The 53,340-nt window shown below is 71.0% G+C and carries 63 protein-coding genes (2 of these 63 cut by a window edge); 33 read left to right on the top strand and 30 right to left on the bottom strand.

The window, feature by feature from the left end:
• The 6 genes from EFJ44_RS09950 to EFJ44_RS09925 form a co-directional block, all read left to right on the top strand.
• Positions 1-305, top strand: partial view of a cryptochrome/photolyase family protein gene (locus EFJ44_RS09950; RefSeq protein WP_241209747.1) — the 3' end only. The gene continues 1,141 nt to the left of window position 1, outside the view; the window shows 305 of its 1,446 coding nt (coding positions 1,142-1,446); its start codon lies off the left edge, out of view; the stop codon is at positions 303-305.
• Positions 306-308: 3 nt separating this feature from the next.
• On the top strand, positions 309-1,559 hold the full coding sequence (locus EFJ44_RS09945; protein ID WP_241209746.1) for an SAM-dependent methyltransferase: 1,251 nt from the start codon (positions 309-311) through the stop codon (positions 1,557-1,559).
• Between the two features lie 176 nt (positions 1,560-1,735).
• Positions 1,736-2,125, top strand: a complete 390-nt coding sequence (gene rpsF, locus EFJ44_RS09940; protein WP_125257068.1) for a 30S ribosomal protein S6 — start codon at positions 1,736-1,738, stop codon at positions 2,123-2,125.
• Positions 2,126-2,136: 11 nt separating this feature from the next.
• Positions 2,137-2,412, top strand: a complete 276-nt coding sequence (rpsR, locus tag EFJ44_RS09935) for a 30S ribosomal protein S18 (RefSeq protein ID WP_125257067.1) — start codon at positions 2,137-2,139, stop codon at positions 2,410-2,412.
• A 1-nt stretch (position 2,413) separates the two neighbouring features.
• Positions 2,414-2,995 carry a 50S ribosomal protein L9 gene (gene rplI, locus EFJ44_RS09930; protein WP_125257066.1) on the top strand — a complete coding sequence of 194 codons (582 nt, stop codon included), beginning with the start codon at positions 2,414-2,416 and terminating at the stop codon, positions 2,993-2,995.
• Between the two features lie 112 nt (positions 2,996-3,107).
• Positions 3,108-3,866, top strand: a complete 759-nt coding sequence (locus EFJ44_RS09925; RefSeq protein WP_164511899.1) for a TSUP family transporter — start codon at positions 3,108-3,110, stop codon at positions 3,864-3,866.
• On the opposite strand, the gene EFJ44_RS09920 is transcribed toward EFJ44_RS09925, so the two are convergent.
• The gene (locus tag EFJ44_RS09920; protein ID WP_125257064.1) at positions 3,867-5,534 is read right to left on the bottom strand and encodes a hypothetical protein; all 1,668 of its coding nucleotides are present in this window, start codon (positions 5,532-5,534) and stop codon (positions 3,867-3,869) included.
• Between the two features lie 152 nt (positions 5,535-5,686).
• Here EFJ44_RS09920 and EFJ44_RS09915 point away from each other — a divergent pair, with 152 nt between their 5' ends.
• Positions 5,687-7,168 carry a replicative DNA helicase gene (locus EFJ44_RS09915; protein ID WP_125257063.1) on the top strand — a complete coding sequence of 494 codons (1,482 nt, stop codon included), beginning with the start codon at positions 5,687-5,689 and terminating at the stop codon, positions 7,166-7,168.
• 32 nt (positions 7,169-7,200) lie between these two features.
• A complete protein-coding gene (alr, locus tag EFJ44_RS09910) occupies positions 7,201-8,238 on the top strand; it encodes an alanine racemase (RefSeq protein WP_125257062.1) in 1,038 nt (345 codons plus the stop codon).
• Here alr and EFJ44_RS09905 read toward each other — a convergent pair.
• On the bottom strand, positions 8,223-8,600 hold the full coding sequence (locus tag EFJ44_RS09905; protein WP_125257061.1) for a hypothetical protein: 378 nt from the start codon (positions 8,598-8,600) through the stop codon (positions 8,223-8,225). The genes alr and EFJ44_RS09905 overlap by 16 nt on opposite strands.
• 79 nt (positions 8,601-8,679) lie before the next feature.
• Here EFJ44_RS09905 and radA point away from each other — a divergent pair, with 79 nt between their 5' ends.
• Genes radA through EFJ44_RS09880 form a run of 5 tightly spaced genes read left to right on the top strand, consistent with a single transcriptional unit; the run spans position 8,680 to position 13,342 of the window.
• Positions 8,680-10,047: a DNA repair protein RadA gene (gene radA / locus EFJ44_RS09900; protein ID WP_125257060.1), complete on the top strand. Its 1,368-nt coding sequence runs from the start codon at positions 8,680-8,682 to the stop codon at positions 10,045-10,047.
• 28 nt (positions 10,048-10,075) lie between these two features.
• Positions 10,076-10,669 carry a CvpA family protein gene (locus tag EFJ44_RS09895; RefSeq protein ID WP_125257059.1) on the top strand — a complete coding sequence of 198 codons (594 nt, stop codon included), beginning with the start codon at positions 10,076-10,078 and terminating at the stop codon, positions 10,667-10,669.
• A gap of 26 nt (positions 10,670-10,695) precedes the next feature.
• A complete protein-coding gene (gene purF / locus EFJ44_RS09890) occupies positions 10,696-12,201 on the top strand; it encodes an amidophosphoribosyltransferase (RefSeq protein ID WP_125257058.1) in 1,506 nt (501 codons plus the stop codon).
• A gap of 6 nt (positions 12,202-12,207) precedes the next feature.
• A complete protein-coding gene (locus EFJ44_RS09885) occupies positions 12,208-12,549 on the top strand; it encodes a VOC family protein (protein WP_125257057.1) in 342 nt (113 codons plus the stop codon).
• A gap of 37 nt (positions 12,550-12,586) precedes the next feature.
• Positions 12,587-13,342, top strand: coding sequence for an SDR family NAD(P)-dependent oxidoreductase (locus EFJ44_RS09880; protein ID WP_125257056.1), 756 nt, complete (start codon positions 12,587-12,589; stop codon positions 13,340-13,342).
• On the opposite strand, the gene EFJ44_RS09875 is transcribed toward EFJ44_RS09880, so the two are convergent.
• The 8 genes from EFJ44_RS09875 to EFJ44_RS09840 form a co-directional block, all read right to left on the bottom strand.
• A complete protein-coding gene (locus EFJ44_RS09875; RefSeq protein ID WP_125257055.1) occupies positions 13,339-13,779 on the bottom strand; it encodes a lysozyme inhibitor LprI family protein in 441 nt (146 codons plus the stop codon). The two genes, EFJ44_RS09880 and EFJ44_RS09875, sit on opposite strands and share 4 nt — an antisense overlap.
• Positions 13,780-13,838: 59 nt before the next feature.
• On the bottom strand, positions 13,839-15,464 hold the full coding sequence (gene der, locus EFJ44_RS09870) for a ribosome biogenesis GTPase Der (RefSeq protein WP_125257054.1): 1,626 nt from the start codon (positions 15,462-15,464) through the stop codon (positions 13,839-13,841).
• A gap of 41 nt (positions 15,465-15,505) precedes the next feature.
• Complete coding sequence (locus tag EFJ44_RS09865) at positions 15,506-16,879, bottom strand: outer membrane protein assembly factor BamB family protein (protein ID WP_125257053.1); 1,374 nt, start codon at positions 16,877-16,879, stop codon at positions 15,506-15,508.
• A gap of 20 nt (positions 16,880-16,899) precedes the next feature.
• A complete protein-coding gene (locus tag EFJ44_RS09860) occupies positions 16,900-17,649 on the bottom strand; it encodes a tetratricopeptide repeat protein (RefSeq protein ID WP_125257052.1) in 750 nt (249 codons plus the stop codon).
• A 93-nt stretch (positions 17,650-17,742) separates the two neighbouring features.
• Positions 17,743-18,579 carry a 3-methyl-2-oxobutanoate hydroxymethyltransferase gene (gene panB / locus EFJ44_RS09855; RefSeq protein WP_125257051.1) on the bottom strand — a complete coding sequence of 279 codons (837 nt, stop codon included), beginning with the start codon at positions 18,577-18,579 and terminating at the stop codon, positions 17,743-17,745.
• 54 nt (positions 18,580-18,633) lie between these two features.
• On the bottom strand, positions 18,634-19,053 hold the full coding sequence (locus EFJ44_RS09850) for a hypothetical protein (protein ID WP_125257050.1): 420 nt from the start codon (positions 19,051-19,053) through the stop codon (positions 18,634-18,636).
• Complete coding sequence (locus EFJ44_RS09845) at positions 19,043-19,597, bottom strand: RNA polymerase sigma factor (RefSeq protein ID WP_125257049.1); 555 nt, start codon at positions 19,595-19,597, stop codon at positions 19,043-19,045. Before EFJ44_RS09845 ends, EFJ44_RS09850 begins: the two co-directional genes overlap by 11 nt.
• Before the next feature lie 24 nt (positions 19,598-19,621).
• Complete coding sequence (locus tag EFJ44_RS09840) at positions 19,622-20,026, bottom strand: DUF6249 domain-containing protein (protein WP_125257048.1); 405 nt, start codon at positions 20,024-20,026, stop codon at positions 19,622-19,624.
• Positions 20,027-20,179: 153 nt separating this feature from the next.
• Between EFJ44_RS09840 and EFJ44_RS09835 the strand changes: the two genes are divergently transcribed.
• Entirely contained in the window at positions 20,180-21,007 is an 828-nt protein-coding gene (locus EFJ44_RS09835) for an endonuclease/exonuclease/phosphatase family protein (protein ID WP_125257047.1), read from the top strand.
• Positions 21,004-21,243, top strand: coding sequence for a DUF2188 domain-containing protein (locus EFJ44_RS09830; RefSeq protein ID WP_125257046.1), 240 nt, complete (start codon positions 21,004-21,006; stop codon positions 21,241-21,243). Before EFJ44_RS09835 ends, EFJ44_RS09830 begins: the two co-directional genes overlap by 4 nt.
• A 3-nt stretch (positions 21,244-21,246) precedes the next feature.
• Here EFJ44_RS09830 and EFJ44_RS09825 read toward each other — a convergent pair whose 3' ends face one another.
• Positions 21,247-21,594 carry an ArsC family reductase gene (locus tag EFJ44_RS09825; protein WP_125257045.1) on the bottom strand — a complete coding sequence of 116 codons (348 nt, stop codon included), beginning with the start codon at positions 21,592-21,594 and terminating at the stop codon, positions 21,247-21,249.
• Between the two features lie 104 nt (positions 21,595-21,698).
• Here EFJ44_RS09825 and EFJ44_RS09820 point away from each other — a divergent pair, with 104 nt between their 5' ends.
• Positions 21,699-22,484, top strand: coding sequence for a crotonase/enoyl-CoA hydratase family protein (locus tag EFJ44_RS09820; RefSeq protein WP_125257044.1), 786 nt, complete (start codon positions 21,699-21,701; stop codon positions 22,482-22,484).
• Positions 22,485-22,490: 6 nt separating this feature from the next.
• Here the strand turns inward: EFJ44_RS09820 and guaA are convergent, their stop codons facing one another.
• From guaA to guaB, 4 genes are read right to left on the bottom strand one after another with little or no spacing between them, the layout of a single operon-like run.
• Positions 22,491-24,044, bottom strand: a complete 1,554-nt coding sequence (gene guaA, locus EFJ44_RS09815; RefSeq protein WP_125257043.1) for a glutamine-hydrolyzing GMP synthase — start codon at positions 24,042-24,044, stop codon at positions 22,491-22,493.
• Positions 24,041-25,270 (bottom strand): RsmB/NOP family class I SAM-dependent RNA methyltransferase, encoded by a 1,230-nt coding sequence (locus EFJ44_RS09810; RefSeq protein WP_125257042.1) that lies wholly within the window; start codon positions 25,268-25,270, stop codon positions 24,041-24,043. Before EFJ44_RS09810 ends, guaA begins: the two co-directional genes overlap by 4 nt.
• Positions 25,271-25,280: 10 nt before the next feature.
• Positions 25,281-25,673, bottom strand: coding sequence for an MAPEG family protein (locus EFJ44_RS09805; protein ID WP_125257041.1), 393 nt, complete (start codon positions 25,671-25,673; stop codon positions 25,281-25,283).
• Positions 25,674-25,694: 21 nt separating this feature from the next.
• A complete protein-coding gene (gene guaB, locus EFJ44_RS09800; RefSeq protein ID WP_125257040.1) occupies positions 25,695-27,152 on the bottom strand; it encodes an IMP dehydrogenase in 1,458 nt (485 codons plus the stop codon).
• 132 nt (positions 27,153-27,284) lie between these two features.
• Here guaB and EFJ44_RS09795 point away from each other — a divergent pair, with 132 nt between their 5' ends.
• From EFJ44_RS09795 to EFJ44_RS09775, 5 genes are all read left to right on the top strand, one after another.
• Positions 27,285-27,827: a DUF2061 domain-containing protein gene (locus EFJ44_RS09795; RefSeq protein WP_125257039.1), complete on the top strand. Its 543-nt coding sequence runs from the start codon at positions 27,285-27,287 to the stop codon at positions 27,825-27,827.
• Between the two features lie 49 nt (positions 27,828-27,876).
• Positions 27,877-29,700 carry a DNA mismatch repair endonuclease MutL gene (gene mutL / locus EFJ44_RS09790; protein WP_125257038.1) on the top strand — a complete coding sequence of 608 codons (1,824 nt, stop codon included), beginning with the start codon at positions 27,877-27,879 and terminating at the stop codon, positions 29,698-29,700.
• An 8-nt stretch (positions 29,701-29,708) separates the two neighbouring features.
• Positions 29,709-29,996, top strand: coding sequence for a hypothetical protein (locus tag EFJ44_RS09785; RefSeq protein WP_125257037.1), 288 nt, complete (start codon positions 29,709-29,711; stop codon positions 29,994-29,996).
• Positions 29,997-29,998: 2 nt separating this feature from the next.
• Positions 29,999-30,457 (top strand): low molecular weight protein-tyrosine-phosphatase, encoded by a 459-nt coding sequence (locus tag EFJ44_RS09780; RefSeq protein ID WP_125257036.1) that lies wholly within the window; start codon positions 29,999-30,001, stop codon positions 30,455-30,457.
• Between the two features lie 93 nt (positions 30,458-30,550).
• A complete protein-coding gene (locus EFJ44_RS09775; protein WP_125257035.1) occupies positions 30,551-30,943 on the top strand; it encodes a hypothetical protein in 393 nt (130 codons plus the stop codon).
• A gap of 10 nt (positions 30,944-30,953) precedes the next feature.
• Here EFJ44_RS09775 and EFJ44_RS09770 read toward each other — a convergent pair whose 3' ends face one another.
• A complete protein-coding gene (locus EFJ44_RS09770; protein WP_125257034.1) occupies positions 30,954-32,033 on the bottom strand; it encodes a Kelch repeat-containing protein in 1,080 nt (359 codons plus the stop codon).
• A 192-nt stretch (positions 32,034-32,225) separates the two neighbouring features.
• On the opposite strand from EFJ44_RS09770, the gene EFJ44_RS09765 reads away from it, so the two are divergent.
• Entirely contained in the window at positions 32,226-32,501 is a 276-nt protein-coding gene (locus EFJ44_RS09765) for a YjhX family toxin (protein WP_125257033.1), read from the top strand.
• Here EFJ44_RS09765 and rsmD read toward each other — a convergent pair.
• The 3 genes from rsmD to EFJ44_RS09750 are packed head-to-tail and all read right to left on the bottom strand — an operon-like array spanning position 32,484 to position 34,690.
• Complete coding sequence (gene rsmD / locus EFJ44_RS09760) at positions 32,484-33,059, bottom strand: 16S rRNA (guanine(966)-N(2))-methyltransferase RsmD (protein ID WP_125257032.1); 576 nt, start codon at positions 33,057-33,059, stop codon at positions 32,484-32,486. The two genes, EFJ44_RS09765 and rsmD, sit on opposite strands and share 18 nt — an antisense overlap.
• A gap of 1 nt (position 33,060) precedes the next feature.
• The gene (locus EFJ44_RS09755) at positions 33,061-33,744 is read right to left on the bottom strand and encodes a lysophospholipid acyltransferase family protein (protein WP_125257031.1); all 684 of its coding nucleotides are present in this window, start codon (positions 33,742-33,744) and stop codon (positions 33,061-33,063) included.
• A complete protein-coding gene (locus tag EFJ44_RS09750) occupies positions 33,725-34,690 on the bottom strand; it encodes a phosphatidate cytidylyltransferase (protein ID WP_125257030.1) in 966 nt (321 codons plus the stop codon). The genes EFJ44_RS09755 and EFJ44_RS09750 overlap by 20 nt, the downstream gene beginning before the upstream one ends.
• Before the next feature lie 37 nt (positions 34,691-34,727).
• Here EFJ44_RS09750 and EFJ44_RS09745 point away from each other — a divergent pair, with 37 nt between their 5' ends.
• On the top strand, positions 34,728-35,114 hold the full coding sequence (locus EFJ44_RS09745; RefSeq protein WP_125257029.1) for a hypothetical protein: 387 nt from the start codon (positions 34,728-34,730) through the stop codon (positions 35,112-35,114).
• Entirely contained in the window at positions 35,111-35,782 is a 672-nt protein-coding gene (locus EFJ44_RS09740) for a CDP-alcohol phosphatidyltransferase family protein (protein ID WP_125257028.1), read from the top strand. Before EFJ44_RS09745 ends, EFJ44_RS09740 begins: the two co-directional genes overlap by 4 nt.
• On the opposite strand, the gene EFJ44_RS09735 is transcribed toward EFJ44_RS09740, so the two are convergent.
• A complete protein-coding gene (locus EFJ44_RS09735; RefSeq protein WP_125257027.1) occupies positions 35,765-37,195 on the bottom strand; it encodes a pseudouridine synthase in 1,431 nt (476 codons plus the stop codon). The genes EFJ44_RS09740 and EFJ44_RS09735 overlap by 18 nt on opposite strands.
• Before the next feature lie 12 nt (positions 37,196-37,207).
• On the opposite strand from EFJ44_RS09735, the gene EFJ44_RS09730 reads away from it, so the two are divergent.
• Both EFJ44_RS09730 and EFJ44_RS09725 read left to right on the top strand, forming a co-directional pair.
• A complete protein-coding gene (locus EFJ44_RS09730; protein WP_125257453.1) occupies positions 37,208-37,654 on the top strand; it encodes a nucleoside deaminase in 447 nt (148 codons plus the stop codon).
• A gap of 36 nt (positions 37,655-37,690) precedes the next feature.
• The gene (locus EFJ44_RS09725; RefSeq protein WP_125257026.1) at positions 37,691-38,098 is read left to right on the top strand and encodes an MliC family protein; all 408 of its coding nucleotides are present in this window, start codon (positions 37,691-37,693) and stop codon (positions 38,096-38,098) included.
• On the opposite strand, the gene aroB is transcribed toward EFJ44_RS09725, so the two are convergent.
• Together aroB and EFJ44_RS09715 are read right to left on the bottom strand one after the other, a co-directional pair.
• Positions 38,095-39,195 (bottom strand): 3-dehydroquinate synthase, encoded by a 1,101-nt coding sequence (gene aroB, locus EFJ44_RS09720; RefSeq protein WP_125257025.1) that lies wholly within the window; start codon positions 39,193-39,195, stop codon positions 38,095-38,097. The two genes, EFJ44_RS09725 and aroB, sit on opposite strands and share 4 nt — an antisense overlap.
• Positions 39,192-39,755 carry a shikimate kinase gene (locus EFJ44_RS09715; protein ID WP_125257024.1) on the bottom strand — a complete coding sequence of 188 codons (564 nt, stop codon included), beginning with the start codon at positions 39,753-39,755 and terminating at the stop codon, positions 39,192-39,194. Before EFJ44_RS09715 ends, aroB begins: the two co-directional genes overlap by 4 nt.
• A gap of 21 nt (positions 39,756-39,776) precedes the next feature.
• Between EFJ44_RS09715 and EFJ44_RS09710 the strand changes: the two genes are divergently transcribed.
• The 4 genes from EFJ44_RS09710 (at position 39,777) to EFJ44_RS09695 (ending at position 42,825) form a co-directional block, all read left to right on the top strand.
• Complete coding sequence (locus tag EFJ44_RS09710; protein ID WP_125257023.1) at positions 39,777-40,679, top strand: tyrosine recombinase; 903 nt, start codon at positions 39,777-39,779, stop codon at positions 40,677-40,679.
• Positions 40,680-40,762: 83 nt separating this feature from the next.
• Positions 40,763-41,719, top strand: coding sequence for an acetyl-CoA carboxylase carboxyltransferase subunit alpha (locus EFJ44_RS09705; protein ID WP_125257022.1), 957 nt, complete (start codon positions 40,763-40,765; stop codon positions 41,717-41,719).
• A 91-nt stretch (positions 41,720-41,810) separates the two neighbouring features.
• Positions 41,811-42,356 (top strand): response regulator, encoded by a 546-nt coding sequence (locus tag EFJ44_RS09700; RefSeq protein WP_125257021.1) that lies wholly within the window; start codon positions 41,811-41,813, stop codon positions 42,354-42,356.
• 1 nt (position 42,357) lies between these two features.
• On the top strand, positions 42,358-42,825 hold the full coding sequence (locus EFJ44_RS09695) for a chemotaxis protein CheE (RefSeq protein ID WP_125257020.1): 468 nt from the start codon (positions 42,358-42,360) through the stop codon (positions 42,823-42,825).
• On the opposite strand, the gene EFJ44_RS09690 is transcribed toward EFJ44_RS09695, so the two are convergent.
• The 7 genes from EFJ44_RS09690 to EFJ44_RS09660 all read right to left on the bottom strand — a co-directional run bounded on the left by EFJ44_RS09690 (position 42,822) and on the right by EFJ44_RS09660 (position 51,243).
• The gene (locus tag EFJ44_RS09690) at positions 42,822-44,714 is read right to left on the bottom strand and encodes an ABCB family ABC transporter ATP-binding protein/permease (protein WP_125257452.1); all 1,893 of its coding nucleotides are present in this window, start codon (positions 44,712-44,714) and stop codon (positions 42,822-42,824) included. The genes EFJ44_RS09695 and EFJ44_RS09690 overlap by 4 nt on opposite strands.
• Before the next feature lie 45 nt (positions 44,715-44,759).
• Positions 44,760-45,776, bottom strand: coding sequence for a beta-eliminating lyase-related protein (locus EFJ44_RS09685; RefSeq protein WP_125257019.1), 1,017 nt, complete (start codon positions 45,774-45,776; stop codon positions 44,760-44,762).
• A 2-nt stretch (positions 45,777-45,778) separates the two neighbouring features.
• Positions 45,779-46,768 carry a mechanosensitive ion channel family protein gene (locus EFJ44_RS09680; protein WP_125257018.1) on the bottom strand — a complete coding sequence of 330 codons (990 nt, stop codon included), beginning with the start codon at positions 46,766-46,768 and terminating at the stop codon, positions 45,779-45,781.
• 43 nt (positions 46,769-46,811) lie between these two features.
• Positions 46,812-47,330, bottom strand: coding sequence for a hypothetical protein (locus EFJ44_RS09675; protein WP_125257017.1), 519 nt, complete (start codon positions 47,328-47,330; stop codon positions 46,812-46,814).
• Positions 47,331-47,361: 31 nt separating this feature from the next.
• Complete coding sequence (locus EFJ44_RS09670; RefSeq protein ID WP_125257016.1) at positions 47,362-49,014, bottom strand: cisplatin damage response ATP-dependent DNA ligase; 1,653 nt, start codon at positions 49,012-49,014, stop codon at positions 47,362-47,364.
• A 41-nt stretch (positions 49,015-49,055) separates the two neighbouring features.
• Entirely contained in the window at positions 49,056-50,864 is a 1,809-nt protein-coding gene (locus EFJ44_RS09665) for a response regulator (protein WP_125257015.1), read from the bottom strand.
• 73 nt (positions 50,865-50,937) lie between these two features.
• Positions 50,938-51,243, bottom strand: coding sequence for a BolA family protein (locus EFJ44_RS09660; RefSeq protein ID WP_125257014.1), 306 nt, complete (start codon positions 51,241-51,243; stop codon positions 50,938-50,940).
• Between the two features lie 44 nt (positions 51,244-51,287).
• Between EFJ44_RS09660 and EFJ44_RS09655 the strand changes: the two genes are divergently transcribed.
• Positions 51,288-51,956, top strand: a complete 669-nt coding sequence (locus EFJ44_RS09655) for a J domain-containing protein (protein ID WP_125257013.1) — start codon at positions 51,288-51,290, stop codon at positions 51,954-51,956.
• Here EFJ44_RS09655 and EFJ44_RS09650 read toward each other — a convergent pair.
• Positions 51,913-52,773, bottom strand: a complete 861-nt coding sequence (locus EFJ44_RS09650; RefSeq protein WP_241209745.1) for an NAD(P)H-hydrate dehydratase — start codon at positions 52,771-52,773, stop codon at positions 51,913-51,915. The genes EFJ44_RS09655 and EFJ44_RS09650 overlap by 44 nt on opposite strands.
• 115 nt (positions 52,774-52,888) lie before the next feature.
• On the opposite strand from EFJ44_RS09650, the gene EFJ44_RS09645 reads away from it, so the two are divergent.
• Entirely contained in the window at positions 52,889-53,227 is a 339-nt protein-coding gene (locus tag EFJ44_RS09645; RefSeq protein ID WP_125257011.1) for a P-II family nitrogen regulator, read from the top strand.
• Between the two features lie 72 nt (positions 53,228-53,299).
• A protein-coding gene (gene glnA / locus EFJ44_RS09640) for a type I glutamate--ammonia ligase (RefSeq protein ID WP_125257010.1) crosses the window boundary here: on the top strand, positions 53,300-53,340 show its start. Its footprint extends 1,366 nt past the window's final position; the window shows 41 of its 1,407 coding nt (coding positions 1-41); its start codon is at positions 53,300-53,302; the stop codon falls past the right edge of the window.

Genomic DNA, 53,340 nt, shown 5'->3' with positions numbered 1-53,340 from the left:
GGCAGTGGGTCGCCGGATCCGGAGCCGACGCCTCACCGTATTTCCGCATCTTCAACCCGGTCATGCAGGGACGGAAATTCGATGCGGAAGGCCGATACGTCAGACGCTGGATCCCGGAGCTGGCGACGCTTCCCGACCGCTGGATCCACGCCCCGTGGGAGGCGCCGCCCGACGTCCTTCGCGACGCCGGCGTTCGGCCGGGCTCGACCTATCCCCGCCCCATCGTCGACCACGACGCGGCCCGCAAGCGCGCCCTGGACGCGCTCAAGTCGATCGACCGCGTGCGCGGCGACCGGGAGGATTGACGGATGACGGCCCCCGACCCCACCTTTCCCTCCATGTCCTCGGTCAGCGCCAACGAGGTCGCCGCCGACGCCCGGCCCCCGCGCCGGGCCTCGCTGCTGCTGCGGCTGCTGGGCGCCAACTGGACCTTCGGGCGTCTGCACGTCCTCACCCCCGACGGGGAACGCCATGTCCTCGAAGGCAGGCAGCCCGGTTTGACCGCGACCCTGGACGTAAAGGACTGGCGCTTCGCCCGGCGCGTCCTGGCCGCCGGCGACATCGGCTTCGCCGAGGGTTACATGGCCGGCGAGTGGGACAGCCCGCAGCTGGCGACCCTGCTGGAAACCCTGGCCCGCAACTACGACCACATCCGCCGCCTGTTCGACGGCAATCCGGTCATGCAGGCGGTCAACTGGGTCTCGCACCGGATGAAGCGCAACAGCCGTCGCGGCTCGCGCAAGAACATCCACGCCCACTACGACCTGGGCAACGGCTTCTACGCCGCCTGGCTGGATCAGACGATGACCTATTCCTCGGCCCGTTTCGCAGGGCCGGGGACCGATCTGGCCGAGGCCCAGCGCGCCAAGTATGCGTCGCTGGCGCGCATGATGGAGCTCCGCGCCGGCCACACGGTCCTGGAGATCGGCTGCGGCTGGGGCGGCTTCGCCGAGTTCGCCGCGAAGGAGATCGGCGCCCGCGTGACCGGCGTGACCATCAGTCAGGAACAGCACGACTTCGCGAAGAAGCGCCTGTTCGACGCCGGACTGGCCGACAGGGCGGACGTCCGCCTGATCGACTACCGCGACGTCGAGGGGACCTTCGACCGCGTCGCGTCCATCGAGATGTTCGAGGCCGTGGGTCAGGAATACTGGCCGACCTATTTCGCCAAGGTCCGCGACGTCCTGAAGCCCGGCGGTCGCGCCGGCCTGCAGATCATCACCATCCGGGACGAGCTGTTCGAGGAGTATGCGCGGCGCACGGACTTCATCCAGAAGTACGTCTTTCCCGGCGGCATGCTGCCGTCGGAAGACCGCCTCAGGCCGGTGATCGAGCGCGAGGGCCTCGCGTGGTCCGGCGTGGAGCGCTTCGGCCAGGACTATGCGGACACGCTGAAGCTCTGGGACGAGCGCTTCCAGGCCGCCTGGCCGGACATCCGCCGGATGGGCGGCTTCGACGAGCGCTTCCGTCGCCTGTGGCGCTTCTACCTCGCCTATTGCGAGGCGGGCTTCCGTTCCGCGCGCACCGACGTGATCCAGCTCGCCCTGAACCGCGCCTGACGGGGCCGCGCTTGCCGCGCGCCGCCTTTTCCCCTATACGCGCCCGCTTTCCAGGGCTTCGGTCCCGGATGCGGAACGCCAAAGGGTCGGGAAGTCGTCTCGGCCGCCGCTTCGGGAACCATCGTGGACGGACTTACCCGGTCCGGTCGCGCCGACGCCCCCCAAGGGAGACTGCCATGGCTCTTTACGAGCACACGGTCATGTCGCGCCAGGACATCAGCGCGCAACAGGCCGAAGCCCTCAACGACACCATCAAGGACCTGATCGAGCAAGGCGGCGGTTCCGTCGCCAAGATCGAGTACTGGGGCCTGCGCAACCTGACCTACCGGGTCAAGAAGAACCGCAAGGCGCACTACTCGCTGCTCGCCGTCGACGCCCCGCCGGCCGCCATGGCCGAGGTCGAGCGTCAGCTGTCCATCAACGAGGACGTCCTGCGCTGGCTGACGGTCAAGGTCGACGAGCTCGACCTGGAGCTGTCGCCCCTGCTGGCCCGCCGCGAGCGCGAGCGTGAGCGCGAGCGCGAACGCGCCCCGCGTGAAGACGCCGACGCGGAAGTCTCGGAATAAGGATCCCGATCATGACCGACACCACCCGTCCCGTCCCCGGAACCACGGTCGGCAACGCGCCGGCCCGTCGTCCCTTCCACCGCCGCCGCAAGGTCTGCCCGTTCTCCGGCGCCAACGCCCCGAAGATCGACTACAAGGACGTCAAGCTGCTGCAGCGCTACATCTCGGAGCGCGGCAAGATCGTCCCGTCGCGGATCACCGCCGTGTCCCAGAAGAAGCAGCGCGAGCTGGCCAAGGCCATCAAGCGCGCCCGCTTCCTCGCCCTCCTGCCGTATGTGGTGAAGTAAGATGAAGGTCGTTCTGCTCGAACGCGTCGAGAACCTCGGCGCCATCGGCGACGTCGTCACCGTCAAGGACGGCTTCGCCCGCAACTTCCTGCTGCCGCGCGACAAGGCTCGTCGCGCCACCAGCGCCAACCTGAAGGCCTTCGAGGTCGAGCGCGCCGCCATCGAGGCGCGCAACGAGAAGAACAAGGCCGAAGCCCAGAAGGTCGCCGACAAGATCGACGGCGAAACCTACGTCATGATCCGCCAGGCGGGTGAGACGGGCCAGCTGTACGGCTCGGTCGCCGGCCGCGACGTCGCCGAGGCCATCCAGGCCGCCGGCGGCAAGGTCGAGCGCTCGCAGGTCGTGCTGAACACCGCGATCAAGACGCTGGGCGTCCACGAGGTGCTGGTCCGCCTGCACGCCGAGGTGTCGGCCACGGTCAAGGTCAACATCGCCCGCTCGGAAGACGAGGCCGAGCGTCAGGCGCGCGGCGAGGACGTCATCGCCTCGCAGTTCTCCGACGAGCGCGCCGCGGCCGAGGAAGCCGCCGCGGACATGCTCGCCGGCGGCGCCGGCCAGCAGGACTCCTACGAAGAAGCCTGATCGGCGTCTTCGGCGGACTGAAGTCAGGGGCGCGTCCGCGAGGGCGCGCCCCTTTCGCTTGCCCGGTCCCGCCCGGTGCGCCAATCAGGATGCGACTTCGGGCGGGATTCCCTTGGACCTGACGACCACCCTCATCGACGGCCTGCCGGCGCTCAACGTCCTGGCCCTCTGCGCGGCCACGCTGGCGGTGTCTTTCGCCGTTTCGGCCATCGGCCCGACCGGCGGCATGCAGATGGCCGCCGTGGCCGCCACCATGCCGCCCGGTCTGGTCATTCCCCTCCACGCCTGGATCACCGGCTTCTCCGCCCTGTTTCGGGCGCTGGGACTGCGCCGGGAGATCGACTGGCGCTTCGTCGCCTGGTTCGTCCCGGCGTCGGCGGCGGCGTCTCTCCCGATGGCCGCCGTGGTCGCCACGGCCGACTTCACCTTCGTCCAGGCCGCCGTCGCCCTGTACATCCTGGCGAGTGCGGTCCTGATCGTCCTCCGGCCGGAGACGCGACTGACCGTCCGCCGTCGTCGCCCCGTGACGTTCGGCGTGATCACCGGCGCCCTGTCCATGATCGTCGGCGCCACGGGTCCGCTGCTGATGACCCTGATGCAGGGCGGCTACGACGCGAAGGAGCGACTGTCGGCCACCTTCTCGGCCTGCCTGACCTTCCAGCACCTCTCGAAGATCGTCCTGTTCGGCCTGATCGGCGTGTCGATCCTCGGGCATCCGATCGTTCTGGGGCTGACGCTCGCCGCAGCCGCCGCCGGCACCCTGATGGGCCGCCGTCTGCTGATCCACCTGCCGGAGCGCCTCTACCGCCTCCTGCTGGCCGCAGCCCTCGCCGCGGTCAGCGCCGCCCTGCTGATCTCCCTGATCCTCTGATCAGTCCCCGCCGCGCTGGTTGAAGCGCGCGAACAGGCCGGCGACAAGCAGCGACGTCCCGACCCAGCCCAGCATGGTGTAGAAGCCCATCCACCAGCGCAGGGCGGCGCCCTCGGGTTCGCGGTCGGAGATCGTCCACTTGCTGCGCTGCTCGAGATTCAGCACCGGGAAGAACGACTCGATGGCGTAGAACAGGGCGTTGAAGCGCGGGTGCTCCACATAGCGCGTTCCGGCGCCCGTCTCCCGCTTGAGACACTCGTTCAGACCGTCGGCCCCCACTCTCGCCCGCCCCAGCCAGCTGGATTCGGGGACGTTGCTCGTCCGACAGCCGCTCCACCACGACGAGGCGTGCAGCGTGGCGTCGGCGGGCGCGATGAGCGCGCGGTTCGCCGCCTCGCTCAGCACCACGGCGTGCGCCGACACCAGCAGGGTGATGGCTCCGACCAGCGAGGTGGATTTGTATCCCAGTCCGGTGACGAAGGCGTACAGCCAGACGAAGGGCCACAGACTCAACCGGGCGACCCGGCCGGAGACGGTCAGGGCGTGAAACGCCTGATTTCGTCGACGGGAGAACAACACCTCCTTGGCGTCGGCGTCATGACCCATGACCTTCAGCACCTTCGCCAGCTGCTCGTAGGGCTGCGGCTGGAACTCCCGCCCCACGGTCCGACGGCCCAGCAACCAGTCCCGCCAGTCCGGGCGCGGCGCAAAGGCGTTCGGCTGCATCGCCAGCCATTTCCCCACGCGGAATTGATGGTCCTGGGGCGAACAGGACCCGAACCGCTCGTATTCGAACCCGTCGAGAACCAGACGATGGCGCGTGTTCTCGAGCGGCGCGTAAGTCGTGCCGTGGTCCACGAATTCCCGTACCCGCAGACCGGAGAAATCGGCCGAGCCGAGCAGCAGACAGTCGCCTTTTTCACCGAACTCCTGAGCGTGCTTCGGACCGATGTACAGGGTGCCGCCGACGGTCGTGTGGCGCAGGTTCATGCAGAAGGGATGCTCGACCGGACGATCCGCCTCCGGCGCCCCGGGATGAGGTTCAGACGGAAAATGCTTCCGCCAGTCCGGATCCTTGATCCAGTCGTCTTCCTTCATGGGCGTCGGATCGAAGCCGAAGTCCGCGCCCCGGCAAGACAGGCTGCCTTCGATCCACGCTCCGGACAGGTCCACGCCCCGCCGGCATCGAAACCGCCGCCCGGCGACGTGCGCGTCCGACGCCCTTTTCGACTGGGGGTATCGCTTCAGATAGACGCTGCCTCTTACCCGTGCCCTCATGCCGCTCAGGACGGCCAGATCACTGCCGGCGAGGTCGAGCCCCCTGAGATCCGCGAACTCGACGTCCAGCTCGCCCGGATCGACGATCTGTCCGGCGTCGCCGCCATCTCGGTAGAGGTCGATGAGATCGCAGCGGACCAGGCCCAGGTGCCCGAGCCCCGACTGCCCCTTGAGGTCGATCCGGCCTTCGATCGTCCACCCCTTGAAGACCACCATGCAGCCGGTCGGCCCCGCCGCCCGGTTGACGGTCTCCACGATGAACCGCACCGCGTCGCCGCGAAGCGGGGGCGCCCCGCGCGGCGCGATCACCTCCTCACCCTGCAAGGCGGTCGCCAGCGCAGCCGTTTCGACGCCGCTCAGGGCTCCCCTGGAATGTATGCGATCCGCCATGCCGCCTCCCTCGCCTCACCCTAGGAAGTCCGCCGCCCTTCGCGCAACACCGCTCGCCGACTCCTCATCCACAGACCGGCGCGGTCCGCCCCCAGCCGATCCCGCGACCGCTCCTGACGCAGGCGGGGCGCAGGGGTAAGTCTCGGACCCCCATGAACGCCCTCGCCCCCATCACGCCCGAGCTGCCCGTCGTCGCCGCGCCGCCCCACAATCTGGAGGCCGAGCAGGCGCTGCTGGGCGCCCTCATGTTCGACAACGGCGTGTTCGAGCGCCTGTCCGACCGGCTGAAGGGCTCGCACTTCCACGAACCCTTCCACCAGCGCCTGTTCGAAGCCATCGAGGACCACGTCAGGCAGGGTCTGCTGGCCGACCCCACCGTTCTGATGGAGCGCTTCAAGCAGGACCCGGCGTTCCAGCAGCTGGGCGGCGTCCGCTACCTCGCCGATCTGGTGGACCGCGCGCCCCCCGCCGCCAACTCGCCCGACTACGCCCGCGTCGTCTACGACCTGGCCCTGCGGCGCGAGCTCATCCGCATCGGCGGCGACATCATGCGCGAGGCGCCGGACCCGCAGACCGCGGCGATGGACCAGATCGAGCAGGCGGAGCAGTCGCTCTATTCACTCGCCGAGACGGGCAAGCCCTCGTCGGGTTTCGTCGGCTTCTCGACCGCCCTGGCCGGCGCCGTGCAGATGGCGGCCGAGGCCTATCAGCGGGACGGCAAGCTGGCCGGCCTGGCCACCCGCCTGGACGACCTCGACCAGAAGCTGGGCGGCCTGCACAAGTCCGACCTGCTGATCCTCGCGGGCCGGCCGTCGATGGGCAAGACGTCTCTGGCGACGAACATCGCCTTCAACGTCGCCCGAAACTATCGCTACGAGCCGACGCCGGAAGGCCGAAAGACCGTCGACGGCGGCGTGGTCGCCTTCTTCTCGCTGGAAATGAGCGCCGAGCAGCTGGCCATGCGCATCCTGGCCGACGCGTCGGGCGTGCCTTCGGACAAGCTGCGCAAGGGCGAGATCGACGCCGTCGACTACGGCCGCCTTCGCGACGCCGCCGTGGAGATCGGCGAGGCGCCCCTGTTCATCGACGCCACCGGCGGCCTGGCCATGTCGAAGCTGGCCGCCCGCGCCCGCCGCCTCAAACGGATGGAGCACGGCCTCGACCTGATCATCGTCGACTACCTGCAGCTGATCACCACCGGCGACGCGGGCGGTCAGAAGAACCGCGTGCAGGAGGTGTCCGAGATCACCGGCGGGCTCAAGGCGCTGGCCAAGGAGCTGAACGTCCCCATCATCGCCCTGTCGCAGCTGTCGCGTCAGGTCGAGAGCCGCGACGACAAGCGGCCCCAGTTGTCCGACCTGCGCGAGTCCGGCTCGATCGAACAGGACGCCGACTGCGTCATGTTCGTGTACCGCGAGAGCTACTACAAGGAGCGCACCATGCCGCAGGAGGGCACGCCCGAGCACCTGCAGTGGATGGAGGACATGGACCGGCTCCGGAACGTGGCCGAGGTCATCATCGGCAAGCAGCGCCACGGTCCGATCGGGACGATCCGCCTCAGCTTCGACGCCGACACCACCCGCTTCGGCAACCTGGCCCGCGACGCCCGCTGGGAGAACACCAGCTACGAATAGCGACGCCTTCGCAGTTGCGGCATAAGGCCGGGATGAGCCTTGCCCGCCTGACCGTCGACCTCGACGCCCTCGCCGCCAACTACCGGACCCTCGAAGCCGTCTCGGGCGTCGCCGTGCATCCGGTGGTCAAGGCCGACGCCTACGGCCTAGGCGCCATCGAGGTCGCCCGACGCCTCATGCGCGAGGGCACACGGACCTTCTTCGTGGCGCGGGCCTCCGAGGGCGAGGCGCTGCGCGCCGTGCTGGGCGCGGCCCCCGACGTCTATGTCCTCGACGGCTGCGCGCCCGGGCGGGCCGCGCGTCTCATCGCGGCCGGGCTGAAGCCGGTCCTCAACGCCCCCGAACAGGCCGCCGAATGGCGCGCGGCGGACGGCGGGCCCTGCGGACTCCAGATCGACACCGGCATGAACCGCCTCGGCTTCCGCCCGGAAGACGCGCCGGAGCCTTTCGGAGGGCTCGACCTCGTCCTCAGCCACCTCGCCTGCGCCGACGCGCCGTCCCATCCGATGAACCGCCTCCAGCGCGAGGCCTTCGCCGCGATCACCGCTCGATACCCGGGGGTCCTGCGCTCCTTTGCCAACTCGGGCGGCTGCTTCCTCGGACCCGACTTTGGTTTCGACGCCGTGCGGCCGGGCATCTGCCTGTACGGCGGAGGACCGGAGGGTCGCCCCGACGCCCGCATTCGCCCCGTGGCCACCTTCAGCGCGGACGTTCTCCAGGTGCGCGAGGTCCGGGCCGGCGAAAGCGTCGGCTATTCGCGCGGTTTCGTCGCCGATCGTCCCGCCCGGATCGCCACGGTCGCGGCCGGCTACGCCGACGGCGTGCTGCGGTCCAGCAGCCCCGGGGGGCAGGCGTTCGTCGCCGGAACCCTTCGTCCCATCGTCGGCCGCGTGTCGATGGACGTGCTGGCCGTCGACGTCACGGGCCTCGACGTCCGGGTTGGGGACGAGGTCGAGCTGTTCGGCGCCCACCGCCTTCTGGACGACGCCGCGGCGGCCGCCGGCACCGTGGCCTGGGAACTCCTGACCTCGGTCGGCGCCCGCGTTCCGCGTCGCTATCGCGACGCCTGAGGACCGGGCACGTCGAGGGTGACCGGCGGCGCCTCGCCGCCAAGGTCCCCCGGAGGATCGGTGAGGGTGATCCAGAAGACCGCAAGCACCAGGATCAGCGCGGGTCCGAAGGTCAGTCGGGCGACGAGGGCCAGCGTTCGGACCATGCCGTCCTGAACTTCGCCATAGCGCCCTGTGAGCATCCATTTGACGGCCCGCAGCCCCTCCAGCGGTCCGTCGGCGGCCGACGGGACGTCCTGCGGCAGACGCCCCGACGCCTTGAGACTCCGGATACGGAAGCCCGCCAGAAACATGCTCCCGCCGTAGACGAAAGCCGTCACCCACGTGACGCCGAACAGAATGTAGAAGTCTCTGACGGCCACGAACGCCCCACGACAGAACCGGTCGCACCCCCGACGCAGCCCCCTGCCCCGCCGCCGTCGACTCCTGTAAGCCGATCACATGGCGAAAGACTCCGCAATCTACGTTTGTCAGTCGTGCGGCGCGGTCCACGGCAAGTGGGCGGGGCAGTGCGGCGCCTGCGGCCAGTGGAATTCGATCGTCGAGGAGCGCCAGTCCGCCCCGCCGGGCGCGCTGAAGCCGGCCGCGACCTCCCGTGCCCGCGGGCTTCAGTTCGAGAGTCTGGAGACCGAAACGCCCGAACCGCCGCGCATCTTCACCGGCGTGACCGAGTTCGACCGCGTCTGCGGCGGCGGCGTCGTGCCCGGCTCGGCCCTGCTGCTCAGCGGCGATCCGGGCGTCGGCAAGTCGACCCTGCTGCTGGAGGTCGCGGCCCGCACCGCCCTGTCCGGCCGCCGCGTCGCCTACATCTCGGGCGAGGAGGCGGTGGAGCAGATCCGCAGCCGCGCCCGGCGCATGGGGCTGGAGAAGGCCCCCGTCGAACTGGCCTCGGCCACCGCCCTGCGCGAGATTCTCGGCACGCTGAAGCGCGACCGCTTCGACCTGGTCATCGTCGACTCGATCCAGACCCTGTGGTCCAACGTGCATGAGGCCGGGCCCGGCTCGATCACCCAGGTCCGCGCCTGCGCCAGCGAGATGGTGCGCATGGCCAAGTCCGGCGGCCCGGCGGTGATCCTCGTCGGCCACGTCACCAAGGACGGCCAGGTCGCCGGCCCGCGCGTGGTCGAGCACATGGTCGACGCCGTGCTCAGCTTCGAGGGCGAACGCGGCTATCCCTTCCGCATCCTGCGCGCCGGCAAGAACCGCTTCGGCGCCACCGACGAGATCGGCGTCTTCGAAATGGGCGACGCCGGCCTGCGGCAGGTCTCGAACCCCTCCGCGCTCTTCCTCGGCGAAGGCAAGGACCGCGCGCCGGGGGCCGCCGTCTTCGCCGGCATCGAGGGATCCCGTCCGGTGCTGGTCGAGATCCAGGCGCTCGTCGCGCCCAGCGGCTACGGCACGCCGCGCCGCGCCGTGGTCGGATGGGATTCCGGGCGCCTGGCCATGGTGCTGGCGGTTCTGGAGGCGCGGTGCGGCCTGGGGCTGGGCGACAAGGACGTCTATCTGAACGTCGCCGGCGGCCTCCGCATCAACGAGCCCGCCGCCGATCTGGCCGCCGCCGCCGCCCTCATCTCCTCGGCCGTCGACCACCCCCTGCCCCAGGGCTGCGTCGTCTTCGGCGAGATCGGACTGTCCGGCGAGGTCCGCGCCGTCGGCCGCGCCGAGGCCCGTCTGCGCGAGGCCGCCAAGCTGGGCTTCGACCAGGCGCTGTGCGCCCCCCTGCCCCAAGGCGGCGGCGGGGCCATGGACTGCCTGTCCGTTCAGCGTCTGTCCGAGGCGGTCGAACGAATCTCGCAGAGACGCTATTGATCTCCCCACCCTCAAGGCGGAGCGCCGCGTGACCGGATACGACGTCTTCGTCCTGATCGTGCTGCTCGCCTCGGCGGCCGCCGGCGGCGTGCGCGGCGCGACGCGCGAGCTGATCACCCTGCTCAGCTTCGTCCTGGCCGCCTTCGTCACCCTGATCGCCCTGCCCCTGACGGCTCCGATCGGTCGCGGCCTGGTCGATCCGGACTGGGCAGGCGTCATCTTCGCCGCGCTCGTCGGCTTCCTGATCGTCTACTTCGGCATCCGCATCTTCGGCTCGACCCTGTCGAAGCGGGCCCAGGCCCATCCGCACCTCGGCGGGGTGGACCGCGCCCTCGGCGTGCTGGTAGGCGCGGCGCGCGGACTCGTGCTGGTCGGCGCGGTGCATCTGGTCATCGTCGCCGCCATGCCGGGCGAGCGCACGCCGGGCTGGCTGGGTCGCGCCGCCACCTGGCCGCTCAGCGCGGGCGCCGCGCGCGTCATCCAGATCGTCCTGCCCGGCATCGGCGCCGGGCTCGACGCGGTCACACCGGTGGTCAATTCGTCCGTGCGCCAAGGTTTTTCCGGCGACGACGCCTTGCCCCCGACAGATTCCGGCAATACCTCGCGGCCGTCCCCACAGTAGCCGTCCCCGCCATCGGAGCTCCGACGATGTCGCATGCGATCGCCGATCCCGTCGTCCACCGGCCCCACTGGCGGGAAGCCGACGACGACCAGCTGCGGCTGGAATGCGGGGTCTGCGGGGTCTGGGGCGCGGACCGGGATGAAGGCTCCTCCGTCGTCGCCCTCGGCCTGCACGCCCTTCAGCACCGCGGTCAGGAAGCCTGCGGCATCGCCAGCGTCCACGATCAGCGCTTCCACACCGAGCGTCACATGGGCCTCGTGGGCGAGGCCTTCGGCGGAGCCAACCTGGCCGAGCGCCTGCCCGGGTCGGCCGCCGTGGGCCACACCCGCTACTCCACCGCCGGCGGCAGCTTCCTTCGCAACATCCAGCCGATGTTCGCCGATCTGGACCAGGGCGGCATCGCCATCGCCCACAACGGCAATCTGACGAACTTCCACTTTCTGCACCGCCAGCTGGTCGGCGAAGGCGCCATCTTCCAGTCGACGTCGGACTCTGAGGTGATCCTCCACCTCATCGCCCGCAGCCGGAAGGCGAAGATCGTCGATCGCTTCATCGACGCCGTCTCGCGCATCGAGGGCGGATACGCCCTGGTCTGCCTGACGCGCACGAAGATGATCGGCGCGCGCGATCCGCTGGGCATCCGCCCGCTGGTGCTGGGCAAGGTCGGCGACGGCTGGGTGCTGGCGTCCGAGACCTGCGCGCTGGACGCCATCGGCGCCGAGTTCGTCCGCGACGTCGAGAACGGCGAGGTCATCGTCATCGACCACGAGGGCCTGCGCTCGCTGAAGCCCTTCCCCGCCCGCCCGGCGCGCCCCTGCCTGTTCGAGTACGTCTACTTCTCGCGCCCCGACAGCATCGTGAACGGCAAGTCGGTCTACGGGGTGCGCAAGCGCATGGGCGCGGGTCTGGCCCGCGAACACCGGGTCGAGGCCGACGTCGTCGTCCCCGTGCCGGACTCCGGCGTGCCCGCCGCCCTCGGCTACGCCCAGGAAAGCGGCATTCCCTACGAGATGGGCATCATCCGAAGCCACTACCTCGGCCGCACCTTCATCCAGCCCAGCCAGGGCGCCCGGCAGAAGGGCGTGCGCATGAAGCACAGCCCCAATCGCGCGGTTCTGGAGGGCAAGCGCGTCGTCCTGATCGACGACTCCATCGTGCGCGGCACCACGTCGGTGAAACTGGTCCGCGCGGTCCGCGCCGCGGGCGCCGCGGAGGTCCATCTGCGCTCCGCCAGCCCGCCGATCCTGTGGCCCGACTTCTACGGCATCGACATGCCCGAGCGGGACCAGCTGATCGCCGCGCGCATGTCGCTGGAGGAGATGACGAAGTACCTTGAGGTCGACTCGCTGGGCTTCCTGTCGGTCGATGGCCTGTACGCCGCCATGGAGGCCGGCCCCCGCGACCCCAAGAACCCCCAGTTCACCGACCATTACTTCACCGGCGACTATCCGACCCGCCTGCTGGACCGGGAGATCGAGGAGGGCGGCCGCGAGGAGTCCGGGCGGCAACTTTCCCTGCTCGTCAGCGCTTAAGCCGGCATGATCCAGCTCGGCTATTTCACGCTCGACACGCCCGACCTCGACAAGGCCCGCGCCTTCTACGGCGCCCTGTTCGGCTGGACCTTCGACGAGGCGTCCTCCCACGCCACCTACGCCCACGTCGCGGACAGCGACCCGCCGTTCGGCATCCGCGTGGGCCAGTGCAAGGTCTTCACCCATCTGTACTTCCGCGTCGAGGACATCGACGCCCTGTGCAAACGGGTCGTCGATCTCGGCGGCAAGTCCGAGGTGCCGTCCGAAAGCGCGACGGGCCTTTCGGTCTCGATCGTCGACGACCAGGGCGTCGGCGTCAGTCTGTGGCAGCCCAAACGCGGCTTCTGACTCTGGCGATCCGCGGCCCGGGCGGCTATCAGCCCGCATGACTTCCGACCCGCCCCTGAAAGACCGCATCGCCCTCGTCGTCGGCGCCTCCCGCGGCATCGGCCATGCGGCCGCTCTCGCCCTGGCCAGGGCGGGCGCCCACGTGGTCGCCGCCGCCCGCACCCAGGGCGCCCTGGAGGAGCTGGACGACGCCGTCTATGCGGCCACCGGGAAGCACGCGACCCTGATCCCCTTCGACATGGTGGACGGCGGCGCCATCGACCGGCTGGGCGGCGCCCTGTTCGAGCGCTTCGGCCGCCTGGACGTCTGGGTCAACGCGGCGGCCACCCTCGGCGCCGAGGGTCTGGCGCCCGTCAGCCACGCCGATCCGCGGCAGTTCGCCAAGATCGAGCGGACCAATTTCACCGCCGTCTATCGTCTGATCCGCTCGCTGGAACCGTTGCTCAAGCTGTCGGACGCGGCGCGGGTGATCCACCTGACCACTTCGGTGGCCACGGCCCCGCGCGCCTTCTGGGGCGCCTACGCCGCGACCAAGGCGGGCGCCGAGGTGCTGATGAAGTGCTGGGCCGACGAGACCGAGACCATGCCCATCCGCATCTGCGTGCTGAACCCCGGCGGCATGCGCACCCGGATGCGCGCCCAGGCCTTCCCGGGCGAGGATCCCGAGAGCCTGCCCCACCCGTCGGAGATCGGGCCGCTGATCGTCGAACTGGCCGACCCGACCCGCGAGCCGCCGCTGACGCTGAACTTCAGGGACTGGAAGGCGGGACCCGGGGCCGCGGCCCTCATCTAGGGTTCGCGAGACGCCCGCGCCGCGTAGCCCGTCGGCTCAGGCAAGGACGGCGGCGTGGAGTCCTCGAAGGAGATGTATTCCCGCCAGAGATGCAGCGTGCGCTCGCGGGTCAGATCGCGTCGGCACTGCAGCGCCTTGACCACCCGGATCGTGCCCGCCTGCCAGCGCGTGTACACCGCCGCGCACGCCAGTTCGGCATAGCTCTCCCAAGCCTTCTGTCCGGCTTCCAGCTCGGCGACGGCCTCCTCGCCCCCGTCCTCTCCCCCCTCCCTCAAGGTCGAGACCGCGACCGCGTAGTAGGCGTCCATGCGGACACGCTCGGCCTCGGTCAGGGCGGCAAAACAGTCGTTGATCTCGAGCGTGGTGCCGGCCTCGACGCACTCGGCGGGAACGGGGTCCTGCGCGGTCAACGCGGCGGCCAGCATAAGGGCGATCATGTTCGGTCTCCTGGGTCGGGCGACGCTGGATCAAGGTGCGTCGAGCGCAACATGCCGAGCTACCTCCGGCTGCCGCCCTTCTGACCCGTCCGCACGCGGCCCGACCGCGACACCTGCCGCGCGCCGCCACGCACGCCCTTGCCCACGTAGACGTTCGCTCCGGCCTTCTTCGAGGCGCTGGCCTTCAGCCCGCCCAGCGGCTTCACCTTCGGCTTGGCCCCGGCCTTGACCTTCGCTTCCAGCGCCTTTCCCGGCAGCTTGGACGCGGCCTCGGCCTTCTCGGCCCTCTGCACCTTGCGCGGCGCCGTCTTCGCGGCGCCCTTGAACCGTTCTGGCCCCGACTTGGCGCCGCCTTCGGCGTAGGGATTGGCGCTTCCCGACTTGACCGTCAGCCGGATCGGCGTGCCCGGCAGGTCGAAGCTCTCGCGGATCGAGTTGATCAGATAGCGCTTGTAGGTGTCCGGCATGGCCGAGGCGCGGCTGGAGAACAGCACGAAGGTCGGCGGGCGCGCCTTGGTCTGGGCGATGTACTTCGGCTTGATTCGCTTGCCGTCGACGGCGGGCGGCGGGTGCCGCTGGGTCGCCATGGCCAGCCAGTCGTTCAGGTCGCGGGTCTTCACCTTCACCGACCAGGTCTCATAGGCCTGGATGATCGCCGGCATCAGGCGGTCGACGCCCCGGCCGTTGTGCGCCGACAGCGCCACGAAGGGCGTGCCGCGCAATTGGGGCAGCTTCTCCTCGGCCAGCCGCTTCAGCTCCGCCAGCCTGGCCTGCGGCTCCTCCTCCAGGTCCCATTTGGACGCGACGTAGACCAGCGCGCGGCCCTCGCGCTCGACCAGATCGGCCAACTGCAGGTCCTGGATGTCGAAGGCGTTGTCCTTGTCCATCATCAGGACGACGACCTCGGCGAAAGTCAGGGCCCGCAGGGTGTCGGCGACCGACAGCTTCTCCAGCTTCTCCTGCACACGCGCCTTGCGGCGCATGCCCGCCGTGTCGACGAAGCGGATCGGGCGGCCTTCCCACTCCCAGTCCACCGAGATGGAGTCCCGGGTGATCCCCGCTTCCGGGCCGACCAGCAGGCGATCCTCGCCCAGCAGACGGTTGACCAGGGTGGACTTGCCGGCGTTCGGACGACCGATCACGGCGATGCGGATGGGCTTGTCGGCCTCTTCCTCTTCCTCGATGAACACGTCGGCGGAGGCGGCCAGAACGGCGGCGTACAGGTCCGCCATGCCTTCCCCGTGCTCGGCGGACAGGGCCACCGGCTCGCCGAAGCCCAGGGCATGCGCCTCGCCCACGCCGCCGCCGCTCTCGCGGCTCTCGGACTTGTTGGCCAGCAGGATGATCGGCTTGTGCACCTTCCTCAGCCGGTCGGCGAAGATGCGGTCCAGCTGGGTCACGCCCTCGCGCGCGTCCATCATGAACAGGATCAGGTCGGCGTCCTCGATCGCCAGCTCGGTCTGCTCGCGCATCCGGGCTTCCAGGCTCTCGTCGGTGACGTCCTCATATCCGGCGGTGTCGATCAGCGTCAGGTCGATGTCGCCGATGTTGCCCTGGGCGTAGCGGCGGTCGCGCGTCACGCCCGGCCGGTCGTCGACCAGCGCCAGCCGCTTGCCCACCAGCCGGTTGAACAGGGTCGACTTGCCCACGTTGGGCCGACCGACGATGGCGACTTTGATGGCCATGACGCCGATCTAAACCCGTTTGAAGGCGAGGCGAAGCCGGATCAGCGGATGCTGACCAACTCCCCGCTGTTCGTGACCACGATCAGGGCGCCGTCGTAGGCGATCGGCGACACGTAGGCCGGCGAACCCAGACGCAGCGTGCCCTCGGTCGCCCCCGTCTTCGGATTGAGGGCCACGGCCTCGCCGTCCGAGTTGACCAGCACCAGACGGTTCGAGGCCAGGATGGGCCCGGCCCAGGTCGGCCGCACCGTGCGGTCCCAGAAGCCCAGGAAGCCGCCTTCCTGACGCACGCGTCCCTCGTTCAGGTCGCGCGTCCAGTAGACCTGCCCGCTGTCGCGGTTGATCACGGTCAGTTGGCCGGCCTTGGACACGACGTACACCACGTCGCCGACGGGCAACGGCGCCTGGACCCCGCCGATCGGCAGCTGCCAGCGCGGCTGGCCGGAGCGGGCGTCCAGCGAGCCCAGCACGCCGGAGTGGCTGACGGCATAGACGAAGCCGCGCGAGATCACGGGCCGCCCGGCGATGTCGCGGACTTCCGACAGGGCGCTGGTGCGGCTGGTGCGGGACAGTTCACGCTGCCACAGCGGCTGGCCGTTGGAGGCGCGCAGCGCCAGCAGTTCGCCGGACGAGAACGGCGCCACGACCGTGTCGCCCGTCACGGCGGGGGCCGAGGCCAGCATGATGCGGGCCGGCTCCACGATGCCGCGGTACGACCAGGTCTGCTGACCGGTGTTGACGTCGAAGGCGATGATCTGGTTGTCCACGTCGACGACGTAGACGCGGGCGCCCGAGACCGTCGGGGCGCCGTGGATCGGCACGTCCACCGGGGACTGCCAGACGACCGCGCCCGTGGCGGCGTCCAGCGCCGTCATGGTGCGATAGCCCGACGAGACGAACACCTTGCCGCCGGCCGTCGCCACGCCGCCGCCGAAGCCGCCGCGCTCACCCTCTGGCCGCAGGTTGACGCGCCAGATCTGGCCGCCGTTGCGGGCGTCGACCGCCGAGACGGCGGCCTCGCCGTCGAGCACGAAGACGCGGCCGCCCTCGGCCACCGGCGGGGCCATCACCTGACTGGTGCGGCCCGCCCCGGCGCCGATGTTCCGGCGCCAGGCGATCTGGAAGTTCTGGCCCGCGATGACGTGCTCGACGGCGTTGTCCGCAGTGCCGCCGGGGTTGGGCCAGGCCGCCACGGCCTGCGGGCCGGGCAGGAAGAAGTCGCGTCCGGCGAGGGCCGCCGAGGGGGCCAGGGCCTGATCGAACTCGATGACGGGAATGCGCTCGCCCGCGCTGGCGACGTCCTCGGCCTGCGGGCCGCGGCCCAGACTGAACGGCAGCACGCGCTGCACCGTGCCGCAGCCGGCGACGACGAGGGCGAGGGCGGCGACGGAACCGGCCTTGAGCAAGCGATCCATGGGCATGTTTCCGGAGATCATCACTGGGCGGGCGCGGGCTGTTCAGGGACGGGGGCAGGCGACGCGGGCGCCGGCGCGGCGGCCGGAACCGGCTGACGCAGCACGTCCGGGATGGCGGCGGCGGTGCCGTTGTCGATGGCCGCGATGCCGATCTGGGCGCGCTGGCGAACGGAGTCCGGCACGTCCTGACCCAGCTGCAGCTGCACGAAGGTCTGCCGCGCCTCGGCGGTCTTGCCGAACTGCAGGCGGGCCATGGCCTGGGTCTCCAGCGCCATCACGCGCTGCGGGCGGCCGTCCTTGATCAGGGGCTCGAGACGACCCTCGATGTCCTCCAGCGTGCCGCCCTCGTCCATCAGGATCCACACCGCCTTCAACGCGGCCTGATCGGCGAGGATCGGGTCGCGGTCGGCGCGGACGGCCTGGTCCAGAAGTTCCACCGCCTGATCGGCGTCGCCGCGCTGCAAGGCCAGGCCCGCGCGCTGGTTCAGCGCCAGGGCCTTGTAGGCCGAGTTGCCGACCTTGTGCGCCTCGGTGAAGGCCACCTCGGCCGCGGCCGCGTCGTTGGCCTGAAGCGCGTCCATGCCGCGGTCATAGGCGACGGCGGCCTTTTCGCCCTGCGAGGTCTTGAAGCTGTCCCAGCCCCAGAAGGCCAGGGCGACGACCAGCGCCAGCGCCAGCGCGCCGCCGACCACGGGCCCCCACTTGCGGGCCAGCCGCTTCCAGCGTTCGGAGCGAAGCTCCTCTTCGACCTGTTCGAAGACGTCAGTCACGGATGCGTCGCCCCCACGAAGCGGGGTTCACGACCCGCTGAATTGAATTCGGCGCGACCCTAGAGGCTCGCCGTCGCCCCCGCAACGCGGCGCTCAGGCCGAGGCGGGCTTTTTGCTGAAGTAGGTCTCGACTTCGGCAGGAAAACGGCGGGCGCGGACGTCCGCAGCGTAGCCGGCGACCGCCCGGTCGATCTCGCCGCGCAGGTCGGCGTAACGACGCACGAATTTCGGCGTCCACCCGAACATGCCCAGCATGTCGGACACGACCAGGATCTGGCCGTCGCAGGCGGCCGAGGCGCCGATGCCGACGGTCGGCTTGTCGATCGCGTCGGTGACCTCACGCGCCAGCCCCTCGGCCACGCCCTCGACCACGACGGCGAAGGCGCCGGCGTCGGCGGTCGCCTCGGCCTCGGCCAGCACGCGCAGTCGCTCCTCCTCCGTCCGGCCCTTGGCCTTGAAGGCGCCGTCGGTCAGCACCGCCTGCGGCCTCAGCCCCACATGCCCCATCACCGGAATGCCGCGCTGGACGAGATAGGCGATGGTTTCGGGCACCGTGGGGCCGCTCTCCAGCTTCACCCCCTGGGCGCCGGTTTCCTTCATCACCCGGGCGCAGTTCTCGTAGGCGATCTCCTTGCCGCCCTCGTAGCTGCCGAACGGCATGTCGATCACGACCATGGCCCGTTTCGACCCGCGCATGACCGCCTGACCGTGCAGGATCATCATCTCCAGCGTCACGCCGACCGTGTTCGGCAAGCCGTGCACCACCATGCCGACGCTGTCGCCGACCAGCAGCAGGTCGCAGTGCGGATCCAGAATCTCGGCCGTCGGCGCGTCATAGGCGGTCAGACAGACCAGCGGCTCGCCGCCCTTGCGGCCGCGGATGTCCGGCGCGGCCAGACGACGGACGGCTTCCTGCTTCTGGGCGGACATGGCGGCCTCCTCGGTGCGAGGCGCTCTAGATAGGGACTGGCCGGCCCCGCGTCATCAGACGTCCTGGGCCAGCCTCATCGCCCCGGCCGCCGCCACGGCCACCAAAGCCGCCGCCGCGATCCAGAACAGCTGCATGGCGCCCAGCGATCCGACCTCCAGTCCGCTCAGCCCCACGGCGTCCAGCGCGCCCTGCGCCAGACCCTGGGCCTGGGTCGAGACGGCGCTCACGCCCCGGTTCACCGCCGCCCCGGCCACCACGCCGGAGCCGTCGCCCAGGTTCAGGTTCACCGTCACCGCCTCGCGCAGGGCCACCGCGCCTCCGACCACGCCGGCCAGCGACAGGGCCAGGAAGCGGACGCGCGATCCCTGCTCCAGCCGCTTCTCCACCTGAGCGGTGAACAGGGCGGCGTCGGGCATGTGCGGGGTGCGGGCGAACAGGCGCTCGATCTCGGGGTCGAATTCGTCAGCCGACATGCTGCGTCCTCCCCAAGGTCCCGGCGGGCGCGAGCCGCGCGCGGAGTTTATCCAGACCACGTTTGACATGAGACTTCACCGTGCCGAGTGGCAAATTCAGGGCGGCCGCGATCTCCGGGTGCGCCATCCCTGCGCCGTGGCACAGGCTGACGCAGAGACGCTCCGCCTCGCTCAGGGACTTCAGGGCCTCGTCCAGATCGACGCGATCCCCGTGCTCCACGGTCGGAGCGGTCGAATCGTCTTCCAGTTCCGCGACGTAGCGGGACTCTTTGGCGACCCGCTTGAGATACAGCCGCGCCGCGATCCGCTTGACCCAGGCCGCAAACGTGCCTTCGCCGCGGAACTCGGCGCAGCGCTCGAACGCCTGGATGAAGGCGTCCTGGGCCACGTCGTCGGCGGTCGAGGGCTGCGCCCCCATCCGGCGCAGCAGGGCACGGACGGCCAATCCGTGACGACGGACCAGCTCGCCGAACTCCCGTCGCCCGCCGGCGGCCGCCTGGGCCGCCAGCTCGACGTCGTGCCGGTCCACAAGGGACTGGGTCATGATCGATCCCCTTCCCGCCCGGCCTCAGTCCTTGTTCTTGTTGAAGAAGCTCAGGACGATGAAGGCCAGGCCGATGGTCAGCGGGATGCAGGCGATGCCCAGCAGGCCGCTGTCCAGATTGTTGCCGTCCCAGTCGCGGCCGCCGATGTTGCTGACCACGCTGAAGGCCGCGATGCCCAGACCGGTGGCGGTCCAGATGATCCCCTTGCGCAGATCCCGGGTCCGCGACGGCAGGTTCTTCTGCACGTCCTTGGTCAGGGCGTCGATCAGTTCGGCCGGGAGTTCCTGCCCCTTGTCGATGGCGTGGCGCACGGTCTGCTGGATCTCGCGCTTCTCGCGCGACTTCAGCCAGGTGGGCCCCACGATGATGGCCGTGATCGTGCCGAACACGCACAGGATGGCCCAGAACGCGACGAAACCTTCGTCCATGATGAAATCCCCTTGTCTCTCCCGGCCCGCAGCCTGATGCCGCGGCCTTCTGATCACAAGAGGCGCCGGCGTCGACGCACGGATGCGGACGACCGGGTGAAACTTTCGTAAGGCGGGCGGAACCGGCAGGATGGGCGCCGATTGGAGACCTCGATGATCCACCGTCGCGCCCTGCTCGCCGCCCTCGCCGCCGCGCCCGCGGCCGCTTGCGCCACCCTGCCCGGCGCCTCGCGCCCCCTCCGCGTCGCCAGCTTCAACATCTGGCACGACCGCGACGACTGGCCCGCGCGTCTGCCCCTGATCGTCGAGACCCTGCGCGCCGCCGACTCCGACGTCATCGGCCTGCAGGAGGTTCTGGAAGATGCGGCCACGGGCCTGCCGAACCAGGCCGACACGATCGCCGCCGCGCTCGGGGGCTACGAGGTGCGCTTCATGTCGACCGACGCCGAAGGCGCGCCCCGCCGCTATGGCAACGCCATCCTCAGCCGCCTGCCCATCCTCGAGACCGCCGCCCGCAAGCTCGAGCCTCTTGACGACTGGCGCACGGCGCTGCGCGTCCGCGTCGGTTTCGACGGGCGTCCGGTCGACGTCGTCAACACCCACTTCCACCACACGGCCGAGGGCGCCGCCATCCGCGCGCGGCAGGCGGCGGATCTGCTCGGCTGGATCGGCGAGGGCGGCCCGCCCCTGATCGTCATGGGGGACTTCAACGCCCCGCTGGAGGACCCAGGCCTGGCCGGGCTCGCCGCTTCGCCCCGCTTCGTCAGCGCCCTGCCCGCCGGCGCCGCGCCGACGACCCTCAACACCCACGAGGGCCACGCGGCCCGCGTCATCGACCACGTCTTCGTCGAGCGGGACGCCTTCGACGTCGTGTCCGCCCACGTCACCGGCACGCAGGACGTCGACGGCGTGTGGCCATCGGACCATTATGCGGTGGAAGCCGTCGTCCGCCTGAAATCCCGAGCCCCGGAGCGCCCATGACCGAAGTCACCTATCGCATCGTCCAGCACGACGGCGGCTGGGCCTATCGCCTCGGCGACACCTTCTCCGAGACCTTCCCGAGCCACGACGCCGCGCGGGCCGCCGCCGAACGCGCAGCCCGCGAGCAGCGCGTCGCCGACCGCACCGCCTGGATCGAATACGAGACCGCCGACGGCCAGTGGGTCACCGAACGCGCCGACGGCCACGACCGGCCCGCCACCGACGTCGAGGGCTGAGCCTCAGCCCAGCGCCGCGCCCCACGCCGCCGGATCGAACCCGACCAGCGTCCGCCCGTCCTCGAGCGCCAGCACCGGCCGCTTGATCATCGACGGCTGCGCCAGCATCAGCGCGACGGCCTTGTCGGCGTCCAGTCCGGTCTTGTCCGCATCGGGCAGCGCCCGGAACGTCGTCCCCTTGCGGTTGAGCACCGTCTCCCACCCGTGCGCCGCGACCCAGCCCCGCAGAACCGCCTCGTCGACGCCCGCCTTCTTGTAGTCGTGGAAGGCGAACGCCGTGCCGCGGTTGTCCAGCCAGACGCGGGCCTTCTTGACGTTGTCGCAGTTGGGGATGCCGTAAAGGGTGATCATGGGCTCGTCCTGCCGTGGGTCGCGCCGCAGGGCAAGGCTTGGCCGCGCCTCTGGCGTTCCCCGCGGTCAGCCCGGTACGAATCGTCGGCATCCCGGAGACCGCCATGACCCAACGCGTGAGCATCACCTTCGCCGACGGCGTCGCCGACGTGCGGCTCAGCCGGCCCGACAAGCTCAACGCGCTCGACATGCCGATGCTCGAGGCGCTGGCCGACGCGCCCGCCCGGCTGGCGGCGACGCCGGGCCTGCGCGCGGTGGTGCTCTCGGGCGAGGGGCGCGGCTTCTGCGCCGGGCTGGACAAGGCGACCATGGGCGGGCTGGCCGGCGCCGGGCTGGACGTCGTCTCCCGCACCCACGGCCTGGCCAACCTGTTCCAGCAGACCGCCTGGGGCTGGCGCGACCTGCCCGTGCCGGTCATCGCCGCGGGCCATGGCGTGATCTTCGGCGGCGGACTCCAGGTCTTCTCCGGCGCCGACGTCCGCATCGCCCGCCGCGACGCGCGCCTGTCGGTCATGGAGATGAAGTGGGGCATCGTGCCCGACATGGCCGGCTTCGCCCTGTGGCGCGGTCTGGTCCGCGACGACGTGCTGCGCGAGCTGATCTACACGGCGCGGGAGTTCTCGGGCGAAGAAGGCGTCGCGCTGGGCCTGGTCACCCGCCTCGCCGACGACCCGCACGCCGAGGCCGTGGCGCTGGCCCGCCAGATCGCGGCCCGCAACCCCGACGCCGTCCGCGCCGCCAAGCGCCTGGCCAACCTGTCCCGCGACGCCGGCGCCGACCGGATTCTGATGGCCGAAAGCGTCGAACAGACCGCCCTGATCGCCACGCCCAACCAGATGGAGGCGGTCATGGCCAATGTGCGGAAACGCCGGCCGGTCTTCACCGACTGACCGGGATCACTCCCACTCGATCGTGCCCGGCGGTTTCGACGTCACGTCGTAAACGACGCGGTTCACGCCGCGCACCTCGTTGACGATGCGCGTGGCGGTACGGCCCAGCACGTCCCACGGAAACTCGAAGAAGTCCGCCGTCATGCCGTCGGTCGAGGTGACGGCCCGCAGGGCCAGCACCTTCTCATAGGTCCGCGCGTCGCCCATGACGCCGACGGTCTTGACCGGCAGCAGCACGGCGAACGCCTGCCAGATCTTGTCGTACAGCCCCGCCTTGCGGATCTCGTCCAGATAGATGGCGTCCGCCTCCTGCAGGGTCGCCACCGCGTCCGGCGTGATCTCGCCGGGGATGCGGATGGCCAGGCCCGGCCCCGGGAACGGATGCCGTCCCACGAAGGCGTCGCTCAGGCCCAGCTCGCGGCCCAGCGCCCGCACCTCGTCCTTGAACAGTTCGCGCAGCGGCTCGACCAGCTTCAGCTTCATGTAGTCCGGCAGGCCGCCGACGTTGTGGTGGCTCTTGATCACGTGCGCCTTGCCGCTGGACGACGACACGCTCTCGATCACGTCGGGATACAGCGTCCCCTGGGCCAGGAACTCCGCGCCCTCGATCTTCTGCGCCTCACGGTCGAACACCTCGATGAAGACCCGACCGATGGTCTTCCGTTTGGTCTCCGGATCGGACTGCCCCGCCAGAGCGCCGAGGAATTCCTTCGATGCGTCGACGTGAATGAGCGGGATGTTGTAGTGATCCCGGAACAGGGTCGTGACCTGCGTCGCCTCGTCCTTGCGCAGCAGGCCGGTGTCCACGAAGACGCAGGTCAGCTGGTCGCCGATCGCCTCGTGGATCAGCACCGCCGCCACCGAGCTGTCGACCCCGCCCGACAGGCCGCAGATCACCTTGGCGTCGCCGACCTGCTCGCGGATCTGGGCGATCTTCTCCTCGCGATAGGCCGCCATGGTCCAGTCGCCCTTCAGTCCCGCGATGCCGTGGGTGAAGTTGCGCAGCATCCGGTCGCCGCGGGGTGTGTGCATGACTTCCGGATGGAATTGAATGCCGTAGAAGCGTCTCTTCTCGTCGCCGATCACCGCATAGGGCGACCCCGGCGAGGTGGCGATGACGTCGAAGCCGTCGGGGATGGCCGTGATCTTGTCGCCGTGGCTCATCCACACCGGCTCGTCCTCGCCGACGCCCGCCAGCCCTTCCAGGAGCGGCGAGGCCTTTTGCACCGTGATCGCAGCCCGCCCGAACTCGCGGTGATGGCCGCCCTCGACCTTGCCGCCCAGCTGCTCGCACATCGTCATCTCGCCGTAGCAGATGCCCAGCACCGGCACCCCGGCCGTGAACACCGACTCCGGCGCGCGCGGGCTGCCTTCCTCGTGCACGCTCTCCGGCCCGCCGGACAGGATGATCGCGGCGGGGTTCATCGCCGCCATCGCGGCTTCCGCCTTCGCGTAGGGATGGATCTCGCAATAGACCTTGGCCTCGCGCAGCCGCCGCGCGATCAGCTGCGTCACCTGGCTGCCGAAGTCGACGATCAGGACTTTCTGGTGGTCGGTCATGGGGTCCGTTCGTACAGGGCGAAGAAGAAGCCGTCGGTGTTCGTCGCGGCGGGCGACAGGCGGCGCCGCGCACCGACCGGGGCGAACTCGGGATGCGCGGTCTCGAAGGCGTCGGCGCTGGCCTCGTTCTCTCGACTCAGCATCGAACAGGTCACGTAAGCCAGACGCCCGCCCGGCTTCACCAGCTTGGCCGCCTGATCCAGAATGCGCACCTGCAGGGCATGCAGCCGCTCGACCTCCTCCGCCGTCAGCCGCCACGCGTCCTCGGGCCGCCGCCGCCAGGTGCCGGAGCCGCTGCACGGCGCGTCGACGAAGACCAGATCGGCCTGCCCGTTCAGGTCCTCCATCCCGCCGCCGTTCTGCCCGATCAGCCGCAGCTCCGCCTCGACGCTCGCGCGCGCGAGCCTGGGCCGGATGTTTTCGAGCCGTTTGGCCACGACGTCCGAGGCGACCAGCGTGCCCTGGCCCTCCAACGCCGCCGCCAGCCCCAGCGTCTTGCCGCCGCCGCCGGCGCAGTAGTCGACCACGGTCAGGCCCGGCGCCGCGCCGGCCAGAGCGCAGACGATCTGGCTGCCCTCGTCCTGGATCTCGATGCGGCCCGACTTGAAGGCCTCCAGCGCCTGCACGTTCGGCGGCGGCTCCGACGCCAGCCTCAGGCCGACCGGCGAGCCCGGCGTCCGCGAGGGCTGCAGGCCCGCCTCGATCAGCTCCGCCTCGACCTGGTCGACCGTCGCCCTGGCCAGGTTGACCCGCAGGTCGATCGGCGCGCGGGGCTGCATCAGTTCGCGCGCCTCCTCCGTCCAGCGGTCGCCGAAGGTGGCCTTGAAGTCCTCGACCACGAACTCCGGCAGACCCGCCTGCACCCACCCCGGCAGATCGCCCTCGCCGGCCGTGATCCGGCTGCGCTCCTGCTTCGACAGCGGGCGAGGGCCATAGCCGTCGCCGGAATGCAGCGCCTCGATCTCTTCCAGCGTCAGCCCGTCCAGCGCCGCCAGCGAGCCGATCACCAGCGCCCGCCCGTCCTCGCGTCCGCCCATGATCCACGACAGCCGTCCGCGCGCGCGCAGCACCTTGTAGACCCGGTCGGCGATGGCCCGGCGATCCTTGGACCCGGCATAGCGGTTGGCCGCGCCCCAGGCCTTCAGCACGGCCTCGGCCGGTTGGCGCCCCTGGGCGATCGAGTCCAGGACCGAGGCGGCGGCGGCGAGGCGGGCGGAAGGGGTCACGAGTCTCCGATCAGGCGAACAGGGCGGCGATGATCATCACCAGGCCGCCGGTCGCGACCAGCCAGACCAGCGAGCGCACGTAGGGCACGCCCAGCGCATATAGGGGCAGGTAGATCACGCGCCCGAAGAAATAGAGATGCGCGCCCCAGTACGTCAGGGGCCCGGCCTTGTCCGCCACGTGGGCGATCAACACCGCGCCGATGAACAGCGGCAGGGTCTCGAACAGGTTGGCCTGCGCCCGCATCAGACGCGCGGCCAGCTTGCCCGGCGGCGGCGTCTCGCCGTCCCGCGGCCCGGCGTTCCACTTGGCGCCCAGTTCCGCGGTGCGCGCCAGGCCCGCGGCCGCGATCTGGACCAGCGCCAGGATCAGGGTGAAGGCCAGAAGGATCAGGTCCGGCGCCATGTCCATCGTCCTCTGCTCCCCTCACCCCTGCCGATAGTTCGGCGCCTCGCGCGTGATCATCACGTCGTGGACGTGGCTTTCGCGCAGGCCGGCCCCGGTGATGCGCACGAACCGCGCGCGCTCCTGCAGCTCCCGGATCGTCCCGGCGCCGACGTAGCCCATGGCCGCGCGCAGTCCGCCGACCATCTGGTGCAGCACGGGCGCGATCGGGCCCTTGTAGGGCGTCTGGCCCTCGATGCCCTCGGGCACCAGCTTCTGGGTCTCGACCTCCTTCTGGAAGTAGCGGTCGGCGCTGCCCGCGCCCATCGCCCCCACCGAGCCCATGCCGCGATAGCTCTTGTAGCTGCGGCCCTGGTAAAGGAAGACCTCGCCCGGCGCCTCGTCGGTGCCCGCGAACATCGAGCCCATCATGGCGACCGACGCGCCCGCCGCGATGGCCTTGGCCAGGTCGCCCGAATACTTGATCCCTCCGTCGGCGATGACCGGCGCGCCCGACTCCTTCGCCGCCCGCGTCGCCTCCATGATCGCCGTCAGCTGGGGCACCCCCACGCCGGCGACGATGCGGGTGGTGCAGATGCTGCCCGGCCCGATGCCCACCTTCACCGCATCCGCGCCCGCGTCGATCAGGGCGCGCGCGGCGTCATAGGTGGCGATGTTGCCGGCCACGATCTGAAGCCGGTTGTTCTCGCGCTTGATGCGCTCGACCACCCTGGCCACCTGGGCGGAGTGGCCGTGGGCGGTGTCGATGACCACCACGTCGGCGCCCGCGTCGGCCAGCGCCATCGCCCGCTCGAACCCGCTGTCGCCCACGGTCGAGGCCGCGCCGACCAGCAGGCGGCCCTGGTCGTCCTTGGCCGCGTTGGGGAAGGCCTGGGCCTTCTCGATGTCCTTCATGGTGATCAGGCCGACGGCGCGGTGATCCTCGTCCACCACGATGACCCGCTCGATCTTGCGGGTGCGCAGCAGCTCGCGCGCGGCCTCCTTGCCCGCGCCCTCGCGCAGGGTGACCAGCTCGCCCGTGGTCATCAGGTCCGCGGCCTTGCGGTTCGGGTCGCTCTCGAAGCGCATGTCGCGGTTGGTCAGCATGCCGACCAGCTTGCCGGTCGTCCGGTCCACCACGGGGAAGCCGCTGATCTTCTTGCGCGCCACGATCTCGCGCACCTCACCCAGGGTGGTGTCGGGGTGCACCGTCACCGGGTTCACCACCATGCCGCTCTCATAGCGCTTGACCTGGCGGACCTGCTCGGCCTGCTCGTCGACGGTCAGGTTGCGGTGGATGACCCCCAGCCCTCCCGCCTGCGCCATGGCGATGGCCAGACGCGCCTCGGTCACCGTGTCCATGGCGGACGACAGCAGCGGGATGTTCAGCTTGATGTCGCGGGTCAGGCGCGTCGAGACGTCCGCGTCGGCGGGCATGATCTCGGACGGGCCGGGTTCGAGCAAAACATCGTCGAAGGTGAGCCCTTCGCGAATCTCCATGAGGAGCCTCCGTTTTGCGGGCCGCGTATAACCGCCGCGGCCGTGGAACCGCAAGGGCTTCGGACGAGCTATCTGTCCGACGAGAAAAATTGCCTTGCGCGGCGGCGGTCGCGACACGATTTTCGGAACTGTATGGTCAAGTTGCTCATCTCGACCGCCCGCAACCTCGCGCTCAAGATCGCGAGCTACGGCGTCATGCACCTGGTGGTGGCCATCCTGGTCGCCTTCGCCATCACGCGCGACTGGCGTCTGGCGCTGGCCGTGGGTCTGGTCGAGCCCTTCTTCCAGACCATCGCCTATTCGATCCACGACCGCGTCTGGCACCGCATCGAGCGGCGGCGGATGCTGTCCGGGCTGGAGGAGGCGTCCGAGGCCTTCACCGCCCGCCTCGAGGTCATGTCGATCGAGGAGCAGAACCGCGCCCACCACGGCCACAGTCACGCCCTGCCGACCTCGTTCAAGCAGATCGCGCTGAAGACCGTCACCTATGGCGTCATGCACTTCACCGTGGCGGTGGCCGTCGCCTATGCCCTGACCCAGAACTGGAAGGTGGCCCTGGCCATCGGCGTCATCGAGCCGCTGGTCCAGACGGTCTTCTTCACCGTCCACGACCGGATCTGGAGCCGCATCGAGGCCCGCCGCGAGGCCCGCCGCGCGGCCCTGGCCGAGGCCTGATCCGGCCGCACTGACGAATCCCGTCCGACGCGCCTATCTTGGGCGTCCCATGCCCATCCGCCGCCTCTCGCCCGAGACCGTCAACCGCATCGCCGCCGGCGAGGTGATCGACCGCCCGGCCGGCGCGGTGAAGGAGCTGGTCGAGAACGCCATCGACGCCGGCGCCACATCCATCGAGATCCACGCCGACGGCGGCGGCCTGTCGCGCATCCTGGTGGCCGACGACGGCAAGGGCATACCGCGCGACGAGCTGCCGCTGGCGGTCGAGCGCCACGCGACCTCGAAGCTGGAGCCCGACGACGCCGGCGACGTCGACCTGCTGCGGATCTTCACCCTGGGCTTCCGCGGCGAGGCCCTGCCCTCCATCGGCTCGGTCGCCCGCCTGTCGCTGACCGCCCGCACGGCGGGAGACGAGGCCTGGGCCATGCAGGTCAACGGCGGCGCGGCCGTCGGCCCGGCCCCCGCCCCCTTCCCCGCCCCGCACGGCGCGCGGGTCGAGGTGCGCGACCTGTTCTACGCCACCCCCGCCCGGCTGAAGTTCATGAAGTCGGCCCGTGCCGAGGCCATGGCCATCACCGAAGAGATCAAGCGTCAGGCCATGGCGCACGAGGCCGTCGCCTTCACCCTGCTGCTGGACGGCCGCGCCGTGCTGCGCCTGCCCGCCGAAGCGAAAGGCGACGAGGGTCGCCTGCGCCGCCTCGCCGCCCTGCTGGGTCGCGACTTCGAGGCGAATGCGCTGCTGATCGACCAGACGCGCGAGGGCCTGCGCCTCTCGGGCTATGCCGGCCTGCCCACCTATTCGCGGGGCAATGCCGCGCACCAGTTCCTGTTCGTCAACGGCCGCCCGGTGAAGGACCGCCTGCTGCACGGCGCCATCCGCGGCGCCTACGCCGACTTCCTGGCCCGCGACCGCCACCCGGCCGCGGCCCTGTTCCTGGACCTCGATCCGCTGCAGGTCGACGTCAACGTGCACCCGGCCAAGGCCGAGGTCCGCTTCCGCGACCCCGCCCTGGTCCGCGGTCTGATCGTCGGCGCCCTGCGTCACGCGCTCGCCGGGGCCGGCCACCGGGCCTCGACCACGGTCGCGGCGGACGCGCTGGCGGGGTTCACCGCCCACCAGGCGCCCGGCCACCGCCCGCCTCCCAGCGCCGCCGGCTTCAGCGGCTGGACCGGCTGGGACGCGCCCCGCCCCGCCCCCCAGATCATCCCCGGCCTTGAGGAGCGCAGCGCCCGCGTCGAACCGGGTCAGGCCGCCCTACCGCCTACTCCTGCCGCCTACCCCTCCGAGCTCGACTTCCCCCTCGGCGCCGCCCGCGCCCAGCTGCACGGAACCTACATCGTCGCCCAGACCCGCGACGGCCTGGTCGTGGTCGACCAGCACGCGGCGCACGAGCGGCTGGTCTATGAGCGGATGAAGGCCCAGATGGCGACCGGCGCCGTCACCCGTCAGGCCCTGCTGACGCCGGAGGTGGTCGAGCTCGACCCCGTCGAGGCCGACCGCGTCGTCGCCCGCGCCGACGAACTGGCCGAGCTGGGCCTGATCGTCGAACCCTTCGGCGGCGGCGCCGTCCTGGTGCGCGAGACCCCGGCCCTGCTCGGAGACACCGACGTCCAGGGCCTGATCCGCGACATCGCCGACGACCTGGCCGAACACGGCGCGGCCCTCAGCCTGAAGGAGCGCATGGCCGAGGTCTGCGGCACCATGGCCTGCCACGGCTCCGTCCGCGCCGGGCGGGTGCTCAGCGCGCCCGAGATGAACGCCCTGCTGAGGCAGATGGAAGCGACGCCGCACTCCGGCCAGTGCAACCACGGAAGGCCGACTTACGTGGAGCTGAAGCTGGCCGACCTGGAACGGTTGTTCGGGAGGCGGTGAGGCACGCAATGAACATCAGGCTGGCGACCGGCCTCTACATGGCGGCATTCTTGCCGGTGCTGGCCGTCTGGGTCCTTCTTGCTCCCCGTCAGCCGCTCCTCGGCGTCGTCGCCGTTTCAGGATACGTCATAGGCCTATTCCTGCTTCGCTGTCCCGCCTGCGGCTTCAGCACCTGGCGGACTGAGGACGAGCCCGCATTCGGCGTGCAACGGAACAGTCCGATCCCGAACCGCCACTGCGCGAGATGCGGTCTCGATTTCAGGACCAACGGCTTCGGAAAGCGCCCCAAACTCTGAGCATGCCCTCCCTCCTCTTCGTCTGCCTCGGCAACACCTGTCGCTCTCCGCTCGCGGAGGGCGCGCTGTGCGCCGAGGCGGCGCGGCGCGGGCTGGACCTGACCGTCGACTCCGCCGGCACGGGCGACTGGCACGCGGGGGAGGCGCCGGATCGGCGGGCGCAGGCGACGGCGCGGCGGCACGGGGTGGACGTCTCCGGCCTGCGGGCCCGGCAGGTGAGTCCCGACGACTTCCGCCGCTTCGACCATGTGATCGCCTTGGACCACGAGAACCTGGCGAACCTGCGCGCCCTCGCTCCCGCCGACGCCACGGCGCAACTCAGCCTGCTGCTCGACTGGGTCCCGGGCCGCGCGGGTCAGGCCGTGGCCGACCCCTGGTTCGGCGACGAGGCCGGTTTCGAGACCGCCTGGGCCGACGTCTCCGCCGCCGCCCGCGCCATCGCGGACCGGCTGGCCGACTGAGCCCCTCCGTCAGAAACCGCGAGTTTCCGACGGCTTGACGGCCGCGTTCGTCGCGACATCCTCAGGGCGCGAAACGAGAGGGGAGACTCGACCATGCGCACAGCCCGCGCCCTGCTGATCCTGACCGCCGCCGGCCTGACCACGGCCTGCGGTCCCACCGTCATCAGCCGGCACAGCCTCGGCTATCTGGACCCCGGCATGGGCGTGGAGGTGCGGATCGTTCAGCCCGACTGGATGGATCCCAACTACCAGACCCGGGAACTGTGGGGCTTCAACTCCGGCGACGAGCCGGTGTGCGTCGGCTACAAGAACGCCGGCTCTTCCTGGTATTCGGCGCTGATCGCCCCGGGCACGGAGCGCAAGCTGCTCAGCCTCGGCAGCGGCTACATCGAGGCGCCGCGCGGGCTGGTCGCCACCATGCCGAATGGTGAGGCCTGCACCGACGCCTACGTGGCGCGGATGTCGGAACAGGCCGGCCGACGCTAGCGCGGCGAGCTCAGCGCCACGGCGACGGCGTCCACGCCTCCACCACGCCCGTGGCGTTGCCGCCCGAGACCACGTCCCCGCCGCCGACGGCCACCACCCGGCCGTGCCACTCCACCGCCGCAAGCCCGTGGCGCGGCGTCTGCATGTCCGGCCCGCGCTCCCACACGTCGCGGCCGACCGAGTAGACCCAGGTCTCGGCGAAGACCCCGCCCCCGCCGCCTTCCGCGCGGGGCCGGAACCACTCGCCCCCGAACGCGACCAGCCGTCCGGGAAGCGCGACCAGCGCCAGTCCGCCGCCGACCTGCTGTCCCGACGCCCCGGACCGGGGAATGGGCGCCAGGGTGTCCCACCGGTCGGCGACGGGGTCGTACCGGTCCAGCCGCCCCGTGCCGCCGCCGCTCACCGTGCGCCCGCCCGCGATCCACAGCGCCCCGTCCAGCACGGCGCCCGCCGCGCTGTTGCGCGCCATCGGGCACGGCCGCGCCGTCTCCCACCGCCCGTCGGCCAGCACCAGATGCCGGTCGACGTCGGCCTGATCGTTCCACCCGCCGTTGGCCGCCCCGCCCGGCGATCTGCCCGTCACCAGATGCACCCGCCCGCCGTGGCTCAGGCCCACCGCCTCGGCCTGCGGCACGGGCAGGGCCGGTCCGTCGGCCCACGCCGTCGCGCCGGGCGTCAGCGACCAGACCTCGGCGGCGTTGGTCCACTCGCCTGCGTCGGACCGGCCGTAGCCGCCGATCGCCCACAGGGTTTCTCCCGACGCGACCATCATGGGATGATGCCGGGGCGCCGGCAGGCGCGGCCCTTCGCTCCAGCTCATCCGCGACGGGTCGAACAGCGCCAGCCGGTCCTCGATGTGAAGCGGCTGCCCCTGCACGGACTTCAGCCCGCCCGCCGTGGCGATGCGCCCGTCCCAGACGGCGGCGTAGATCTCCTGCACCGCCCACGGCATGGCGGGCCAGCCGTCCCAGCCGACGGCCGTCTCCGGGAAGACCTCCCAGTCGCCGGGACCGGCTTCCCTCGGGGGCGGCGCGCACGCGCCCAGCGCGGCGGCGGCGGTCAGGAAGGCGCGGCGGTCGATGCGGGTCATGCGCCCAGACTGGCCCGAAACCGCCGCCTGTGCCATATCCCGCGTCTCCCCGGGCATTCCGCCCGACAGGAAGTCCATGTCCGAGATTGCGCGACAGGCCTGAGGCCTCGCAGCAAGCCTGTGAAGAGCCTCTGACCCGCCCTCCGGCCCGCGCGCCGGAGCGACCCGTCACGCCATTCGGACAATCCTCAAATGAACATCTCCCGTGCGGAACAGCGCACGCTTCACTGCCTCGCCCAGGGCGGCGGCATCGTGCTGGAACGCGACGCCGACGGCCGCGTGCTGGCGGCCCTCTGCTGGACCCGCGACGGCTTGCTGCTGACCGACTGCACCCTGTCGGTCTGGAAGAAGCTGAAGACCAAGGGGCTGATCGCCAGCCGCGGCGGCGGCCCCTATCGCGTCAACCGCGCCGGCCTGGCCCGCATGCGCAGCCAGCTGGACAACCGCGTCTCAGCCCGGCGCTGGTAGGGCCCGCAGGAAAAGGACGCGCGCGGCCCCCCAGTCGCGCGCGTCCAGCCGCTCATAGCCGGGCGTCTCGATGTCCGGTTCATCGACGCCGCGCTCGAACACCACGATGGCCCCGGGCGCCAGCCAGCCGCCCTCCAGCAGCCGCGCCAGCGTCTGCTCGCCCAGTCCCTGCCGGTACGGCGGGTCCAGGAAGGCCAGGGTGAAGGCCTCGCCCGCCGACCCCGGCCGCGCCCCCAGGTCCGTCGCGCTCCTGCGGTGCACCCGGCTGCGCCCGAACAGGCCATAGGCGTCCATGTTCTCGCGGATCGCGCCCCGCGCCGCGTCGTCCGTCTCCACGAACAGGGCGAACGCCGCCCCTCGGCTCAGCGCCTCATAGCCCAGCGCGCCCGACCCCGCGTACAGGTCGATGACCCGCTGGTCCTGCAGGCCCTCGGCCCACGGCGCGTGCTCCAGGATGTTGAAGATCGCCTGCCGCGCGCGGTCGCTGGTCGGGCGGGTGCCCTGCCCCTCCGGCGCGACGATGGCCCGGCCCTTCAGCGATCCCGCGACGATCCGCATCTCAACTCCACTTCTGCGGCGGCGCGCTGGCCGCCAGCGCTTCCAGCCGCTCGCGCAGCGCGGCGGTGAACCCCGGCCGGTCCTGCCCCTCTTCCCAGACCAGCGGCTCGCCGACCAGCGCGGTGCAGTTCATCGGCACCGGCGTCCGCGCGCCCTTGGGCAGAACCCGGTCCGCGCCCTGGATCCAGATCGGGATCACCGGCGCCGCCGGCCAGGCCTCCGCCAGCCGCGCGACCCCGCCCTTCAGGTCCCCCATGCCCTGCCCCGAGCCGCGCGTGCCCTCCGGGAAGACCAGGATGATCTCGCCCCGCTCCAGCGCGCGCCGCGCCGGCGCCAGCACGTCCTCGCCCCGCTTCACCTTGCGCGAGATCGGGCTGATGCCGATCAGGTTCAGCGACACCCAACTGATCGCGGGGTTGGCCAGGAAGTAGTCCGCCGCCGCCACCGGCCGCACCTTGGCCAGCGTCTTCGCCGGAAACAGGCTCAGCAGCATGAAGGCGTCCATGTGGCTGGCGTGGTTGGCCGCGATGATGGCGGGGCCCGTCCGCGGCAGGCGTTCACGCCCGACCACGTCCATGCCGGTCAGGAACCGGACCGCGGGCGCCGCCAGAGCCGTCAGGAACGCCTGCCGCAGCCAGCTGTGCGGCCGCGCCGCCTCTCCGGGCTCAGTAGGGGGTGAGCGCATAGTAGGCCACGAGGTGGAAGAACAGGGGAGCGGTGAAGGTCAGGCTGTCGATCCGGTCCAGCAGGCCGCCGTGGCCGGGGATCAGCCGGCTGGTGTCCTTGACGCCCAGGTCGCGCTTGACCGCGCTCATGGTCACGTCGCCCGCGAAGCCCGCGACCGGAAGCAGCGCCGCCATCACCGCCGCCTGCCAGACGCTCAGCGGCGTGAAGACCGGCGCCAGCAGCCAGAAGGCCGCCGCCGTCAGGATCCAGCCCCCGACGAACCCCTCCCAGGTCTTGTTCGGACTGACCGTCGGCAGGATCTTGCGCCGGCCGAACGCCTTGCCGCACAGGAACTGGAAGACGTCATTGGCTTCCGTCGTCAGCAGCAGCAGGAACACCAGCCCCGCCGCCCCCGCCGGGGCCTCTTCGGCCGGGACCTTCATCAGCAGCGGCAGAACCGCCAGATTGAAGACGCAGACGATGACCGCCCAGGTGATCGTCGCCACCGTCGCCAGATAGGCCCGCGTCTGGCCGGCGATCGCCATCAGGAACGGCGTCACCAGGAAGAACCAGACCGGAATGGCCACCAGGTAGATGCGGTACTGGTCCAGCGCGACCAGACCGTAGGTCAGCGGCACGGTCAGATAGGCCCACAGCACGATCAGCCGGTCCTCGCGCCGCAGCGGCGCCAGCGACAGGATCTCTCTCAGCGCCACGAACGAGACGGCCGCGAACAGCACCGTAATGGCCGCCCAGCCCAGCGCCAGCGCAAGGGCGACGACCGCGATCATGCCCCACCACGACTGCACCCGGAGCCGCAGCTCGGTCCAGTCCCGGTCCGGTTTGGTCTTCTGCAGGAACAGAACGGCCAGCGAGGCGACGACCAGCACGACGGCCAGCCCGGCGAACCCCCACAACAGCGGCGGCCGGACCTCTCCCAATCCCGCTGTCAGCAGGTCGCTCATCGCCTAGACTGCTCCCGGAATCAGGCCCGGACCCATTATGGCGCAGCCGCCCGCCCCGACGACCCCTATTCGCTCGACCGTGGCCCATGTCGCCTTCGCCGTGGTGGCCATGGGCGGCTGGGCGGCCTTCGCCAATCGCGATCACGGGGCCGCGGCGATGGCGACGGCCTTCGTCGCGCAAGGCGCCCTGTCGGGACTGATCACCCTGCTGATCAAGCGCTGGCTGGAATGGGCCCACGCCCGCCTGACCGGCCCTGGCGCCCGGCTGGTGCCGCCGGTGGCCAGCTGCCTCACCGTCGCGGGCCTGCTGACCGGCGTCCACATGGCCGTCGGGACGCCGGAGGTCCTGGCCACCATCGCCGTTCCCTGGACCGTCTCCACGGTCTACGCCTTCGCCTACGCCCTCAGCCTGGAGCGGAAATGACCGACAGCCGACGCCCCCTGAAGTCGCGCGGGACCGGCTGGGCGCGCGCCGCCGCCGCCGTTCTGGCCCGCATGGGCGTTGCGCCCGACCTGATCTCGGCCTCCAGCCTGCTGTTCGCCGCCGTCGGCTTCGCCGCCTTCTGGCAGTCGGCGGACGCCGCGGGCGCCGCCCGCGCCGGCTGGCTGCTGCTGGCGGGACTCACCATCCAGCTGCGCCTGCTGGCCAACCTGCTGGACGGCATGGTGGCGGTCGAGCACGGCCGCGGCGGCGCCCTGGGCCCCATCTGGAACGAGCTGCCCGACCGCGTCGCCGACGCCCTGTTCCTGATCGGCGCGGGCTATGCCTTGCGGCACTACGATCCCGCGTTCGGCCCGGTCCTCGGATGGAGCGCCGCCGTGCTGGCGGTGCTCACGGCCTACGTCCGCGAACTGGGCCACGCCCTCACCGGCGTCGTCGACTTCGCAGGGCCGGGGGCCAAGCCGCACCGCATGGCCGCGCTGACGGCCGGCTGCGTCCTGTCGGCGATCGGCGCGGTCGCCCTGCCCGACTGGGACCGCGGCGTCCTGTGGCTGGCGCTGGCGGTCGTCGTCCTGCTGACGGCCGTCACCGTCCTGCGACGCGCCGCCCGCCTGGCCGCCCGTCTGAAAGGTTCAGCGCCCTCCGCGTGATCCACCGCCCGGACGTGGCTTGCCGCCGCCCGGCCCCGCCCGTCCCGGCCCGCCGCGCGGCGCGGCGCCGGCGCCGGCGCCCGAACGCGGCTTGAAGTCCTTCCGGGGGCCCGGCCGCCCGGCCGGTTTTCCGTCCCGCGCCCAGGTCTCCGACTTGGGCCCGATCACCTTGTCCTCGCGCGGTTTGAAGGGGCGCTTCGGACGCTCGCCGGTCGCGCCTTCGGCCGCCTCGGGGCGGGCGCGGGGTTTGAAGTCGCGCTTCGGATGCTCAAACTTCGGCGCGGCCCTGGCCCAGCCCTGCTTCTTCGGCGGCCTGGAGCGACGCTCCACCGCCTCGGTCTGCGCCGCCTCGGCCGCGCGCACGCGGCTGGGCTTGCGCGAGGGATCCGACATGGCCGAGCCCGACTTGCCCTTGACGATCGGAACCGCGCTGCGGCGGCCCGGGATCGGCGCCGGCGTCTCGACCGTGTTCCCCGTCGGCAGATTCTCCGGCCGGATGTGTTCGGCCAGCAGTTCGCGGATCACCCTCGGCCCCACCTCCTCGACGGACCCCACGGGCAAGGTCCCGAGCTGGAACGGCCCGTACGCCAGGCGGATCAGCCGGTTCACGGTCAGGCCCAGGCTCTCCAGGACCTTGCGGACCTCGCGGTTCTTGCCCTCGGTGATCGCCACGCTGATCCAGAGGTTGGCCGGCCCCTTGCCGTCGCCCTCGGCCTTCTCCTTCGCCTTGTCCAGCGTCGCCTCGATCGGGCCATAGCGGACGCCGTCCACCGTCACGCCGTCCTTCAGTCCGTCCAGCTGCGTCTGCGTCACGCGCCCGCGCGCCCGTGCCCGGTACTGGCGCACGAGCTCGGTCGACGGCAGCTCCAGCGCCCGGCTCAGCTCGCCGTCGTTGGTCAGCAGCAGCAGGCCCTCGGTGTTGAGGTCCAGACGCCCGACCGAGATCACGCGCGGCAGGCCGTTGGGCAGGGCGTCGAACACCGTCGGCCGCCCCTGCGGATCGTTGTGGCTGGTCACCAGGCCGGCGGGCTTGTGATAGCGCCAGACCCGGGTGGCCTGGGCCGAGCCGATCGGCTTGCCGTCGACCGTGATGACGTCGTCGCGGGTCACCAGCACGGCGGGCGTGTCCAGGATCTTGCCGTTCACGGCCACCTTGCCGAGGCCGATCAGGCGCTCGACCTCGCGGCGGCTGGCGATGCCCGCGCGCGCCATGGCCTTGGCGATGCGCTCGCTGCGCTTCGGGGCCTCCTCGGGCCTGGCGGCGCCCGGCTTGCCGGGGTGCGCCTCACGCCCTGGCGCGCCCGGCTTGCTGCCGGGCCTGCCCGCGCGGGGCGGGCCCTTGCGGTCGTCGAACTTGCCGCCGGCTTGACGCGGGCGGGGCTTCTTGTCGTTGTCGTCGGTATGGCGGACCATGATGAGCGGTTCATGCGCATGGCGCTGGACCTCGCGCAAGCGGCGGCGAACGCAGGTGAGGTCCCCGTGGGCGCCGTCGTCGTCGACGAAGCGACCGGACAGGTCGTCGGGACGGGCGCCAACGCTCCCGTCTCAAGCCAGGACCCGACGGCCCACGCCGAGGTCGTCGCGATGCGCGCCGCCGCCGCCGCGACCGGCAACTACCGCCTCACCGGCCTGACCCTGTATGTGACGCTGGAGCCCTGCGCCATGTGCGCCGGAGCGATGTCGCACGCCCGCATCGGACGCGTCGTCTGGGCCGCCGACGACCCGAAGGGCGGCGCCGTCGTCCATGGGCCGAGGCTGTTCGACCAGCCGACGCTCCACTGGCGCCCCCTGTCCGAGCGCGGCCCCCTCGCCGACGAGTCCGCGCTCGCCTTGCGGACGTTCTTCCGTGCACGGCGCGGAACGCCGGTCTGACATGGCGCGTTCGGCGTCCAGCCGAGGGGAAGCCGCATGCGCCTGACGACGTCCGTGATCCTGATCGCCGCCCTTGCCGCCCTCGGCGGCTGTGGCGAGCCCACGCCCGTCACCGACGACGCCGAGGCCGTCCGCGAGCGCGCGCTGGACGCCCAGACGGCGCGCCGCCGCACCGGCGCCGAGATACAGGAGCGCGCTCTGCACCGCGTGGTCCGGGCCGTGTACCTCTGCGATAACGGCGAGCGTCTGTCGGTCGATTTCGACAACGCCCGCGAGATGGCCACGGTGCGCACCTCGATGGGAGAGGCCATCGACCTGTTCATGGAGCGGGCGCCCGAGGGGCTCTGGTATCGCGCCAGCGGCCACGAGCTGCGCGGCCGCGGCCAGTTCGCCACCTGGGCGTCCGAAGACGCCGAGCCGACGGACTGCCGCGCCGTCGACTAGGCGGCGCCCTCGGTCCGCAGAAGACGCGCCACCGGCTCCGGGTCGACGTCCTTCGCCACGAACGCGCGCCCGACGCCTCGCGCCAGGATCAGCGTCAGCCGGCCGGCTTCGGCCTTCTTGTCGCCTGCCATCCGTCGGAGCAGCGCGCCCGCGGAGAGCCCCTCCGGAAGTCGCGTCGGCAGGCCCGCCGCCGCGAATGCGGCGTCGACGCGGCGCGCCTCCGCGTCGTCGCACAGACCCTCCGCGGCCGAGAACCGGAACGCCAGGCAGCACCCCAGCGCAACGGCCTCGCCGTGCGTCATCACCGCGTCGTCGAAGCCCAACTCGGCCTCCACGGCGTGGCCGAAGGTGTGACCCAGGTTCAGCAGGGCCCGCGCGCCGGCCTCCTTCTCGTCCTGCCCGACGACGTCCGCCTTGATCTCCACCGACCGCGCCACGACGCGGGCCAGCGCGGCGCGGTCTCCGCCGGCCCCCGCCGCGTCCGGTCCCGTCAGGGAGTCGAAATAGGCCGGGTCGCAGATCAGGCCGTGCTTCAGCGCCTCGGCCCAGCCCGAACGCAGCTGCCGCGGCGGCAGGGTCGCCAGCGCGTCCATGTCCGCCAGGACCAGCCGCGGCTGGTGGAAGGCCCCGACCAGATTCTTCCCCTGCGGCAGGTCGATCGCCGTCTTGCCGCCGACCGACGAGTCCACCTGCGCCAGCAGCGTGGTCGGAAGCTGGATCAGGGCCACCCCCCGCATCCACAGCGCCGCCGCCAGCCCGGCCAGATCGCCGGTCACGCCGCCGCCGAGCGCGATGACCGCGCCCTTTCGATCCACGCCCGCGTCCGCCAGCGCGGACAGCACCGTGCGCAACCCGTCGAAGCTCTTGCTGGCCTCGCCGGGGGGCACGCGAATGCCGGCGTGGCGGACGTCGGCGGCCGTCAGACCGGCCCGCAGCCGGTTTCCATGCAGAGCGTCCACGGTCGCATCCGCCACGACGAAGACGCTGTGAAAGCCCAGCTCCGCGACGCGCCGTCCCGCGTGGGCGATCAGGCCGTCGCCGATCACGACGTCGTAGCCGGCGAAGCCCCGCCCCTCGACCCGGACCGTGCGCGTCATCTTTCGTCCTTTCGCGCCGACCAGGCCTTCAGCCCGGCCACGACCGCCTCGACCGCCTGGGCGTGCGATCCGGCGCCGACGTCCACCGTGAGGTCGGCCTGGGCGTAGATCGGATAGCGCGCCTCCGCCAGAGCCGCCAACGTCGTCTTCGGATCCTTGCCCCTCAGCAGCGGCCGGGTGTCCCGTCGCGCCACCCGCGTCGCGATCACGTCCAGGTCGGCCCTCAGCCACACCGTGACGGCCCGCGCCTTCAGCAAGGCGCGCGTGTCCGCGTTCAGCATCGCGCCGCCGCCCGTGGCCAGCACCTTGGGCGCCCCGTCCAAGAGCCGACGGATGACCCGCGCCTCCCCCGCCCGGAACTCCGGCTCGCCCAGGCGGGCGAAGATGTCGGACACCGTCATGGCCGCCGCGGCTTCGATCTCGGCGTCCGCGTCCACGAACTCCCGCGCCAGCCGTTTTGCCAGTCGCCGGCCCACCGTCGATTTGCCCACGCCCATCAGGCCGACCAGGGCTATGGTGCGGTCTATCGACGGAATCGCGGGGTCTGCGGGCTTCGACATGGAACCCTCGTCCATAACACCATGACGCCCCAGATCGAGGCCTTCCTGGAGATGATGGCGGTGGAGCGGGACGCCTCGCCCCACACCCTGTCGGCCTACGCCCGCGACCTCGCCGACGCCGAGGCGGGGGCCGGAGGCCTGATGACGGCCACGCGGGAGCAGGTCGAGGCCTGGTACGCAGGTCTCGCCGCCCGGGGCCTGTCGCCCGCGACCCAGTCGCGACGCCGCTCCGCGGTGCGCCAGTTCTGTCGCTTCGCCCTGTCCGAAGGCTGGCGCGCGGACGATCCGTCGGCGCGGCTGGACGCCCCGAGGCGCGGCCGCCCCCTGCCCCGCGTCCTGTCCCGTGACGAGGTGGCGCGCCTGCTTGCGGCCGTCGAACGCCGCGACGGCGCGTCCGCCCTGCGCCTCAGGGCCCTGATCGAGCTGGCCTACGCCTCGGGCATGCGCGTGTCGGAACTGCTGGCCCTGCGGGTCGAGGCCGTGCGGCGAGACCCCACCCACCTGATCGTGCGCGGCAAGGGCGGGAAGGAGCGGCTGGCTCCGCTGAACGCCTCGGCCCGCGCCGCCGTGGCCGCCTGGCTGGCCGCCCGCGACGCGGCGCATGAGCCGGAGGCGCCGGAATCGCCCTGGCTGTTCCCCTCGTCCTCCGCCCGCTCGGGCCGCCTGACGCCGCGCCGCTTCGCCCAGCTGCTGGATCAGGCGGCGATCGAGGCCGGCATCGACGCAGCGCGCGTCAGTCCGCACGTTCTGCGCCACGCCTTCGCCACCCATCTGCTGGAAGGCGGCGCAGACCTCCGCGTCGTCCAGACCCTGCTGGGCCACGCCGACGTCGGCACGACCCAGATCTACACCCACGTCACCCAGGACGCGCTCGCCGAAACCGTCCGCACCCGCCACCCGTTGGGACGGAGGGGCCGAGCTTGACCCGGCTTGCCCCGCACGACCGACCTGACTAGTTTCCGCCGCCTTTCGCAGGGGCTTGCACGCCCCGTCGCCCGGATCTCCCGATGGCCGCCCACTACCTCGACTTCGAAAAGCCGATCGCCGACCTGGAGGCCAAGATCGAGGAGCTGTCGCTCCTCTCCGCCTCCGCCTCGGCCGGTTCCTTCGATTCGGAGATCGAGGGCCTGCGCAAGAAGGCGGACCAGTTGCGCCGGAAGACCTACGCCTCTCTCGACCCGTGGATGAAGACCCAGGTCGCGCGCCACCCGAACCGGCCCCACTTCGTCGACTACGTCGCCGGCCTGTTCGAGGACTTCGTGGAGTTGCGCGGCGACCGTCAATTCGGGGACGACCAGGCGATTCTCGGCGGTCTGGCCCGGTTCAACGGCGATCCGGTCGTCGTCATGGGCCAGGAGAAGGGCCACGACACGGCCACCCGCCTGACCCATAATTTCGGCATGGCCCGGCCCGAGGGCTATCGCAAGGCCGCCCGGCTGATGGACCTCGCCGACCGCTTCGGCCTGCCGGTCATCAGCTTCGTCGACACCGCCGGCGCCTATCCGGGCCTGGGCGCCGAAGAGCGCGGCCAGGCCGAGGCCATCGCCCGCTCGACCGAGCGCGGCCTCACGCTCGGCGTGCCTTCCATCGCCGTCATCACCGGCGAAGGCGGTTCGGGCGGCGCCATCGCCATCGCCGCGGCCAGCCGCGTCCTCATGCTCGAGCACTCGATCTATTCGGTCATCTCGCCGGAAGGCGCCGCCGGGATCCTTTGGCGCGACGGCGCGCGAGCGAAGGACGCCGCCATGGCCATGAAGATCACCGCGCCCGACCTGATCGGACTGAAGATCGTGGACCGGGTCATCGACGAGCCGGTCGGCGGCGCTCACACCGACCGGGATCGGGCGATCGCGAACGTCGGCGAGGTCCTGGCCGAAGAGCTGGCGGCCCTGTCCGGCCTCACGCCGGAAGCCGTGCGTCGCGGCCGCGCCGAACGCTTCTACGCCATAGGTCGTCTGGGTTGAGCGAACGCGATTAACCGTTCGCTCATGAGTCGTGCCTCACTCCTCGAGGAAACCGGTTACATCGCGTACCGGCGTTCAGTGGGGCTTGAGTATGGATGGACTGCGCGACACCGCCGTCGTGAACCTGTCCAGCGCGGCGACCATGGTCGTCGACGACTCCAACTTCTCGCTCCAGCTGACGACGGCCTGCCTGCTCGGCTTCGGAATCCGCACCCGGCACGCGATCACCCGTCCGACCGACGCGGTCGAGATTCTCAACGAGACGCCGATCGACCTGCTGGTGGTCGACTGCGACATGCCGGACATGGACGGCTATGAGCTGGTCCGCTGGCTGCGTCGCACGAAGAACCAGCCCAACGCCTTCGTCCCCGTGATCATGACGGCCGCGCACGTCCGGCGTTCCCGCGTGCTGGACGCCCGCGACTGCGGCGCCAACTTCATCATCACCAAGCCCTTCAGCGCGAAGAACCTGCTGGAACGCATCGTCTGGGTGGCCAGGGACGAGCGGCCCTTCCTGGAAGTCGGCGACTACTTCGGGCCCGACCGTCGGTTCCGCGACGAACCACCCGACGTCGAGCGGCGCTCCGACCGCCTCCGTCTGGCCCAGCTCGAAGCCGAACGCGCGGAGAAGGCCTAGCATGGCCGTCATCACCCACGCCCGCCGCAAGTCGCGTCTCGGCTCCATGATCGACGCCGCCGGCGGAATCAGCGTCCTGCGGGCGCTCGCGGCGGCCAACGCCAACCTTGAGGCGCTGAAGCCGCCGAGCCTCGCCGAGGTCGCCCGGCAGGCCGAGCTGCTGGCGGAGATCGTGCCGCCGGAGACCTCTGCCGGAGCGGATGAGGACGACGCGCTGAACCGTCTCTACATCGCCTGCACCATGATGATCGACGCCGCGGGCCCCTTCGATCTCGACGACGTCTGCGAAGTCGCGCGCGGCCTGTGCGATCTGATCGACGCCGCCTCTCCGGAGCATCCGTTCGACTGGCGCGTGCCCAAGGTCTATTCGACCTCCCTGGGCATGATGCTGAAGCTGGACCGGGAAGCCCCGGCACGGGCCGCGGTCAAGGCGCATCTGGATCGGCTGATCGCCTCCAAAATGGCCTAGGCCTCGCCTGCGGTCCGGGTCCGCGCGCCCCGCGTCTGCTTGCGCCACAGGGCCGCATACTCGCCGCCGACGCGCGCCACCAGCTCGTGGTGGGCGCCGCGCTCGACCACCCGCCCGGCCTTCAGCACCAGGATCTGGTCCGCGTCGGCCACCGTCGACAGCCGGTGCGCCACGACCAGCGTGGTCCGCCCCGCCCGCGCCTTGCGCAGCGTCTTCTGGATGGCCGCCTCGGTCCGGCTGTCCAGTGCGCTGGTGGCCTCGTCCAGGATCAGGATGCAGGGGTCGGCCAGCAGGGCCCGGGCGATGCCGACGCGCTGACGCTCCCCGCCCGACAGCTTCAGTCCCCGCTCGCCCACCTTGGTGTCCATGCCGTTCGGCAGGGCGCGGATGAAGTCCGCAAGCTCCGCCGCCTCCGCGGCCTCCCAGATCGCCGCCTCGTCCGCGTCCGGACGGGCGAAGGCGATGTTGGCCCGGATGCTGTCGTTGAACAGCGCCACGTCCTGCGGCACCAGGGCGACCGCCCGGCGCAGGCTTTCCTGCGTCACCTCGCGGGCGTCCTGCCCGTCGATCAGCACCCGTCCGACCTGCGGATCCAGCAGGCGCAGGGCGAGTTTGACGATCGTGGACTTTCCGGAACCCGACGGCCCGACGAGGGCGGTCGTGGTGCCCGGCGCGGCGGTGAAGTCGACGTCTTCCAGCCCGTTCGCCCGCGCGTCGTGGCGGTAGCCCACGCCTTCGAAGGCCAGCGACGCCCCCCGCGCGTCGGCGGGACGCGGCAGGTGGCGGGCGTCGGCCGCGTCGGCCACCTGCGGCGTCTGACGCGTCACCTTCAGCATCTCCTCCATGTCAATGAAAGACTGACGGATTTCCCGATAGGCGAAGCCAAGGATGTTCAGCGGCTGGTACAGGCTGATCAGGATCAGCACGGCCGCCGTCACGTCGCCCGGCCCCATCCGACCGGCCGCAGCCTCGAACCCCGCCATGACCGCCATGACGCCCAGACCGACGTTCATGATCGCGGCCTGGATCAGGTTCAGCGCCGCCAGCGACCCATTGGCCTTCAGCGCGGCCGAGACGTAGGTCTCCAGCGCCCGATCATAGCTCTCGGCCGCGCGCCGTTCGGCCCCGAACGACTTGACCGTCTCGTAGTTCAGCAGGGCGTCCACCGAGAGGCCGGCGGCCTCGGTGTCGGCGGCGTTCATCGCCCGCCGGTGTTCCAGCCGCCAGTTGGCCATGCCGAAGGTGACCACGGCGTAGATCGCGACCACCGCGATCGCCAGCGCCCCGAACCGCCAGTCGTACAGCCCGCCCAGGACGGCCGCGGCCAGCACCAGCTCCACCACCGTCGGCCCCAGGTTGAAGGCGATGATCCTCAGCAGGAAGTCCACGGCCCGCGATCCCCGGTCCATGGTCCGCGACAGGGCGCCGGACCGCTTGGTCTGGTGGAAGTCCAGCGACAGGTTCAGGGCGTGCGCGAAGGTCTCCGCGGCCGTCTTGCGCTGGGCGGCGGCCCGCACCGGGGCGAACACCACGTCCGACAACTGCGGCGTCGCCGAAGACAGGAACCGGATCAGCGCCCAGCCGATCGCCAGCGCCATGAAGGACAGCCCGACCGTCGCGCCCGTCGACTGGCCCTCCGCCAGCCGGTTCACCGCCGCGCCCAGCGCCAGCGGCGCCAGCACCCCCAACCCCTTGCCCGCCAGCGTCAGGCCGAGCGCGCCCGCGACGCGGGCGTGCAGTTGCGGCGCGCCCGACCGTCCCACCACGCCCGCCAGATCCCTCAGCGCCGTCCAGGCGCCGATGGGCTTGTCTTCCGGATTGATCGGCTCCGCGCCCAGCGCCTTGACCGCAGGGTCGGCGCGACGGCGGCCGGAGCGCTCGCCGCGCATCGCCATGGAGTTCATATGGCCCGCGTCGCGCCGCGCGCAAAGCGTTTAGGCCAGCCGGGTCATCGCCTCGACGATCTCGTCCACCGCCTCGGGGGTCGTCGCCCAGGAGCAGACCAGCCGCACGGAGCCGTCGTCGAATCTGTGGCAGGCCCAGCCGGCGGCGTTCAGCCGCGCATGCGCCTCGGCCGGCATCCGGACGAAGACGGCGTTCGCGTCCACGGGATGGGCGAGGACATAGGGGGTCCCGCCCTCGACTCCCTCCGCCAGCCGCGCGGCCATGGCGTTGGCGTGCGTCGCGTGCCGCTCCCATGCCCCGGTCTCCAGCAGGCCGAGGAAGGGGGCGCTCAGGAACCGCCCCTTCGACGCCATCTGGCCCGCCTGCTTCAGGCGGTTGTCGACCCGCCGCGCCAGCGACCGGTCGAACATCACCAGCGCCTCGGTGCACAGGCCGCCCGCCTTGGCTCCGCCCATGACCAGGACGTCGACGCCCATGCGTCCGATGGCGGTCAGGTCGAATCCCGCCGCCGCCGCATTGGCCAGCCGCGCCCCGTCCAGGTGCACGCCCAGGCCCTTGGCCTTCGCGGGGGCGACCAGTTCCGCGAGCTCCTTTTCGGCATAAACCGCGCCGTACTCGGTCGCCTGCGTCAGCGACAGCGCCGCCGCCGGCTGACGATGCCCCATGTCCGGTTCGGCCAGGGCGGCCTCGAGGGCGAGCGGGTCGATCTTGCCGGAATGTCCGGGCAGGCCGATCAGCCCCACGCCCTGGCCGAAGAACCCCGGCGCGCCCGTCTCGTCGGTGCACACGTGGGCCGCGTGGTGCGCCAGCACCGCCTCGAAGGGGAAGGCCAGCATCGACAGGGAGATGGCGTTGGCCGCCGTGCCGCTGAACACGAACCGGACCTCCACGTCGGCGTCCAGCTTCCGGCGGATCAGGTCGGCCGCCAGCGCCGCCGGATCGTCGCCGCCATAGGCGCGCGCGAAGCCGTCGTTGTGCCGGGCCAGCGCTTCCAGCGCCTCGGGCGCCATGCCGGCCACGTTGTCGGAGGCGAAATCGAAACGCATGGTCACGCCTTCCTCAGGTGCGGCAGTTTCGGGCCGCGCTTCGCGCGCGGCTTCGGCGGGGGCCCCGGCTCCGGCGGCTGCGGGAAGGGCGTCTGCGGATCCGGGCCGGCGGGCGGCGGGGCGTAGTCCATCTGGACCTGGTGCGGGAAAGGGATCTCGACGCCCGCCGCGTCCAGCGCCACCTTGACCTGCTCGTACAGCTCCGACTGCGTGTGCCACCAGTCCTCGGACTTCACCCAGGCGTGCAGCGATATCTGCACCGAACTGTCCAGCAGCCCGGTCACGCCCGCCCACGGCGCCGGGTCGGGCAGCACCCTTTCGTGCGCCGCCGCCGTCGTCGCGATCACGTGCCGCGCCTGCTTCAGGTTCGAGCCGTAGCCGACCGTGAAGTGGATCTCGATCCGGCGGGTCCCCTGCCCCGACAGGTTGACGATGACGTCCCCCAGCACCTTGCCGTTGGGCACGACGATCTTGTGATTGTTGGCGTTCGAGATCTGGGTGACGAACAGGTCCAGTCGCTGGACCGATCCCGACGCTCCGCCCACCTCGATCACGTCCCCGACGCGGTAGGGTCGGAGGATCAGCAGGACGACGCCCGCCGCGACGTTGGCCAGCGTCCCCTGCAGCGCCAGACCCACCGCCAGCGAGGCCGCGCCCAGCACGGCGATGATCGAGGTCGTCTGCACGCCGAGGCGCTGCAGGATGGCGATGAATCCGATCAGGTAGACGCCGACGCGCACGACCTGGGCGATGAAGCTGACCACCGTCGGATCGTGCTTGAGGCCGCGCACCCGACCCGCCGCGCGACGCACGGCGCGACCGGCCCACTTTCCGGCCCCCACCGTCACAGCGAGGATCAGCACGGCGACCAGCAGGTTGACCGCGAAGTCGCCCGCCATGTCGGTCAGCTTGGCGACCATGGCCGCATCGACGGCGGTCGCGCGTTCTCCGGCCGCGACGGCGCCGGTCACCAGTTCGGGAAGGGAAGCCATGGCCTAGGGTCTAGCGCCTCGGGCCGGCAATGGAACCCCGGGATCAGTAGAAGACGGCCTGACGCTCGCCCGAAACCATCACGCGCGGCGGAGCCTCGGCCCCTTGCGGCATCGGTCGCCGTTCCGGCGGCGCCGAGCGCATCACGCGCCTCTCGGCCTGCTCGCGGGAGTCGAAGCCGAAGCCCATGGCGTCGCCGCCCGACCGCTCGGGCGGCGCAGGTCGCACCGGGATGGGTTCCACCGTCGGCGCATGCGCGACCTGCTGCGGCGGCTCCTGATCGTCCACGTCCCACCAACCCTCGTCGAACTCGACCCACTCGATCGGTTCGGGACGCGGCGCAGGGCGGTGAACGTACCCGTCGGTCAGCTCGCCGACCTCCATGGTTTCGCCCGGATCGATCTTCGGAGCAGGCGGCGTGAACAGCGCGATCTTCAGCGCCTCGCCCTTCGCTTCCGCCGACCCGGACGGCGTCAGCACCGCCGCTCCCGCGGCCAGGCCCAGGGCGATCACGCCCACGCCCGCCGCGACCGCCAACCGTCGATGTGAGATCGAAAGTTCCATGTCCGACGTAATGCCGACGGACGATTCGGGTTCACGGCGCAGCTGCCGCCAATCTTCCGCCTTCGCGCTCCAGCGCCGTCAGTAGGGCCAGAACGTCGCCCAGGGTGTCCGCCTCCGCAGGCGGCTTGTCCCAACGGATGCGGCTGACCCTCGGAAAGCGCATGGCGACGCCCGACCGGTGTCGGCTCGACCGCTGCAGACCCTCGAAGGCGATCTCCAGCACCAGGCCGTGCTCGCGGCTCGCCTTCACCGACCGCACCGGCCCGAACCGCTCCACCGTGTTGTCGCGCACGAACTTGTCGAGCTGCTTCAGTTCCTCGTCGGTGAAGCCGAAGTAGGCCTTGCCGACGGGCGCCAGCGTTCCTTCCTCGGTCCAGACCCCGAAGGTGTAGTCGGAGTAGAAGCTGGACCGCTTGCCAGAGCCCCGCTGGGCATACATCAGCACTGCGTCGATCACGTGCGGATCGCGCTTCCACTTGAACCACGGCCCCTTTGGCCGACCGGCGACGTAGGCGCTGTCCCGGCGTTTCAACATCAGGCCCTCGGCCGAGGCGCCCACCGGCGGGTCGGCCCTCAGCGCCGTCAGGTGCGCCACGTCGGCGAAGACCACGTCCGGCGACAGGATCATCCGGTCTGACCCGACGCGATCCACCAGCCGCGCCAACCTCGCCCGTCGCTCGACCAGCGGCAGGGGCCGCAGATCCTCGCCAGCCTCGGCCAGCAGATCATAGGCGATCAACGCCGCCGGATGGCTGGCGACCAGCTTCGGATCGACCGTTTTCCGGTTAAGCCGCTGCTGCAGATCCCCGAACGGCGCCACCAGACCATCTCGCAGCACGACCAGTTCACCGTCGACGGCGCCGTCGAACTCCAGCGCCGCCATCAAATCCGGAAACGCCCGCGAGATCTCGTCGCCGGTGCGGGACCACAGGCGCGCCACCCCGGCCTCGCGCACCGCCTGCACGCGGATGCCGTCCCACTTCCACTCCGCGACCCAGTCCTCGGGCGTGACGCGCGGCAGGTCGACGGCCTCGTCCAGGGCGACCGAGAGCATCACGGGGCGGAACCGGCCCGGCGCGTCCGCCGCCGGCCGCTCGGACCGGCCCTCCAGCCAGGCGAACAGGTCGCCGTAGGGCGCCTCGAGGCCTTGCCACAACTCCTCGACGTCCGAGGCGTCGATGCCGCGCGGGTCGTCGTCGGGCGCCGAGCGCGCCGCCGCCGTCTTGGCCAGGCGCGCCGACATCCCGACGCGCAGGGCGCCGGTCATGAGCTTCAGCAGCGCCCAGCGGCCCTTGGGCGCCAGATCGTCCATCCACCGCTCGATCAGGGCCGGAACCTCCGCGCGGCCCGCCGTCTTCAGGGTCTCGACGACCTCGGAAAGCTGCGGCTCGCGATTCGCCCGCCGCGTCGGATCGGCCGGCCAGATCAGCGCCACCGTCTCGGCCAGATCACCGACGTAGTCGTAGGACCAGCGGAACAGCAGCGCATCCACGCGCCGCTCCACTGCGGCGCGGATCATCGCCGGCTTGGCCGCGTCGAAGCTCAGATCCCCAGTGATGGCCGCCAGCGCCCAGCCGCGATCCGGATCCGGCGTGGCCCGCAGATAGTCGCGGAGCAACGTCAGCTTCGCATTGCGCGACGCCGTCAGCGAAAGTCGGTCCAGAAGCTCGGCGAAGGCCCGCATGCCCTCGATCTAGGGACGAGGTCGCTGCGGCGCGACCCCCGTCAGGCGGCTGCCATGGTCGGTCGCACCAACTCGTCCATGGCGCGCACGCCCGGGCGCCCCTGTCCCACGGCGCCCATGACCCGCGCCAGGGCGGCGAAGTCGATCGGCTTGTTCAGGTAGGCGTCGGCTCCCGCCTCGATGCCCGCCTCGTGGTCTTCGATGCGCGCCGAGGCCGACAGCACCACGATCGGCGTCTCGGCGTTGGCCCCTCCGCCGGCGCGGATCGCGCGGGTCGCGCTCAGCCCGTCCATCACGGGCATGTTCACGTCCATGATGATCAGGTCGAAGGCCTGATCCTGCGTCATGTCGACCGCGATCTGGCCGTTCTCGGCGCTGGCCGAGGCATGTCCGGCCGAGCTCATCCAGGCTTCCAGGATCATGCGGTTCACCGGATGGTCCTCGACCACCAGCACGTTCAGGCTGCCGCCGGCCTCCTCGTCCGCCTCGACCGTCTGGGCCGGGGCCGCAGCTTCCCATTCCACCACGTCGGCCTCGACGGTGAAGGTGAAGGTCGATCCCTCGCCCAGTTTCGACTTCAGGGCGATGTCGCCGTCCATGATGTTGGCGAGGCGGCGGGAAATCGTCAGACCCAGCCCCGTTCCGCCGAACCGGCGGGTCGAGGAGGCGTCCACCTGGGTGAAGGGCTGGAACAGCCGCTGCACGTCGGCCTCGGCGATGCCGGCGCCGCTGTCGCGGACCTCGAAGTCGAACTTCACCCGGGCGTCGGAGACGCGGGTGGACCGCACCACGTAGCTGACCTTGCCCACGTCGGTGAATTTCACGGCGTTGGACAGCAGGTTGTGGATCACCTGACAGACGCGCAGCGGATCGCCGCGCACGACTGCCGGGGTCTCGCCTTCGAAGCGCGCCTCGAAGTCCAGCCCCTTGGCTTCGGCCTGGGCCTGGAACGGGCCCACCACCCGACGGTGCAGATCCTCGACCGAGACGTCGACGACGTCGAACGTCATCTTGCCGGCCTCGATCTTGGTCATGTCCAGAATGTCGTTCAGCAGGCTCAGCAGATTGTCGCCCGACGTCCGGATGATCGACAGATACTCACGCTGCGTCGGCTCCAGCCGCGTCGCGCTCAGCAACTGGGCCGCGCCCAGCACGCCGTTCATCGGCGTCCGCAGCTCGTGCGAGATCACGCCCAGGAAGTTCGACTTGGCGTCATTGGCCGCGTTGGCCTTGTCGCGCGCGGCCTCAAGCTCCTCGATCAGGTGCGCCTGATGGGCCTGGAAGGCGCGGATGCGCTCCTCGCGCAGCATGGTCATGGTGACCAGGACGAACAGGCCCGCGGCTGCGAACGGGATCGAGGCAAGGAACGGGATGAAGCCCTCGGTGCCCCACAGGCTCCCCGCGATGATCAGGGCCACCAGTCCATACGGGGACGAAATCACCATCGCCTGCCGCGGCGACGCGCGCAGCTGGGAGAAGACCAGCACATAGCCGGACACCAGCAGCATCATCGCCATGGACTGGCCGAACATCGCGCCGGAGAACCACGCCAGCAGCGGCGCCACCGCCCAGACCGCGGTCGTCGCCGTGGCCACGGCCGGGAAGATCATGCCCCAGCCCGTGCCGACGCGCTGGCTGATGCGGCGTTCGAACTCGCCGCGCACCGCGCCCGCGCCGATGGTGGCCGCGAACCATGCGCCGGCCAGCAGGGGATCCAGGATCGAGAACAGGCCCAGAGCCCAGGCCCCGATGATCAGATAGCGCAGGTACTGGGTCTGCAGGATCGCCCGAAGCGCCGCGGCGGCCTCGCCCGGAGCCTGCGTTTCGCCGTGTGCGTCCGATTCGACCAAAACGCCGGCCCCCTGCCTTACCCTCACCGCGGCGGAGGCTATTGTTGAAGGTTCTAAGACGAGGTGAACGCCGCTACGGCAGATCCCCGGCTTCCGCCGGAGTCAGGGCCCGGATCGACAGGGCATGCACGGGGCCCGCCATCTCGCTCGCCAAAAGCGCGTTGACCGCCCTCTGCCGCGCCAGACGGCCCTGCCCCTCGAAGGCCGACGCCACCACCAGCAGGTTGAAATGGCTCTCGCCGCCCGGCTGCGCGTCCATGCCGCCCTCATGGTGGTGGCCGGCGTGGCGCCAGCTGTCGTCCTCGATCTCCAGCCGCTCGGGCGTCAGGGCCGCCGTCAGCTTCCGACGAATTTCCGTGGCGATGGGGCCTTCCGGCATGGCGCTTCCTTGATGCGGACCAATTCGACCCTACACTTCGGTCCATGCCCGCCGCGTTTCAATACAGGCCCCGCTTCACCGACATCCGGGTGAAGCCGCCAAAGCCCGAGGAAGAGGCCGCGGCCGCCGACGTCCTGCACCTGAAGCCGGGTGAAAAGCCGTGCCAGTGGCCCGACTGCCGCCGCGCCGCCACGGCCCGCGCGCCGAAGTCGCGCGAGCGGCTGAACGACTTCTATGACTTCTGTCAGGGGCACGCCGCCGAATACAACAAGGGCTGGAACTTCTACGCCGGCATGAGCGAGGGCGAGATCCGCGCGGCGCAGGAGAACGAGGCCATGACGGGCGGCCGCCCGACCTGGGAGATGAAGGCCGGCCCCAAGAGCCGCGAGGCCGCCGCCTTCGCCGCCAAATTCGGCACGTCGAACGGCGACGGCGGCGGCTCCTGGCGCGACGCCTTCGGCCTGTTCGGCCGCAAGGTGAACCCGCAGACCGGCCCGGCGGCCGAGGACCGACGCATCGGAAAGCTGGAACGCACCGCCCTAGCCGACCTCGATCTGGAGCCCGGCGCCGACAAGAAGGCCGTGAAGGCCCAGTATCATCTGCTGCTGAAGCGCTTCCACCCCGACACCAATGGCGGCGACCGCGGCGCGGAGGCCCGCCTTCAACGCGTCATAAAGGCCTGGAAGACGCTGAAGAAGGCCGGTCTGGCCTGATCCCGTAGAGATCCCCCAGCACTTCCGGGATCAACTCAGGCAGGTCCTCGGCGATCAACCCCGGCCCATGCAGCGCCGCCGCCCGGGCGTGCATCCACGCCGCACAGCAGGCCGCCTCGAAACTGGGCATCCGCTGGGCCAGCAGTCCCCCGATCAGGCCCGCCAGGACGTCGCCGGACCCCGCCGTCGCCAGCCATGCCGGGGCCGGCGGATTGATGGCCAGCCGTCCGTCCGGCGCGGCGATCAGGGTTTCGCGTCCCTTCAGCAGCACGATGGCGTTCGCCCGCCGCGCCGCCGCCGCGGCGGCCGTCCCGCGGCCCTCCGCCAGCAGGCCGGGAAACACCCGTTCGAACTCGCCCTCGTGCGGCGTCAGCACGTCGTCCCTGTCCAGATGGGCGAACAGCGTCTCCGATCGCCCTTCGAAAACGGTCAGCGCGTCCGCGTCCACCACCAGCGCCGCGCCGCTTTCCGCCAGCACGTCCAGCGCCTCGACGGTGCCCTCGTCCACGCCCGTCGCCGGGCCGATCACCGCCGCGTCCAGCGGTTCCGCCAGCCGTCGCAGCGCCGAAGGCCCGTCGAACGGATCGACCATCACCGCCTCCAGCGACGCGGCCAGCACGCCGGTCGCCGACGGCGGGCAGAGCACGCGCACCAGCCCCGCCCCGACCCTCAGACCCGCGCGCGCCGCCAGTCGCGCCGCCCCGGTCCGGTGCGCCGGCCCTGACACCACGCCCAGCCGCCCGCGCGAGTGCTTGTGCGCGTCCTCCGCCGGCCACGGGAACTGCGCGTCCCACAGGGCGGGTCCGTTCACTTCCATTCCGAAATTCCGATCACGGATGGGAACAGGAGCCAAAAGTCGCTTGCCATATGCTGCAATGCACTGTCCCATGCGCGCCCGACGCGTGGGCGCTTTTCGCCGCCTCGGGGACACCATGAAGAAGATCGAAGCGATCATCAAACCCTTCAAGCTCGACGAGGTGAAGGAGGCCCTTCAGGACGTCGGCGTCCAGGGCATGACCGTGCTCGAGGCGAAGGGATACGGCCGTCAAAAGGGCCATTCCGAGCTCTATCGCGGCGCCGAATACGTCATCGACTTCCTGCCCAAGATCAAGATAGAGGTGGTCGTGCCCGACGACATGGCCCAGGCCGTGATTGACGCGATCATCGCCGCGGCGAAGACCGGCAAGATCGGCGACGGCAAGATCTTCGTGTCGGACGTGTCCGACGTCATCCGCATCCGAACCGGCGAGACGGGTCCCCAGGCCGTCTGATCACCTCCCGTCGCGGCCGCCCCCGGGCGGCCGTTTCCTTTCCTCCTCCCCCAAGAAACGGACATCGAGAGAATGAGCGCGAAGAAGATCCTCGCGGAGATCAAGGACAAGGA

This window comes from Brevundimonas fluminis, from assembly GCF_003934285.1.
In the GTDB taxonomy this organism is placed as follows: domain Bacteria; phylum Pseudomonadota; class Alphaproteobacteria; order Caulobacterales; family Caulobacteraceae; genus Brevundimonas; species Brevundimonas fluminis.
This window is presented reverse-complemented; position numbering and strand designations above follow the sequence as displayed.

Bases quoted from the DNA above. Each gene is read 5' to 3' on its own strand.
- EFJ44_RS09945 (WP_241209746.1), top strand. From the start codon at position 309: ATGACGGCCCCCGACCCCACCTTTCCCTCCATGTCCTCGGTCAGCGCC.
- rpsF (WP_125257068.1), top strand. From the start codon at position 1,736: ATGGCTCTTTACGAGCACACGGTCATGTCGCGCCAGGACATCAGCGCG.
- rpsR (WP_125257067.1), top strand. From the start codon at position 2,137: ATGACCGACACCACCCGTCCCGTCCCCGGAACCACGGTCGGCAACGCG.
- rplI (WP_125257066.1), top strand. From the start codon at position 2,414: ATGAAGGTCGTTCTGCTCGAACGCGTCGAGAACCTCGGCGCCATCGGC.
- EFJ44_RS09920 (WP_125257064.1), bottom strand. From the start codon at position 5,534: ATGGCGGATCGCATACATTCCAGGGGAGCCCTGAGCGGCGTCGAAACG.
- EFJ44_RS09915 (WP_125257063.1), top strand. From the start codon at position 5,687: ATGAACGCCCTCGCCCCCATCACGCCCGAGCTGCCCGTCGTCGCCGCG.
- alr (WP_125257062.1), top strand. From the start codon at position 7,201: ATGAGCCTTGCCCGCCTGACCGTCGACCTCGACGCCCTCGCCGCCAAC.
- radA (WP_125257060.1), top strand. From the start codon at position 8,680: ATGGCGAAAGACTCCGCAATCTACGTTTGTCAGTCGTGCGGCGCGGTC.
- purF (WP_125257058.1), top strand. From the start codon at position 10,696: ATGTCGCATGCGATCGCCGATCCCGTCGTCCACCGGCCCCACTGGCGG.
- EFJ44_RS09885 (WP_125257057.1), top strand. From the start codon at position 12,208: ATGATCCAGCTCGGCTATTTCACGCTCGACACGCCCGACCTCGACAAG.
- EFJ44_RS09880 (WP_125257056.1), top strand. From the start codon at position 12,587: ATGACTTCCGACCCGCCCCTGAAAGACCGCATCGCCCTCGTCGTCGGC.
- EFJ44_RS09875 (WP_125257055.1), bottom strand. From the start codon at position 13,779: ATGATCGCCCTTATGCTGGCCGCCGCGTTGACCGCGCAGGACCCCGTT.
- der (WP_125257054.1), bottom strand. From the start codon at position 15,464: ATGGCCATCAAAGTCGCCATCGTCGGTCGGCCCAACGTGGGCAAGTCG.
- EFJ44_RS09865 (WP_125257053.1), bottom strand. From the start codon at position 16,879: ATGGATCGCTTGCTCAAGGCCGGTTCCGTCGCCGCCCTCGCCCTCGTC.
- panB (WP_125257051.1), bottom strand. From the start codon at position 18,579: ATGTCCGCCCAGAAGCAGGAAGCCGTCCGTCGTCTGGCCGCGCCGGAC.
- EFJ44_RS09850 (WP_125257050.1), bottom strand. From the start codon at position 19,053: ATGTCGGCTGACGAATTCGACCCCGAGATCGAGCGCCTGTTCGCCCGC.
- EFJ44_RS09845 (WP_125257049.1), bottom strand. From the start codon at position 19,597: ATGACCCAGTCCCTTGTGGACCGGCACGACGTCGAGCTGGCGGCCCAG.
- EFJ44_RS09840 (WP_125257048.1), bottom strand. From the start codon at position 20,026: ATGGACGAAGGTTTCGTCGCGTTCTGGGCCATCCTGTGCGTGTTCGGC.
- EFJ44_RS09835 (WP_125257047.1), top strand. From the start codon at position 20,180: ATGATCCACCGTCGCGCCCTGCTCGCCGCCCTCGCCGCCGCGCCCGCG.
- EFJ44_RS09830 (WP_125257046.1), top strand. From the start codon at position 21,004: ATGACCGAAGTCACCTATCGCATCGTCCAGCACGACGGCGGCTGGGCC.
- EFJ44_RS09825 (WP_125257045.1), bottom strand. From the start codon at position 21,594: ATGATCACCCTTTACGGCATCCCCAACTGCGACAACGTCAAGAAGGCC.
- EFJ44_RS09820 (WP_125257044.1), top strand. From the start codon at position 21,699: ATGACCCAACGCGTGAGCATCACCTTCGCCGACGGCGTCGCCGACGTG.
- guaA (WP_125257043.1), bottom strand. From the start codon at position 24,044: ATGACCGACCACCAGAAAGTCCTGATCGTCGACTTCGGCAGCCAGGTG.
- EFJ44_RS09805 (WP_125257041.1), bottom strand. From the start codon at position 25,673: ATGGCGCCGGACCTGATCCTTCTGGCCTTCACCCTGATCCTGGCGCTG.
- guaB (WP_125257040.1), bottom strand. From the start codon at position 27,152: ATGGAGATTCGCGAAGGGCTCACCTTCGACGATGTTTTGCTCGAACCC.
- EFJ44_RS09795 (WP_125257039.1), top strand. From the start codon at position 27,285: ATGGTCAAGTTGCTCATCTCGACCGCCCGCAACCTCGCGCTCAAGATC.
- mutL (WP_125257038.1), top strand. From the start codon at position 27,877: ATGCCCATCCGCCGCCTCTCGCCCGAGACCGTCAACCGCATCGCCGCC.
- EFJ44_RS09785 (WP_125257037.1), top strand. From the start codon at position 29,709: ATGAACATCAGGCTGGCGACCGGCCTCTACATGGCGGCATTCTTGCCG.
- EFJ44_RS09780 (WP_125257036.1), top strand. From the start codon at position 29,999: ATGCCCTCCCTCCTCTTCGTCTGCCTCGGCAACACCTGTCGCTCTCCG.
- EFJ44_RS09775 (WP_125257035.1), top strand. From the start codon at position 30,551: ATGCGCACAGCCCGCGCCCTGCTGATCCTGACCGCCGCCGGCCTGACC.
- EFJ44_RS09770 (WP_125257034.1), bottom strand. From the start codon at position 32,033: ATGACCCGCATCGACCGCCGCGCCTTCCTGACCGCCGCCGCCGCGCTG.
- EFJ44_RS09765 (WP_125257033.1), top strand. From the start codon at position 32,226: ATGAACATCTCCCGTGCGGAACAGCGCACGCTTCACTGCCTCGCCCAG.
- rsmD (WP_125257032.1), bottom strand. From the start codon at position 33,059: ATGCGGATCGTCGCGGGATCGCTGAAGGGCCGGGCCATCGTCGCGCCG.
- EFJ44_RS09755 (WP_125257031.1), bottom strand. From the start codon at position 33,744: ATGCGCTCACCCCCTACTGAGCCCGGAGAGGCGGCGCGGCCGCACAGC.
- EFJ44_RS09750 (WP_125257030.1), bottom strand. From the start codon at position 34,690: ATGAGCGACCTGCTGACAGCGGGATTGGGAGAGGTCCGGCCGCCGCTG.
- EFJ44_RS09745 (WP_125257029.1), top strand. From the start codon at position 34,728: ATGGCGCAGCCGCCCGCCCCGACGACCCCTATTCGCTCGACCGTGGCC.
- EFJ44_RS09740 (WP_125257028.1), top strand. From the start codon at position 35,111: ATGACCGACAGCCGACGCCCCCTGAAGTCGCGCGGGACCGGCTGGGCG.
- EFJ44_RS09735 (WP_125257027.1), bottom strand. From the start codon at position 37,195: ATGGTCCGCCATACCGACGACAACGACAAGAAGCCCCGCCCGCGTCAA.
- EFJ44_RS09730 (WP_125257453.1), top strand. From the start codon at position 37,208: ATGCGCATGGCGCTGGACCTCGCGCAAGCGGCGGCGAACGCAGGTGAG.
- EFJ44_RS09725 (WP_125257026.1), top strand. From the start codon at position 37,691: ATGCGCCTGACGACGTCCGTGATCCTGATCGCCGCCCTTGCCGCCCTC.
- aroB (WP_125257025.1), bottom strand. From the start codon at position 39,195: ATGACGCGCACGGTCCGGGTCGAGGGGCGGGGCTTCGCCGGCTACGAC.
- EFJ44_RS09715 (WP_125257024.1), bottom strand. From the start codon at position 39,755: ATGTCGAAGCCCGCAGACCCCGCGATTCCGTCGATAGACCGCACCATA.
- EFJ44_RS09710 (WP_125257023.1), top strand. From the start codon at position 39,777: ATGACGCCCCAGATCGAGGCCTTCCTGGAGATGATGGCGGTGGAGCGG.
- EFJ44_RS09705 (WP_125257022.1), top strand. From the start codon at position 40,763: ATGGCCGCCCACTACCTCGACTTCGAAAAGCCGATCGCCGACCTGGAG.
- EFJ44_RS09700 (WP_125257021.1), top strand. From the start codon at position 41,811: ATGGATGGACTGCGCGACACCGCCGTCGTGAACCTGTCCAGCGCGGCG.
- EFJ44_RS09695 (WP_125257020.1), top strand. From the start codon at position 42,358: ATGGCCGTCATCACCCACGCCCGCCGCAAGTCGCGTCTCGGCTCCATG.
- EFJ44_RS09690 (WP_125257452.1), bottom strand. From the start codon at position 44,714: ATGCGCGGCGAGCGCTCCGGCCGCCGTCGCGCCGACCCTGCGGTCAAG.
- EFJ44_RS09685 (WP_125257019.1), bottom strand. From the start codon at position 45,776: ATGCGTTTCGATTTCGCCTCCGACAACGTGGCCGGCATGGCGCCCGAG.
- EFJ44_RS09680 (WP_125257018.1), bottom strand. From the start codon at position 46,768: ATGGCTTCCCTTCCCGAACTGGTGACCGGCGCCGTCGCGGCCGGAGAA.
- EFJ44_RS09675 (WP_125257017.1), bottom strand. From the start codon at position 47,330: ATGGAACTTTCGATCTCACATCGACGGTTGGCGGTCGCGGCGGGCGTG.
- EFJ44_RS09670 (WP_125257016.1), bottom strand. From the start codon at position 49,014: ATGCGGGCCTTCGCCGAGCTTCTGGACCGACTTTCGCTGACGGCGTCG.
- EFJ44_RS09660 (WP_125257014.1), bottom strand. From the start codon at position 51,243: ATGCCGGAAGGCCCCATCGCCACGGAAATTCGTCGGAAGCTGACGGCG.
- EFJ44_RS09655 (WP_125257013.1), top strand. From the start codon at position 51,288: ATGCCCGCCGCGTTTCAATACAGGCCCCGCTTCACCGACATCCGGGTG.
- EFJ44_RS09650 (WP_241209745.1), bottom strand. From the start codon at position 52,773: ATGGAAGTGAACGGACCCGCCCTGTGGGACGCGCAGTTCCCGTGGCCG.
- EFJ44_RS09645 (WP_125257011.1), top strand. From the start codon at position 52,889: ATGAAGAAGATCGAAGCGATCATCAAACCCTTCAAGCTCGACGAGGTG.